At 70.9% G+C, this 54,794-nt stretch carries 51 protein-coding genes, 1 tRNA gene and 3 pseudogenes (1 of these 55 running past the window's edge); 24 read left to right on the top strand and 31 right to left on the bottom strand.

What is annotated here, in order from left to right; translation table 11 throughout:
- Positions 1 to 4: the end of a GNAT family N-acetyltransferase gene (locus R2S09_RS14320; RefSeq protein WP_306189634.1), read on the top strand. 614 nt of this gene lie to the left of the window's left edge; only the last 4 of its 618 coding nucleotides appear in the window; the start codon falls outside the window, past its left edge; it ends in the stop codon at positions 2 to 4.
- Positions 5 to 190: 186 nt separating this feature from the next.
- Here R2S09_RS14320 and R2S09_RS14315 read toward each other — a convergent pair whose 3' ends face one another.
- The gene (locus R2S09_RS14315; RefSeq protein WP_306189633.1) at positions 191 to 670 is read right to left on the bottom strand and encodes a carboxymuconolactone decarboxylase family protein; all 480 of its coding nucleotides are present in this window, start codon (positions 668 to 670) and stop codon (positions 191 to 193) included.
- Between the two features lie 197 nt (positions 671 to 867).
- On the opposite strand from R2S09_RS14315, the gene R2S09_RS14310 reads away from it, so the two are divergent.
- Positions 868 to 1,803: an RNA polymerase sigma-70 factor gene (locus R2S09_RS14310; protein WP_306189632.1), complete on the top strand. Its 936-nt coding sequence runs from the start codon at positions 868 to 870 to the stop codon at positions 1,801 to 1,803.
- 69 nt (positions 1,804 to 1,872) lie between these two features.
- On the opposite strand, the gene R2S09_RS14305 is transcribed toward R2S09_RS14310, so the two are convergent.
- Positions 1,873 to 2,541, bottom strand: coding sequence for a DUF4097 family beta strand repeat-containing protein (locus R2S09_RS14305; protein ID WP_316741372.1), 669 nt, complete (start codon positions 2,539 to 2,541; stop codon positions 1,873 to 1,875).
- A 226-nt stretch (positions 2,542 to 2,767) separates the two neighbouring features.
- On the opposite strand from R2S09_RS14305, the gene R2S09_RS14300 reads away from it, so the two are divergent.
- Positions 2,768 to 3,532, top strand: a complete 765-nt coding sequence (locus tag R2S09_RS14300) for a helix-turn-helix domain-containing protein (protein ID WP_316741371.1) — start codon at positions 2,768 to 2,770, stop codon at positions 3,530 to 3,532.
- A gap of 344 nt (positions 3,533 to 3,876) precedes the next feature.
- Here R2S09_RS14300 and R2S09_RS14295 read toward each other — a convergent pair whose 3' ends face one another.
- The 3 genes from R2S09_RS14295 to R2S09_RS14285 form a co-directional block, all read right to left on the bottom strand.
- A complete protein-coding gene (locus R2S09_RS14295) occupies positions 3,877 to 4,077 on the bottom strand; it encodes a cold-shock protein (protein WP_306189629.1) in 201 nt (66 codons plus the stop codon).
- A 391-nt stretch (positions 4,078 to 4,468) separates the two neighbouring features.
- The gene (locus tag R2S09_RS14290) at positions 4,469 to 4,669 is read right to left on the bottom strand and encodes a hypothetical protein (RefSeq protein WP_306189628.1); all 201 of its coding nucleotides are present in this window, start codon (positions 4,667 to 4,669) and stop codon (positions 4,469 to 4,471) included.
- A gap of 317 nt (positions 4,670 to 4,986) precedes the next feature.
- The gene (locus tag R2S09_RS14285; RefSeq protein WP_316741369.1) at positions 4,987 to 5,799 is read right to left on the bottom strand and encodes a TetR/AcrR family transcriptional regulator; all 813 of its coding nucleotides are present in this window, start codon (positions 5,797 to 5,799) and stop codon (positions 4,987 to 4,989) included.
- A 304-nt stretch (positions 5,800 to 6,103) separates the two neighbouring features.
- Here R2S09_RS14285 and R2S09_RS14280 point away from each other — a divergent pair, with 304 nt between their 5' ends.
- Both R2S09_RS14280 and R2S09_RS14275 read left to right on the top strand, forming a co-directional pair.
- Entirely contained in the window at positions 6,104 to 7,816 is a 1,713-nt protein-coding gene (locus R2S09_RS14280) for an MFS transporter (RefSeq protein WP_316741367.1), read from the top strand.
- 36 nt (positions 7,817 to 7,852) lie between these two features.
- A pseudogene (locus tag R2S09_RS14275) lies at positions 7,853 to 7,975 on the top strand (ADP-ribosylglycohydrolase family protein); the annotation flags it as partial.
- A gap of 296 nt (positions 7,976 to 8,271) precedes the next feature.
- Here the strand turns inward: R2S09_RS14275 and R2S09_RS14270 are convergent.
- On the bottom strand, positions 8,272 to 8,685 hold the full coding sequence (locus R2S09_RS14270) for a VOC family protein (protein ID WP_306189625.1): 414 nt from the start codon (positions 8,683 to 8,685) through the stop codon (positions 8,272 to 8,274).
- Between the two features lie 48 nt (positions 8,686 to 8,733).
- Complete coding sequence (locus tag R2S09_RS14265) at positions 8,734 to 9,507, bottom strand: class I SAM-dependent methyltransferase (protein ID WP_306189624.1); 774 nt, start codon at positions 9,505 to 9,507, stop codon at positions 8,734 to 8,736.
- A gap of 175 nt (positions 9,508 to 9,682) precedes the next feature.
- Here R2S09_RS14265 and R2S09_RS14260 point away from each other — a divergent pair, with 175 nt between their 5' ends.
- Positions 9,683 to 10,342, top strand: a complete 660-nt coding sequence (locus R2S09_RS14260; protein ID WP_306189623.1) for a DUF1707 domain-containing protein — start codon at positions 9,683 to 9,685, stop codon at positions 10,340 to 10,342.
- A 46-nt stretch (positions 10,343 to 10,388) separates the two neighbouring features.
- Here R2S09_RS14260 and R2S09_RS14255 read toward each other — a convergent pair whose 3' ends face one another.
- Complete coding sequence (locus R2S09_RS14255; RefSeq protein ID WP_316741364.1) at positions 10,389 to 12,137, bottom strand: TIGR03767 family metallophosphoesterase; 1,749 nt, start codon at positions 12,135 to 12,137, stop codon at positions 10,389 to 10,391.
- 391 nt (positions 12,138 to 12,528) lie between these two features.
- On the opposite strand from R2S09_RS14255, the gene R2S09_RS14250 reads away from it, so the two are divergent.
- The 3 genes and pseudogenes from R2S09_RS14250 (at position 12,529) to R2S09_RS40560 (ending at position 14,676) form a co-directional block, all read left to right on the top strand.
- Complete coding sequence (locus R2S09_RS14250; RefSeq protein ID WP_316741363.1) at positions 12,529 to 13,344, top strand: ABC transporter ATP-binding protein; 816 nt, start codon at positions 12,529 to 12,531, stop codon at positions 13,342 to 13,344.
- Positions 13,341 to 14,548, top strand: a pseudogene (locus R2S09_RS14245) (ABC transporter permease); the annotation flags it as partial. The gene R2S09_RS14250 and the pseudogene R2S09_RS14245, both read left to right, overlap by 4 nt.
- Positions 14,549 to 14,550: 2 nt before the next feature.
- The gene (locus R2S09_RS40560) at positions 14,551 to 14,676 is read left to right on the top strand and encodes a hypothetical protein (protein ID WP_372337739.1); all 126 of its coding nucleotides are present in this window, start codon (positions 14,551 to 14,553) and stop codon (positions 14,674 to 14,676) included.
- Between the two features lie 30 nt (positions 14,677 to 14,706).
- On the opposite strand, the gene R2S09_RS14240 is transcribed toward R2S09_RS40560, so the two are convergent.
- Positions 14,707 to 15,234, bottom strand: coding sequence for a hypothetical protein (locus tag R2S09_RS14240; RefSeq protein ID WP_316741362.1), 528 nt, complete (start codon positions 15,232 to 15,234; stop codon positions 14,707 to 14,709).
- A gap of 176 nt (positions 15,235 to 15,410) precedes the next feature.
- On the opposite strand from R2S09_RS14240, the gene R2S09_RS14235 reads away from it, so the two are divergent.
- A complete protein-coding gene (locus R2S09_RS14235) occupies positions 15,411 to 15,755 on the top strand; it encodes a hypothetical protein (protein ID WP_306189619.1) in 345 nt (114 codons plus the stop codon).
- Positions 15,756 to 15,849: 94 nt separating this feature from the next.
- Here R2S09_RS14235 and R2S09_RS14230 read toward each other — a convergent pair whose 3' ends face one another.
- Both R2S09_RS14230 and R2S09_RS14225 read right to left on the bottom strand, forming a co-directional pair.
- On the bottom strand, positions 15,850 to 16,173 hold the full coding sequence (locus R2S09_RS14230; protein ID WP_306189618.1) for a trypco2 family protein: 324 nt from the start codon (positions 16,171 to 16,173) through the stop codon (positions 15,850 to 15,852).
- Positions 16,174 to 16,296: 123 nt separating this feature from the next.
- Entirely contained in the window at positions 16,297 to 17,808 is a 1,512-nt protein-coding gene (locus R2S09_RS14225; RefSeq protein WP_316741360.1) for a glycoside hydrolase family 71 protein, read from the bottom strand.
- A gap of 368 nt (positions 17,809 to 18,176) precedes the next feature.
- On the opposite strand from R2S09_RS14225, the gene R2S09_RS14220 reads away from it, so the two are divergent.
- Together R2S09_RS14220 and R2S09_RS14215 are read left to right on the top strand one after the other, a co-directional pair.
- Positions 18,177 to 20,900: a LamG-like jellyroll fold domain-containing protein gene (locus R2S09_RS14220; RefSeq protein ID WP_306189616.1), complete on the top strand. Its 2,724-nt coding sequence runs from the start codon at positions 18,177 to 18,179 to the stop codon at positions 20,898 to 20,900.
- Between the two features lie 411 nt (positions 20,901 to 21,311).
- Positions 21,312 to 24,569, top strand: coding sequence for a GH92 family glycosyl hydrolase (locus R2S09_RS14215; RefSeq protein ID WP_316741455.1), 3,258 nt, complete (start codon positions 21,312 to 21,314; stop codon positions 24,567 to 24,569).
- A gap of 38 nt (positions 24,570 to 24,607) precedes the next feature.
- Here the strand turns inward: R2S09_RS14215 and R2S09_RS14210 are convergent, their stop codons facing one another.
- Positions 24,608 to 25,150, bottom strand: coding sequence for a GNAT family N-acetyltransferase (locus R2S09_RS14210; RefSeq protein ID WP_306189615.1), 543 nt, complete (start codon positions 25,148 to 25,150; stop codon positions 24,608 to 24,610).
- A gap of 259 nt (positions 25,151 to 25,409) precedes the next feature.
- Positions 25,410 to 26,204 (bottom strand): SGNH/GDSL hydrolase family protein, encoded by a 795-nt coding sequence (locus tag R2S09_RS14205; protein WP_372337738.1) that lies wholly within the window; start codon positions 26,202 to 26,204, stop codon positions 25,410 to 25,412.
- Positions 26,205 to 26,430: 226 nt separating this feature from the next.
- On the opposite strand from R2S09_RS14205, the gene R2S09_RS14200 reads away from it, so the two are divergent.
- Entirely contained in the window at positions 26,431 to 26,607 is a 177-nt protein-coding gene (locus R2S09_RS14200; protein WP_306189614.1) for a hypothetical protein, read from the top strand.
- Positions 26,608 to 26,638: 31 nt separating this feature from the next.
- Here R2S09_RS14200 and R2S09_RS14195 read toward each other — a convergent pair whose 3' ends face one another.
- A complete protein-coding gene (locus R2S09_RS14195; RefSeq protein WP_306189613.1) occupies positions 26,639 to 26,821 on the bottom strand; it encodes a hypothetical protein in 183 nt (60 codons plus the stop codon).
- 252 nt (positions 26,822 to 27,073) lie between these two features.
- Positions 27,074 to 27,781, bottom strand: a complete 708-nt coding sequence (locus R2S09_RS14190; RefSeq protein ID WP_306189612.1) for a TetR/AcrR family transcriptional regulator — start codon at positions 27,779 to 27,781, stop codon at positions 27,074 to 27,076.
- A gap of 163 nt (positions 27,782 to 27,944) precedes the next feature.
- Here R2S09_RS14190 and R2S09_RS14185 point away from each other — a divergent pair, with 163 nt between their 5' ends.
- Positions 27,945 to 29,168, top strand: coding sequence for a saccharopine dehydrogenase C-terminal domain-containing protein (locus tag R2S09_RS14185; RefSeq protein ID WP_316741358.1), 1,224 nt, complete (start codon positions 27,945 to 27,947; stop codon positions 29,166 to 29,168).
- Between the two features lie 281 nt (positions 29,169 to 29,449).
- On the opposite strand, the gene R2S09_RS14180 is transcribed toward R2S09_RS14185, so the two are convergent.
- Positions 29,450 to 29,704, bottom strand: a complete 255-nt coding sequence (locus tag R2S09_RS14180; protein WP_316741356.1) for a hypothetical protein — start codon at positions 29,702 to 29,704, stop codon at positions 29,450 to 29,452.
- A gap of 198 nt (positions 29,705 to 29,902) precedes the next feature.
- On the opposite strand from R2S09_RS14180, the pseudogene R2S09_RS14175 reads away from it, so the two are divergent.
- Positions 29,903 to 30,178, top strand: a pseudogene (locus R2S09_RS14175) (phosphate ABC transporter substrate-binding protein); the annotation flags it as partial.
- 150 nt (positions 30,179 to 30,328) lie between these two features.
- Here R2S09_RS14175 and R2S09_RS14170 read toward each other — a convergent pair.
- The 3 genes from R2S09_RS14170 to R2S09_RS14160 form a co-directional block, all read right to left on the bottom strand.
- Complete coding sequence (locus tag R2S09_RS14170) at positions 30,329 to 31,303, bottom strand: L-threonylcarbamoyladenylate synthase (RefSeq protein WP_316741355.1); 975 nt, start codon at positions 31,301 to 31,303, stop codon at positions 30,329 to 30,331.
- 93 nt (positions 31,304 to 31,396) lie between these two features.
- Positions 31,397 to 32,041: a carbonic anhydrase gene (locus tag R2S09_RS14165; protein WP_306189607.1), complete on the bottom strand. Its 645-nt coding sequence runs from the start codon at positions 32,039 to 32,041 to the stop codon at positions 31,397 to 31,399.
- A gap of 879 nt (positions 32,042 to 32,920) precedes the next feature.
- Positions 32,921 to 33,769 carry an alpha/beta fold hydrolase gene (locus R2S09_RS14160; protein ID WP_316741354.1) on the bottom strand — a complete coding sequence of 283 codons (849 nt, stop codon included), beginning with the start codon at positions 33,767 to 33,769 and terminating at the stop codon, positions 32,921 to 32,923.
- Positions 33,770 to 33,824: 55 nt separating this feature from the next.
- Here R2S09_RS14160 and R2S09_RS14155 point away from each other — a divergent pair, with 55 nt between their 5' ends.
- A complete protein-coding gene (locus R2S09_RS14155) occupies positions 33,825 to 34,340 on the top strand; it encodes a GNAT family N-acetyltransferase (protein ID WP_316741352.1) in 516 nt (171 codons plus the stop codon).
- Between the two features lie 125 nt (positions 34,341 to 34,465).
- On the opposite strand, the gene R2S09_RS14150 is transcribed toward R2S09_RS14155, so the two are convergent.
- Positions 34,466 to 35,341 (bottom strand): PhzF family phenazine biosynthesis protein, encoded by an 876-nt coding sequence (locus R2S09_RS14150; protein WP_306189603.1) that lies wholly within the window; start codon positions 35,339 to 35,341, stop codon positions 34,466 to 34,468.
- A 464-nt stretch (positions 35,342 to 35,805) separates the two neighbouring features.
- Here R2S09_RS14150 and R2S09_RS14145 point away from each other — a divergent pair, with 464 nt between their 5' ends.
- Both R2S09_RS14145 and R2S09_RS14135 read left to right on the top strand, forming a co-directional pair.
- A complete protein-coding gene (locus R2S09_RS14145; protein WP_316741453.1) occupies positions 35,806 to 36,834 on the top strand; it encodes a PP2C family protein-serine/threonine phosphatase in 1,029 nt (342 codons plus the stop codon).
- 256 nt (positions 36,835 to 37,090) lie between these two features.
- Positions 37,091 to 37,726 (top strand): hypothetical protein, encoded by a 636-nt coding sequence (locus R2S09_RS14135; RefSeq protein WP_316741350.1) that lies wholly within the window; start codon positions 37,091 to 37,093, stop codon positions 37,724 to 37,726.
- Between the two features lie 269 nt (positions 37,727 to 37,995).
- Here the strand turns inward: R2S09_RS14135 and R2S09_RS14130 are convergent, their stop codons facing one another.
- From R2S09_RS14130 to R2S09_RS14120, 3 genes are all read right to left on the bottom strand, one after another.
- Positions 37,996 to 38,754, bottom strand: coding sequence for a DUF2182 domain-containing protein (locus R2S09_RS14130; RefSeq protein WP_306192861.1), 759 nt, complete (start codon positions 38,752 to 38,754; stop codon positions 37,996 to 37,998).
- Positions 38,751 to 39,365 (bottom strand): DUF1326 domain-containing protein, encoded by a 615-nt coding sequence (locus tag R2S09_RS14125; protein WP_316741347.1) that lies wholly within the window; start codon positions 39,363 to 39,365, stop codon positions 38,751 to 38,753. The genes R2S09_RS14130 and R2S09_RS14125 overlap by 4 nt, the downstream gene beginning before the upstream one ends.
- Positions 39,366 to 39,525: 160 nt before the next feature.
- A complete protein-coding gene (locus tag R2S09_RS14120) occupies positions 39,526 to 40,893 on the bottom strand; it encodes an alkaline phosphatase PhoX (RefSeq protein ID WP_306192859.1) in 1,368 nt (455 codons plus the stop codon).
- 352 nt (positions 40,894 to 41,245) lie between these two features.
- Between R2S09_RS14120 and R2S09_RS14115 the strand changes: the two genes are divergently transcribed.
- Entirely contained in the window at positions 41,246 to 42,121 is an 876-nt protein-coding gene (locus tag R2S09_RS14115; RefSeq protein ID WP_306192858.1) for a fructosamine kinase family protein, read from the top strand.
- A gap of 30 nt (positions 42,122 to 42,151) precedes the next feature.
- On the opposite strand, the gene R2S09_RS14110 is transcribed toward R2S09_RS14115, so the two are convergent.
- Positions 42,152 to 44,527 carry a SpoIIE family protein phosphatase gene (locus R2S09_RS14110; protein WP_316741344.1) on the bottom strand — a complete coding sequence of 792 codons (2,376 nt, stop codon included), beginning with the start codon at positions 44,525 to 44,527 and terminating at the stop codon, positions 42,152 to 42,154.
- Between the two features lie 158 nt (positions 44,528 to 44,685).
- Here R2S09_RS14110 and R2S09_RS14105 point away from each other — a divergent pair, with 158 nt between their 5' ends.
- Both R2S09_RS14105 and R2S09_RS14100 read left to right on the top strand, forming a co-directional pair.
- Positions 44,686 to 45,267: a sugar O-acetyltransferase gene (locus R2S09_RS14105; RefSeq protein WP_316741343.1), complete on the top strand. Its 582-nt coding sequence runs from the start codon at positions 44,686 to 44,688 to the stop codon at positions 45,265 to 45,267.
- Positions 45,268 to 45,277: 10 nt separating this feature from the next.
- Entirely contained in the window at positions 45,278 to 45,835 is a 558-nt protein-coding gene (locus R2S09_RS14100) for a TetR family transcriptional regulator (protein ID WP_316741341.1), read from the top strand.
- Between the two features lie 161 nt (positions 45,836 to 45,996).
- Here the strand turns inward: R2S09_RS14100 and R2S09_RS14095 are convergent, their stop codons facing one another.
- On the bottom strand, positions 45,997 to 46,686 hold the full coding sequence (locus R2S09_RS14095) for a class I SAM-dependent methyltransferase (RefSeq protein ID WP_316741339.1): 690 nt from the start codon (positions 46,684 to 46,686) through the stop codon (positions 45,997 to 45,999).
- Between the two features lie 149 nt (positions 46,687 to 46,835).
- On the opposite strand from R2S09_RS14095, the gene R2S09_RS14090 reads away from it, so the two are divergent.
- Positions 46,836 to 47,816: a zinc-binding dehydrogenase gene (locus R2S09_RS14090; RefSeq protein ID WP_316741337.1), complete on the top strand. Its 981-nt coding sequence runs from the start codon at positions 46,836 to 46,838 to the stop codon at positions 47,814 to 47,816.
- Positions 47,817 to 47,879: 63 nt separating this feature from the next.
- Positions 47,880 to 47,953: transfer RNA gene (locus R2S09_RS14085), tRNA-Met, on the top strand.
- A 282-nt stretch (positions 47,954 to 48,235) separates the two neighbouring features.
- Here the strand turns inward: R2S09_RS14085 and R2S09_RS14080 are convergent.
- From R2S09_RS14080 to R2S09_RS14055, 6 genes are all read right to left on the bottom strand, one after another.
- Positions 48,236 to 49,735, bottom strand: a complete 1,500-nt coding sequence (locus R2S09_RS14080) for a sodium:solute symporter (RefSeq protein ID WP_316741336.1) — start codon at positions 49,733 to 49,735, stop codon at positions 48,236 to 48,238.
- Entirely contained in the window at positions 49,732 to 49,959 is a 228-nt protein-coding gene (locus R2S09_RS14075; protein ID WP_306192850.1) for a DUF3311 domain-containing protein, read from the bottom strand. The genes R2S09_RS14080 and R2S09_RS14075 overlap by 4 nt, the downstream gene beginning before the upstream one ends.
- 657 nt (positions 49,960 to 50,616) lie before the next feature.
- Positions 50,617 to 51,603, bottom strand: coding sequence for an Ig-like domain-containing protein (locus R2S09_RS14070; protein ID WP_372337854.1), 987 nt, complete (start codon positions 51,601 to 51,603; stop codon positions 50,617 to 50,619).
- A 307-nt stretch (positions 51,604 to 51,910) separates the two neighbouring features.
- Complete coding sequence (locus R2S09_RS14065; protein ID WP_306192849.1) at positions 51,911 to 52,234, bottom strand: hypothetical protein; 324 nt, start codon at positions 52,232 to 52,234, stop codon at positions 51,911 to 51,913.
- A gap of 459 nt (positions 52,235 to 52,693) precedes the next feature.
- Positions 52,694 to 52,822 carry a hypothetical protein gene (locus R2S09_RS14060; protein WP_306192848.1) on the bottom strand — a complete coding sequence of 43 codons (129 nt, stop codon included), beginning with the start codon at positions 52,820 to 52,822 and terminating at the stop codon, positions 52,694 to 52,696.
- A 209-nt stretch (positions 52,823 to 53,031) separates the two neighbouring features.
- Complete coding sequence (locus tag R2S09_RS14055) at positions 53,032 to 53,937, bottom strand: helix-turn-helix transcriptional regulator (RefSeq protein WP_316741334.1); 906 nt, start codon at positions 53,935 to 53,937, stop codon at positions 53,032 to 53,034.
- A 451-nt stretch (positions 53,938 to 54,388) separates the two neighbouring features.
- Between R2S09_RS14055 and R2S09_RS14050 the strand changes: the two genes are divergently transcribed.
- On the top strand, positions 54,389 to 54,619 hold the full coding sequence (locus tag R2S09_RS14050) for a 4-oxalocrotonate tautomerase family protein (RefSeq protein WP_316741332.1): 231 nt from the start codon (positions 54,389 to 54,391) through the stop codon (positions 54,617 to 54,619).
- Positions 54,620 to 54,794 lie beyond the last annotated feature (175 nt).

Here is a 54,794-nt window from a genome sequence, read left to right as displayed (position 1 = left end):
CTGACCGTGCCGTTCGTATCCGACCACGATGCCGGCCCTCGCCGGGGAGGGACGTCGACGCGAGTTCTCGGCCCTGACGCGGCAGGAGCCGGCCGCGCACGCTCACAGGGGCCGCGCGACGACCCCATCCGGCCGGCAGTCCCGGCGCGGGACCGGACGATCCCGTGCCGGGCGGGCCTTCGTCCGCCGGTCAGCTCGCCGGACCGTCGAACATGCCGGGCTCGTACGAACCCCCCGGGTGGTGCACGATCACGTTCATCCGGGTGGCCGCGTTGATCAGGGAGACCAGGCAGACCAGCGCACCGACCTGGTCGTCGTCGTAGTGCTTGCGCACCTCGGCCCAGGTCTCGTCGGAGACGCCGTTCTCGCCGAGCCGGGTGCCCTCCTCGGCGAGCGCCAGCGCGGCCCGCTCGGCCTCGGTGAACACGGTGCTGTGGCGCCAGGCGGCGACCAGGTTGAGCCGCAGCGCGGTCTCACCGGCGGCCGCCGCCTCCTTGGTGTGGATGTCGACGCAGAAACCGCAGCCGTTGATCTGGCCGACGCGCAGCTGAACCAGCTCCCGCAGGGTCTTCGGCAGCGTCGACTGCTCCAGGACCGACGAGACGTTGTAGAACCGCTTGGCGACCTTCGCGGCGGTCGGGCTGTCGAACAGGTTGAAACGAGGTTCCATGACTTCTTCCTCACTCGGACACGGTGCCTGCCGTGCGGATCGTCCGCACGGCGTCGTGACGGGCATTCAGATGCCGCCGCCCCGATTCCTGTGACACCGGGGCCGTGTGACGAGCGCCACGTGCACGGGTGTCACAAAGTCATGGGAACCGGCGTCTTGTGTACGTCACGGTCGACGGCGAAGGGGAGGAGCCGGCCATGGCCGAGCGGAGCGAACGAACCAGCGGCACGGCCGGGCCGCTCCCTCCAGGTACCCGCATCGACGGTGCCACCGAGGCGTTCCTCGCCCACCGCGGCCTGCTGTTCACCGTGGCCTACGAGATGCTCGGCTCGGCCGCCGACGCGGAGGACGTGCTGCAGGAGACCTGGATGCGATGGGCGGGCGTCGCCTTCGACACCGTGCAGGACCAGCGTGCCTACCTGGTCCGGATCACCACCCGCCAGGCGCTGAGCAGGCTGCGTACGCTGCGCCGGCGCAAGGAGTCCTACGTCGGCCCCTGGCTGCCCGAGCCGCTGCTCACCACGCCCGACGTGGCCGAGGACATCGAGTTGGCCGACAGCGTCTCGATGGCGATGCTGCTGGTGCTGGAGACGCTCACACCGACCGAGCGCGCGGTCTTCGTCCTGCGCGAGGTGTTCGATGTGGAGTACGGCGAGATCGCGGAAGCCGTCGACAAGAGCCAGGCCGCGGTCCGCCAGATCGCGCACCGGGCGCGGACACACGTGGCGGCGCGCCGGCCGCGCGAGGTCGTCTCTCCGGCCGAGACCCGAGAAGCCCTCGAGGCGTTTCAGCAGGCGATCGAGACGGGCGATCTGCAGAGCCTGCTCGACATCCTCGCGCCGGACGTCGTCCTCCTGGGCGACGGTGGCGGAGTCGTACAGGCCGTGCCCGCCCCCGTCGTAGGGGCACGCCGCGTGGCCGAACTGGCCGCGGGGCTCGGCCGGTTCGGCTCCGCGGCGTCGCTGCGGCCGGCACAGGTCAATGGCTACCCGGCGCTGATTCTCCGGCTCGACGGCGAGATCGACACCGTCGTGGCGGTGCACGTCGACGACGGCCTCATCGCCGGGCTCTACGCCGTGCGCAACCCCGTGAAGCTGTCACGCGTCGAACAGGCGACCACCCTGTGCCGCTAGAAGGCACGACATGGGAAGTGCACAGCCCGTTCGACGCGACGGCGGGGTCGGTCCTGGGGGGCCTGCCCGTCACAGGCTGCCGGCGTCGATGTTGCCGTAGCCGGTGGTGGCGTGGATGCGCAGGTCGGCGACACCGTCGCTGTTCCTGAGCGCGTTGTGGATCCGGCCGTAGCCGGTGCCGGCGTCCAGGGACGCGGACACTCCGGCCGCGGCGCCGACCGAGACGTCGCCCATCTGGGTGCTCAGCACGACCGCGCCGCGCAGGGCCTCGGTGATGCGGATGTCGCCCTGGCCGGTGCTGATCTCGGCGGGGCCGCCCAGGCGGCCGACCGACACGTCGCCGCCGGACGTGGTGACGCGGACGCTCGCGGCCTCGTCGACCTTGACTGCGCCCTGCGCGCCCTCGAAGGCGACGTCGCCGAACCGTCCCACGCCCCGGAGTTCGGAGCAGGACGACTTCACCGCGACCCGGGAACCGGCGGGCAGCTGGACGGTGACCTCGACGGATCCAGAGGGGCCGAAGTACTGGTTCTTCGCCGGCGGGACCTGGATCCGCAGGACGCCGTCGCCGTAGGCGACCTCGGTCTGCTCCGCCGCCTTCACGTCCCGGCCCTTCGAGGCGTTCGCGGGCAGGACCTCGACGGTGGTGTCGGCCCGGTCGGCGGCGATGAACTGCACACGCCCGGCGGGGATGTCCACGACGGCGGAGACCGGGGCGGGGGTGTCGAACTTCTGCATCGTGCTCTCCTTCTGCGCTGGTCATTTCTGACATCGCAAACGCTACGTTGCATTCCATGGTTGGGCAACGAGCTTGTTGCTTCCGTCTGGCGTAAATGCAGGTGAAGAGCGAAGAATCGTTGCAACGAATCTGTTTTTAATGCAACGTCAGCTACCTCATCCGTTGCGTTGGGTGGACAGTGAACGCTATGTTGGGCCCATCGAGGAAGCGTGAAGGGAGACGGTGATGCCGGGAGGCAGACTCACCCAGCAGGAACGCCAGCAGATCGCGCTGGGGGTGGCCGACGGGCTCGCCTACGCGGAGATCGCCAGGCGTCTGGGCCGGCCCACCTCGACGATCACGCGTGAGGTGATGCGCAACGGCGGCCCCACCGCCTACCGTGCCGACCTGGCCCACCGCGCCACCGAACGCCGCGCGCACCGGCGCAGGCAGGCCGTCCCACGCGGCCCGCGGATGCCCGAGCAGGCCCACGGTCGCGACGCCGAGGCGGTGCGCGAGTACGAGGAGGTGTTCACCACCCTCCTGATGCAACAGGGCCTGCCCAAGATGATGGCCCGGGTGCTGACCTGCCTGTTCACCACCGACGCGGGCAGTCTGACCGCGTCCGAACTCGTCCAGCGCCTCCAGGTCAGCCCGGCCTCCGTCTCCAAGGCGATCGCGTTCCTCGAGAGCCAGGGCCTCATCCGCCGGGAACGCGACGAACGCCGCCGTGAGCGTTACCTCGTCGACGACGATGTCTGGTACCAGTCGATGATCGCCGCGGCCCGGGCCAACGCCCAGCTCGCCCAGACCGCGCGGCAGGGTGTCGGCATCCTCGGCCCCGAGACCCCGGCGGCCGTCCGGCTGGAGAACATCGCCCGCTTCGTCGACTTCGTCGGCGAGAGCATCGCCCGCGCCGCCGAGCAGGCCCGCGAGATCCTCCACATGAAACCCGAGGCGACCTCCGGCGGCACGGCCACGCCACGTCCGGACCACGGACAGCCGGCCTGACGGCCGGTCCCTCACGACCAATGGCCCGTCCTCGTCGGGGACTTCGCGCGGAGTCCTCCGGGCGAGCCGAGGTCAGGAGCGCTGGCTCCGTGGGACGTCCTTGACGAAGACGACCACGTCGGTTTCCGCCAGGTGTGCCGGGTCGAGCGGGGCGTAGCCGAACCAGGGGGACTGAGGCGTACCTCCGCGAGCGCGGATGAGATGCCGGCCGTCAGCCGAGGGACATGCCGAGGGCCGGCGAAGAACATGCCGAGGCCCAGCGAGGACATGCCGAGGGCCGGCGCCTTGCGGCACCGGCCCTCGGGTTCAGCAGCGGGTGTGCGGCAGGTCTCGCCCGCCGGACCTCAGATGGCGCGAACGCGTGCGGCCTGCGGGCCCTTGGGGCCCTGAACGACCTCGAACTCCACGCGCTGGTTCTCCTCGAGGCTACGGAAGCCGTGGCCCTCGATCTCGGAGTAGTGCACGAAGACGTCCGGTCCCTCGGCCTGGGCGATGAAGCCGAAGCCCTTCTCCGCGTTGAACCACTTGACGGTTCCCTGAGTCATTTTGTTGCTCCTTGCAGGGGCTGCGTACGGAACCCGCACCGTGCGGTGTCCCGGGCCGGCCTGGACGCTACTTCTCCAGTTCCCTGAAGGAAGGCGGCGCCCGCGACGTCGTTCTTCGCGAGCGTGCGGTGAAACACAGACACAAAAACTACGACCAATGTATGCAACCCGCCCCTCGCCGGATTCATTCCCACCGCTGAAGAACCTGGTCAGAACACTGACCGTGCCCCGGCCAGTGCCTCTCGGCTCCCGAGCTGCTCGCTGGTGGCCAGGGCGGTCCTCCGGTCCCTGCGGAGGACGACATCGGTGCCCCGATGGCGAGGATGCCGGTGCCCGGCGGTGCGGCGGGTCGGGGGCGAGCTGGTCGGGCCGTGGAAGGTGCGGATGAGCATCAGCGTGCCCGCATGACCTTCCGCCGGCTCGTAGGAACTCGGTAGGTGATGCCCGGCGCGATCTGCGCGTCGTCCGCCAGCCGGACCCGGTCGACCGCGTTCGCCGTGCCGGTCCCGGCACCCAGAACCGTCGCGCTGATCGCGAGCGCCGTCACCGCCGAGGCGGCCGCCGCGCGCAACCGCAGTGCCTTTGGTGTCATGTGATCTCCCGTCGGATGAGCCCCCCCGGCTGGGGCACCCAAGAACACTGTCCACGCCATGACAATCGGAACCGGGGAACAACGTGAGGCGCCGTGCTGACGGTGCGGCGAATGCCCGGGGCCCGGTGGGCGTTGTTCACGAGTGCTCGTCGCCTGACTCGCAGGACCGGACGGGATGCGGGGGCGGAGCGGTGCCTTCCAGCCCGCCCCCGCTCCCGCTCCCGCCCCCGGCTCCCACCCCGCCTCCCGGCCCGGTCACGGCAGCGTTGACTCATCGCTGCGTCCATGGCCGCACGGCGTGCCGGACGTGCCGCGGATCAGGTGGCGTCCGCTGCCCGGCCGTCGTCCGAAGGCGCACGCTTCGTGGCGTCGGGCAGGTAGCTCGCCAGGCCGCGCAGGATGATCTCCAGGCCGATGTCGAACCTCTCGTCGGAGGAGTCCGTCACCATCATTACCGCCAGGGCGCGCAGATGGGGGAAGTCCTGCGCGGGCAGGGACGCGAAGTAGTCCTGCATCTCCTCGGCCATCTCCCGCCAGTCGGGGCGGGCCAGGGAGGCGTCCTCACCGCCCTGCCCGGCGGCCCGGTCCTGCCACATGCCCTCCTCCAGGACGAACCCGTCGATGTAGGTGGAGATGAGATCACCGGCCTCCGCCGCGATCCGGTCGGGCAGTCCGGCGGTACGGAAGATGGCGAGCAACGACTCGACGTGCGGCAGCAGTTCGGCGGTGAAGGGGACGTGTGCCATGGAGATCCTGGCCATGTCCCGGTGGGACAGCAGGCGCCGGCGTCCAGCGCGGGCGTAGTCGCGTACCTGCTCCTGCCAGCGGTCAGGATCCGGTCGGGGCAGTTCGAAGCCGTCGAAGAGCCGGGTGTACATCAGCTCCAGGAGGTCGTCCTTGGAGCTGACATGGGCGTAGAGGGCGGAGACCGTGACCCCCAGTTCGGCCGCCACCTGACGCATCGACAGTCCGTCGAGCCCTTGCCGGTCCAGCACGGTGAAGGCGGCCTCGACGATCCGCTCACGTGACAGCGGTGTTCGCGCGACGGCGGCGCGGGTCCGAGCGGGGCGCTCTCGCTCCCAGGGGGACGGCGGGGGAGGTACGGGGGTGCTGTCGGCCGGGTCGGTCATGACCACAGTCTAGGCATGGGTAGAACAGTGTTCTCCTTCGGCGAGCGGCGTTCATGCGGGTCGGAGCCGGGTCCGAGCCGGCTCGACGCGATATATCTTGTCTCGGCGGCGAGGTTGCGCTATATCTTGGTTAACGCCGTTCTCTCGGTGAGCAGTGTTCTGCTACGGTGAACAGTGTTCGCCTCTCCGTGGCGTTCGGTCATCCGTCTTCACGGGCCGGATCAGCGGCCCGGACAAGTCACATCCATCCGTCCCACCGCGCCCCGGGTCACCACCCGACGCGGTTCTTCTGCGAGGAGTTCCGATGTCCACCACCGGTGTCGCGCCCGACGAGGCGCTCACCGATTCGCCGGCGCCCTACCGGTGGCGCTGGGCTGCCCTCTTCGTGATCCTCGCGGCCGAGGTGATGGACCTCCTCGACGCCGTTGTCACGAACATCGCCGGCCCCTCCATGCGGGCCGACCTCGGCGGCGGAGCCTCCACCCTGCAATGGCTCGCCGCCGCGTACACCCTGTCGATGGCCGTCGGGCTCGTCACCGGAGGGCGGCTCGGCGACATTCACGGCCGCCGCCGGATGTTCCTGGTCGGTGCGGCCGGCTTCACCCTTGGTTCGTTGCTGTGCGCGGTGTCCGTGGCGCCCGAGATGCTGATCGCCGCACGCGTCGTGCAGGGACTGTTCGGCGCGGTGATGCTGCCGCAGGGCCTGGGCATGATCAAGGAGATGTTCCCGCCGAAGGAGTCGCAGAAGGCCTTCGGCATGTTCGGCCCGGTCATGGGGCTGTCCGCGGTGTGCGGGCCGATCCTGGCGGGCTGGCTCGTGGACGCGGACTACTTCGGCACCGGCTGGCGGATGATCTTCCTGATCAACCTGCCGCTGGGTGCCGCGGCGTTCCTCGGCGCCGTGCGCTACCTGCCCAGGGGCCGGTCGGGCGACAAGCCGCGCCTGGACATCCCCGGCATGCTGCTGGTCTCGCTGGCCGCGCTGCTCATCATCTTCCCCCTGGTCCAGGGGCGTGAGTACGACTGGCCCGTATGGACGTTCGTGATGATGGCCGCCTCGGTGGTCGTGTTCGTCGTCTTCGCCAGGTACGAATCGCGGCGCAGCAAGACCGGACGGGACCCGCTGGTCGTCCCCAGCCTCTTCCGCAAGCGCGGGTTCAGCGGCGGTATGACCCTCGGGCTGGTCTTCTTCTCGACCATGCAGGGCTTCATGCTGGTCTTCAACCTCTACACCCAGATCGGGCTGGGCTACTCGCCCCTCAAGGCGGGACTGGTGATGGTGCCCTGGTCGGGCGGCATGATCGTCGGCTTCGGGATCGCCCAGGGTGTCGCCCGGTTCGGACGTGCCGTCCTGCAGGTGGGCGCGCTGGTCATGGCGGCCGGCGTGTTCGGCGTGTGGCTCACCCTCGAGATGGTGGGCAGCGGCGTCGGCCCCTGGCAGCTCCTGCCGTCCCTGCTCGTCACCGGCATCGGGATGGGCCTGCTCATGGCGCCGTTCTTCGACATCGTGCTCGCCAGCGTCGAGCAGCACGAGACGGGTTCGGCATCCGGCACCATGACCGCGATGCAGCAGCTCGGGGGCGCCTTCGGCGTGGCCCTCCTCGGCACCGTGTTCTTCGGCCTGCTGGGCGGCGGGATCGCCGGCGCCGTCGACCACCGCTCGGACGGCCTGCGGCAGCAACTGGCCGCCGCGCACGTCGCGCCCGCAGCTCAGGACCGCGTCGTGGTGGACCTGCGTGCGTGCTCCTCGGACCGCGCCGTCGCCAAGGACCCCGCCGCGACCCCCGCGTCCTGCGCGCGCCTGGAGAGGGACACCCGGGCCGCCGTGACCTCCCCTCAGGCCGGGGCACGCGTGCCCACCGCACTGAAGACCACCTCGCAGTCGGCCTTCCGCAGCGGCTTCGGCTCGGTCATGAAGACGGTGCTGTGGATCGTCGACGCCATGCTCGCCCTGACCTTCCTGCTCGCGTTCCTCCTGCCGCGCCACGCACGCCCAGAGGGACCAGCCGGGCATTGAGCCCCGGCCCGCCCGGCATCGCCCCACGGGACGACGGATGCGATACCTGCCCGGTGGACCGAGCCCTTGCACATCCCCCTGCCAGGGTTCGGCGGACGGGTGCTGCGTCTGGCCGATCTGATCGATCTCGCCCACCGCCTCGGGGCCGGGACGGACTGACGCAGTCATCGGTCGAGGCGCGGGTCCACCCTCCGTGGTTGAAGGCGGTGCGGACAGGGCCAGTGTGACGGTTGATCAACTCCTGCGCTCTGTCAGTGGGGCCAGGGTTACCCGGTGACCGTCGACACGGGGCAGCAGGAGTCGGAGGTGACGCTGTCCAAGGCCTGACCTCAAGGGCCATGGGGCCGGCCGGCACCACTGGTCGCGGGCGCCCGGCTGTCGCCGGTCCCCGGGTCCGCCCCGGGGCCGGCCATGGCCCGCGGGATCTCGTCGACGAACTCCGGGGACCGGTCGGCCTACTGGTCGCGCTTGGGCCAGATGAGGCCCTGATCGGTCCAGATGACACCCTTGTTGCGGCAGAGGCAGAAGGGGTGGCCGACGGGGTCGGCGTAGACGCGGAAACCGTAGCCGTCGGGGCCGACGCAGTCCCGTCGCAGGGTCGCGCCGAGGGCCAGGACGCGACGCTGTTCGGCCTCGATGTCGTCGACTTCGAAGTCGAGGTGGAACTGCTTGGGGTGCTCGCTGTCGGGCCACTGCGGGGCGCGGTAGTCCTCCACCCGGGTGAAGGCCAGTTCGATCTCGCCGAGCTGGATACCGGCCCAGTTCTCGTCGCTGCCTTCCTTGACCGGGAGCCCCGTCACCTCGGAGTAGAAGGCTGCCAGCTTCATCGTGTCCGGGCAATCGATGATGAAGTCGGTTAGTCGTAGCATCCCGCGATCTTGCCACAAGATCAAATGAGCCGGACTTTGAGACAGGTCCTAGTCGTCCGAGCCGGTAGCCGACGGCGGTACCTCGACGACGAAGAACAGGAAGGTGGGCCTGGTCGAAAGGTCGTCGAAGCCGTCGGGGAACAGTGCGCGGGCTGCCGGGTCGGGCTGCGGTTCGCTGATGGTGGCAAGGCGGAAGCCGGCGGCGGTGAAGGCCTCGGTCATCGCGCGCAACGACTTGCGCCAGAACCTCATCGGGGCGGACCGCCCGTTGAACGTCCAGTCGAAGGTGTAGCTGGTGGTCGCGAAGTAGTCGGGCCGAGGATCCTGGCACGTGTAGGCCACGAAGGGGTGGTCCACCGACGCGATCAGCCGGCCGCCGGGCCTGAGCACCCGCCGGAACTCGGCCAGCGTCGGCCCCCAGTCCTCCAGGTAGTGCAGGACCAGCGACGCGACCACGTCGTCGAACGCGCCGTCGCCGAAGGGCAGAGGGCCGCTGAGGTCGGCCGTGTGGAGGGCTGCGTCGTCACCGAGCCGATCCCTGGCCAGCGCCAGCATCCCGGCGCTGGCGTCGACGCCGGTGACGACGGCACCGCGGTCGCGCAGCGCTGCCGACAGGGGCCCCGAGCCGCAGCCGGCGTCCAGGATCCGACGGCCGGTCACGTCCCCGGCGAGGGCGAGTATCGCGGGCCGCTCGTAGTACGCGTTCACGAGACTGTTCTCGTTCTCCGCCGCGTACGCCTCGGCGAAACTGTCGTAGTCGTTCACCCGGATCCGGTCCGCGGGCCGGGCGAAGCCCTCGGGCACGTCGGTTGCGCGTTCCATCGCCGCAGCCTAGTGGTCGCATGATCCGCCGGACAGGCCAGGCCGTGAACCGACGCTGACCATCGCACTTCCCTGTTCGCGTCTTGGCCGGGATGCGTGTCGCGATATAACTTAATCTTTCAGTCGCGCCGCTGCCGGCGTCGCGTGGAGACGTTCGACAGATCAGGACGGAAGCATGTCGGGAGAGATCTCGCCCACCGGGAAGCGCTCCGCCTCCGGCTCGTCGCCCGAGCTGCGGGCCTCTCATGCGGACCGGGACCGGGCCGTGGATGCGCTGCGTGTCGCGGCAGGAGACGGCCGACTGACCGCGGAGGAGTTGGACGAGCGCCTGGAGGCCGCCCTGTCGGCGCGGACCATGGGTGAACTGGCCGCGCTCACCGCGGACCTGCCGCCCGCATGGGCTACGGGTGCCATGACCGGAGCAGAGGCCAAGGACGTCGTCCGGATCGAACAGGTCCACAGCGGCGCGGTCGAGCGCGTGGGGCGCTGGGTGGTGCCGCGGAGGCTGGAGCTCGCGGTGCAGTGGTGCGAGGTGACGCTCGACTTCACCGACGCCGTGATCACGCACGACACCCTGCGGATCGATGTGGACATGGCGGGGAAGACCCTGACGCTGGTCACCAGGCCGGGCATCGTGGTCGATAGCGACGGCCTGCAGCTGGTGCACTGCAGGGTCAAGTACCGTCAGTCTCCGGCGAGTCCTGATGTGCCGGTCGTTCTGCGAGTCGAGTTGGCCGGTCAGAAGGCCCACGGCCGCGTGGTGGTACGGCCCCCGCGGCGAACGTTCGGGCAGTGGCTGCTGCGCAGGCCCACGTCCTCTTCCGCGGGTGATTGACCCCATCGTGGTGAGCCGGTGGCCCGGCCAAGGTGAACGGGGGGCCTCAGCCCTTCTTCAGCAGTAGCTCCGTGTTGCGGTCGCGCGGGTCGCCCTGGAGGGTGAGGGAGCCTTCGTGCGCGTTGAACGAGAGTTCCCGGTAGAGGGCGGCGAGGCCGGTCTGGGACAGGTCGGTGAAGTCCGTGCGGTGCGGAGCGGCGGACTCGATCAGGGTGGTGTGCAGGGAGAGCGTGCCGTCCTTGTTGTCCACGAGCTCGATGAGCCGGGCCAGTTGCGGGAAGTCGACGTGGGAGGCGGTGGAGATCTCCCAGAAGGAGTGGCCGCCGCTGCCGGTGTGCGGGGTGATGGTGTTGCGGTGCACATGGCCGTTGACCCAGGCGACGACGTTGCGGTGCCGGCCGAGCAGTGCGAGCAGTTCGTCGCCGTTGTAGCGCTTCTCGTCCGGGCGGGCGGGGTCCGGGCGCGGGGTGGTCATCGAGGTGCTGGTGTAGTGGCTGAAGACGATGGCGTACTCGTCCTTGTGCGCGTTCAGCGTGCGTTCCAGCCAGGCCATCTGGGCCGCGCCGATCGAGCCGATGAAGTTGCCCCGCGGGTCGGTGGTGTCGAGGCTGATGCCGACGACGTGGTCGGAGACGCGGAAGGAGTAATACTGGGTGCGCTCCGCGAGGTTGGCCTGCGTGTAACCGTGGCCGACCGGGCCGGGGCCGGTGTACGCCGGGTCGAGGTGGGCCCTGACGTATTCGGCGGGCGTGAACAGGGCCCGGCGCTCGTCCGGGGTGACCGGGCGCATCGCGCGGGTGTGGGACTTCAGCAGGTCGCGCAGGCCCAGGCCCTTGGGGTCGGAGCCGTCGTAGATGCTCTGCTGCAGCTTGCGGGCCTCGGCGGCGGTCACGGTGTACAGCTTGCGGTCGCCGGTGGCGAACTCGGTGAGGTAGGAGTCCCCGTGCCCGAAGCAGCCGCCCAGGATGGAGTCGTGGTTGCCGACGGTGGAGTACCAGGGGAGGTTCAGGCCGGGACTGCGCACCTCGCGGGTCGCGGCCCGCAGGAAGCTCTCCAGGTGCGGGAAGCCGCGCTGCTTGTACTGGTCGCGGACGGTGGCCTCGGGCTGCCAGTACAGGCTCAGGCCGCTGCTCAGGGCGCCCTCGTAGTGGCGCGGGTCGCCCGAGTCGGGGGTGATGCGGCCGCCGCTGAGCACTTTCAGGTACCAGTCCAGCTCGATGCGGGAGTTGTTGTCGTTGTTGTCGCCGGTGGTGATGGCGAACTCCAGGGCGCTGCCGGTGACCGGCGCGCCGCGCAGCGCGTTGACCCGCTCGACCAGGGAGATGGCGCCCTGCACGGTGAGCGCCTCCTGCGGGCGCCAGGCGTGCGGCGAGCCGGCCTGCAGGAACTCCGTGCGCAACGGGTGCTGGCTGTCCATCACATGGAGGTCGGTGAGCTGTACGAACGCGGCGAGCGCGGTACGCCGCCCGGCGCGACCCGCCTTGGGCCGGGCCAGTTCGCCGCGCACGACCCGGCTCCAGCCGGGGCCGTCGCCGAGACGGCGGTAGCCGGAGCCGTTGCGGGCCGCCGCGACCGTGGCGAGCGTGGTGCCCTTCGTGTACGGGGCGAGGGGCGCGGCCGGTGCCTGCCGGGAGTGGGCCGTGGGCACCTCCCCCTGGGCAGGGTCGGCGGCGGCCCGGCCCTCCCCGGGCCGCAGGGCGAGTCCGACACCCGCGGTGAGGGACGCCGCCCCGGCGGCGAGCAGGGTGCGACGGTGCAGAGCGGCCCTCGTGGCGACAGAGCGTGTGCGCGACATGTGCGGTCTCCCCGATGCGAACGCGTCAGTGAGCAGTGGTCGCGGGGCCGTCGCTGTCGCGGACGTCCCGCTCGTTCTGGATCGTCGGCACCGGCGGTGACCTGGGCGCGAACACGAACTCAACACACGACGCCGATAACCGTACGTGGATCTTGAACCACCCTGAGTGTTCACGACCGCTCGCCGGAAGGCCGTGGGGCGGTCACTCCGTGTTCACGCCGCGGGGTAGCGGCCTCGCCGCTCTTGAGCGGCATCGACGGGCCTCCGGCCGGCCTCCGGCGGGGCCTCGGGTTTTCCCCACCCGGGATCCGCCGGTGACCACCATGGTCCGCGATGACCGTGATCCGTAGCTTCGAGGCATCGGTTCGAAGAGATCGCGAGAGGGCGGACCATGAGGCTGCGCAAGGCCAAGGGGCAGAAGACGGATGACCGGCCGGAGGCCGAGGGCACATCCGGTCTCGCCGTCGAACTGCGCGGCGTCCGGCGGCAGTACGGCCGCGGCTCCGGCGCCGTGCACGCCCTGGCGGTCATCGACCTCGCCCTGCCGCGCGGCACCTTCACCGCCGTCATGGGCCCCTCCGGCTCCGGCAAGTCCACCTTCCTGCAGTGCGCCGCCGGCCTCGACCGGCCCTCGGCCGGCTCCGTGCGCCTCGGCGGTACGGAGATCACGGGCATGCGCGAGAACCAGCTCACCGAACTGCGACGCAGCCGCCTCGGCTTTGTCTTCCAGGCCTTCAACCTCCTGCCCTCCCTCACCGTCGAGCAGAACGTGCTGCTCCCGATGCGCCTCGCCGGGCAGCGCCAGGACCGCCGCCGGGCGGCCGAGGTGCTCGCGCGTGTCGGGCTCGCGCACAAGGCGCGGTGCCGTCCCGGCGAGCTCTCCGGCGGCCGGCAGCAGCGCGTCGCCATCGCGCGCGCCCTGGTCACCAGCCCGGACGTGATCTTCGCGGACGAACCCACCGGGGCCCTCGACACCGGCACCGCCACAGAGGTCCTCGGCCTGCTCCGGCAGGCGGTGGACGCCCTCGGGGCCACCGTCGTCATGGTCACCCACGACCCGGCCGCGGCCGCATGGGCCGACCGCGTGCTGTTCCTCGCGGACGGCGTCTTCGCCGGCGGCCTCGACCGCGGCTCGGCGGAGCGGATCGCGACCAGGATGGCCGCTCTCACCTCCCGTACCGGCGCGATGGTGGGGGCCGCGGCGTGAGGAGACTCGCCCCCAACGGCCTCGCCCGCGCGGCCGTGCGCTGCAAACCCGCGACGTTCGCGGGCACGTTCGTCGCGCTGATGATGGCGGCGCTGATCGTCTCCGCCTGCGGCATCCTCCTGGAGACGGGCGCCCGCGCCTCGGTGCCGCCCGAGCGGTACGCGAAGGCAGCGGTGGTCGTGGCGGCGGACCAGTACGCCCGCCTCGTCACGGGCAGCGGCGACAGCCGGTCAGAATCGGCGGACCCGCTGCCGGACGCGGCGCGCGTCGACGCCGCGCTGGCGGACCAGGCGGCCCGCGCGCCCGGAGCCAAGGCAGCGGTGCCGGACTTCACGTTCCCGGTGCGCCGGGGCGACGGCACGCTGACGGGACACGGCTGGGGGTCGCACGCCTTCACCGGAGCCGCACTCACCTCCGGGGCCGCGCCCCGTACCGGCGAGGTCGTGCTCGACGCCGCCGCCGCGCGGGTCGTGAAGGCCGGCGTCGGCGACACCGTCACGCTCGAAACCGCCACCGCGTGGTTCGCCGACGCCCGGTCTCCCGCGCTCGCCGGGCATCCCGGCAAGGCGACGCCATCGCCGTACTGGCCGGGGAAGGGGCGGACACCGACGCCCTCGCCGCCGGTGTGAAGAAGGCGCTCGCCGGCTCCGGCGCCAAGGTGCACACCGGCGACGACCGCGGCGCCGTCGACGACCGCGGGCTCGGGTACGCCAGGGAGACGCTCACCGGGCTCGGCGGCTCCTTCGGCGGGATCGCCGCCGTGGTCGCCGTCTCCACCGCGTCCGGCACGGTCGCGCTGTCCGTCGCCCAGCGCGCCCGGGAGTTCGCGCTGCTGCGCGCCGTCGGCGCCACCCCGCGGCAGATCCGCCGTGCGGTCGCCGCCGAGGCGCTGCTCGTCGCGCCGCTCGCCGGGCTGGTCGGCTGCCTGCCCGGGATCGGGCTCGCGCACTGGTGGTTCGGGCAGCTGAAGGCCCGCGGGGCCGTTCCGGACGCCGTGGATCTGCACGTCTCCTGGATCCCGGTCGTCGTCGCCGTCGGCACGGGGCTGCTGACCGCGCTCGCCGCCGGCTGGGCGGCCGGGCGCCGGCCCTCGAAGACCAAGCCGGGGCAGGCGCTCACCGAGGCGTCGGTGGAGCGGCTGAGGCCGGGCGTGATCCGTACGGTGCTGGGCCTGGGCGCCCTGGCCGGCGGCGGGTTCCTCACCTGATGCGTGGCCTCACCGACGAGGCGCCCTATGTACCTCCGCTGGTGTACGCGGCCTTCGCCGGGGGCGCGGTGGGACTGGGCCTCCTGGCAGTGACCCTGCCGGCCAGCGCGGCCCTGCGGCGCTGAGAGGCTTTGACGACGCCCCCTAGGTGACCCCTAGGTGTATGCCCCACCGGCGATCGCGGTGCGGGCTGTTTCGTCCAGGGGAGCGGAAGCGCCCATCGAGCAGAGCACGCCACCGTCGATGTGTCCGAGCCTGAGCCGGTTGACGGTCAAGGTGGCGCCGCCTTGGCCGATGGCCGTGGACTGCGTGTGTTCCACGAGGCGGATGTCCGTCCACGGGCAGGCGGCGATCTCGGTGGACCGAGTGAGGACGATGCCTCGATCGAAAAGGTACAGCCGCGCGATGCGATCGTCACGGCGCTTCTCGTGGCGCAGTGTCAGGGGGACCAGCGCGACCGCGAGGGCGAGGAAGGCCGCCCCGAGCCCGGTGACCGCCGCGCCGTACGGGCCGGCGACCAGGCCGTTGCCGGGGGGCAACGGTACGATCCCAAGCCCCGGGCCCAGGCAGCCGACGTCCCCGCCGCCGAGCGTCCGGGTTCCTCGTGCGGGGCCGAAGCCGAGCCGTTCCGCGAGCCGCATGACCTCGCGAGGGGGCGCGTGTCCATCGCCGGTCTCTCCCATCGAACCACCGTCCTCTCCCGTTCCTGTGTCCGTACCCGCGTCAGAGGCGCTGGGCACCCGGGCCGCTCGGTGAACCGTCGTCCCTCGGGTCCTGCCCGCCTGCTTCCCGCACGTATGCTGCCTGCCTGTGGGCCGGGCGCAGACTTCTCCTGCGACCCAGGGAGGGACGGTGCGACATGACGGCTCGAACGCCGGCCGAGCAGGAGCTGGCCCGCTCCTGGACCACCGGTGACGGCAGCGTCAGGTTCGGCGTCATCGATCTGGCGGTCGACCACCGTCCGGATCGCACCGCCGTGCTGACATACCAGCTCACCGTGGAACGGCGGTGCCGGCCGGGTGAGCGTTGGACGGTCACTTCGCCCTGGCACGACAAGTCCTTCGCCGACGTCCTCACCTCGTCGGCTCCGGACCCCGACCGGCTCCGGCAGCTTGTGCACCTCGTCCGTGCGCTGTTGGAGGAGTGGTGGGACACCAAGGATCACAACCGGCAGTCGGCGAGGATGGGGCGCCGGCTTTCCTGAGCGGGAGCGGGAGCGGAAGACGAAGTCGGTGTCCCATCCCGGCAGCCGACGCCGTCGCGGCCCGCGGTGACCAGGCGGTCGCGGGACACCGCCGTCAACTGGCCGAGGGCCTCGCCATGGACGCCGAACCGGACCGGCTCATGGTCCAGACGTATCCCTCCCGGTCGATTCCCAGCCGCGTGGGCCCTTTGTGCCGACATGGAAGGGAGCGTCCAGACGAGCAGCCGGCCCTGGGGGCCTGCTGCCGTCGCGAGATCGTGCGGTTGAAGCCCGCCCTGCCGTCCGCCGACCGTGTGGCGGCCACCTTCAGCTCGATCGTGATGCTCTGGACGGGGAACTGGATGTCCTGGTGGCTCCGATCGCGCTGAGCGGCGAGCAGCTCGGCACGCGGCGCCTGGACGGCCTCGGTGAGTCCCATCCCCGGCATCTCATGGTCCTCGCCCGCCATGCAGCCCCACTCGGCATCCACTGCTGTGCGGGACCAGTGTCGCGGGTCCGGTCGCCCGCAGAAGGCCGCCGACCGGATACGGGGCCGGGGACACTACCGGCGGCTGGAGACCGCGTAGTACTGGAGGTCCTGCACGGTGACCGTGCGCCGTACCGGAAAGCGGGTCGTGACGGCGGCGACGGTGCCCCCCGCGCGGCGGACCACGACCTCGGTGCGGCCGGAATCCAGGGGCAGGTGCTGGGCGTGCACGCCGACGGGAGCCCGGTAGGTGTGAGGTGTGGTGCCCACCCGCGCGGCGACGGTGGCGGGCGCGGTCAGGAAGGTGAGCAGCTCCACCTGGTCGCGCGGGGGAGCGGTGCCCGGACGCGGGCGCATCAGCTGCGGCTGGAGCGAGGCTGCCCCGGTGTCCGTGAACTGGACACGGGAGGTGACGTACACGGTGTCGCGGACGATCCGCGGCCAGGTCCCGGTCTTGAACCGGGTGAGGTAGTAGGAGGAGATGTCCAGGTAGGTGTGGCCGTTGTGCAGCGAGGGGGCGAACTGGCTGCCCTCCGAGTAGTCGTTCCAGGTGGTGAGCTGCACCCAGTCGGCGCCGTCGGAGATCGCGTGGTTCCAGGTGGAGCGCAGGGTGGCGGTGTTGCCGGCCTCGTCGTAGACGCCCTGGTCGGGCCGGGCGTCCTGCACGGACACGGCCTGCATCCACTTCTTGCCCAGGGAGTGGGCGAGTCGGATGTCGCCGGGAACGTTGTTCTGGCGGGTGTAGCTGCGGTTGCCCCAGGAGGAGAAGGCGTGGCTGATCGGTGCGAACCGCTCGGCATTGGCGCGGAAGTCCAGGAAGACCGGGACGAGGGCGGTGGCGATGCCGTGGTCGCGCAGCCGCGCCATGACCTGGCTCCACCAAGCCGGGTCCTGGGCCTCGGCCTTGAACGGGGAGACCACGAGTCGCCCGTCGCCCAGCCGGTACGCGGACGGCGACGCGGCGAGCAGGGCCAGCTGGTCGCCGAGGGTGCCCGGGTCGGTGTGCAGGGACGCCATGTCCGGCATCAGCACGATCCGGAAGCCCGGGTCGACGCGGTGCGCCGCCTGCAGGAGCAGGTCGACGCGCTCACGGTTGACGCCGGTCAGGGAGAGGATGTCGACGGTGAACCCGTCCAGCCCGGCGTCCCGGGCGGTCCTCACCTCCCGTTCCAGATTGGCCAGTTGCCAGTCGCCGTCGGCCGGCGGCACGGGCAGCGGCCGGTCGCGCAGCAGCCCGCCGTAGGAGGCGTGCCTGCCCTGCTCGCCCCGCGGTGTGAGGTAGTTGCGGGCGTAGTAGTCGTCCTCCGCGGGCTGGTTGTCGAGGGAGAGCGGATACGGGGGGAAGTAGTGCGCGAACACCAGATGCGGGCTGTCGCGCAGCACGTGGGGGCTCGGCAGGTCGAAAGGAAGCGCGGCGGCACTCGTGCGCCGGGTGCCGGGTGCGGTGTCCGTGCGGTCGAGGGCCAGCCCGGTGCCCGCGATCAGTGCGATCAGTACCAGCCCGGCCAGGGTGCCGAGTGCGGTGCGCCGGCGGCCGCCCGGCGGCCTTCGGTGGGCGCGCGTCGGACGAGCGGTGTGATCCGTCATGGGTGTCCTCCGCGGGCGCCGGTGGCCTTCGGTGCGAACTCTAGTGCGCCCGCCGCCCGTTGTGCGGCGAACCGCGCCGTACGGGCGGCTTCGTTCGTGATCGCCGCCCCGTCGGAGCGTCGTGGCGCCGGGCCGGTGGGCTCCGTGCGACGACCGGGATGCGGTACGCGCGGGACGCATGCGGTGACGCCCCGCCCAACGCACCGAAATTCCCACCCAGATGAGTCAAGTGTGCTGCATGGCGTGTCATGTACTCGTATGGTTCGCGGAACAACAAAACATGCATGCGAGCCCGTTCGGATCCGGGGAAGACCGGCGGGCTCGTCGAGGCAGGGGTCCGTGACCGGACCCCGGAGCCGGGGGGGTACATGAGAAGATCCAGGCGGCTGAGCGCCGCCCTCGTCCTGTCCACCGCGGCCGGCCTGGGCCTGGTGGCCCTGCCGCAGCCGGCCGCCGCACTGACCCCGCCCGTCGCCTTCACCGCCGACGACCTGCCCACCTGGCAGACCAACGGCATCGTGTGGGCCCTGGCGGAGGCACACGGCACCGTTTTCGCGGGTGGCACCTTCTCGCAGGTGCGCCCGCCCGAGGGAGGAAGCGGCACCGCCCAGAACGCGGTGAACTTCGTCGCGCTGGACGCGGCGACCGGCGAGCCCACGTCATGCAAGCTGTCCTTCACCATCGGCAGCGGCACCGCGACCGTGCGGGCGCTCGCCGTCTCGCCGGACAAGGAGACGCTGTACGCGGGCGGTTACTTCAGCGCCGTCAACGGCACGCAGGTCAGCAGCCTCGCCGCCATCGACATCGCCACCTGCACACCCAAGGCCGGCTTCCACCCGAGCGTCTCCGCCACCGTGCGGGCGCTCGCCGTCACCGACGACACGGTGTACCTCGGCGGCGACTTCTCCTCCGTCGGCGGCAGCGCGCACGCGCGGTACGCGGCGGTCGACGCCACCAGCGGCGCGGTCAAGCCGTTCCAGGCCGACGTCGACGAGCCCGGCCGTGCCCTCGCGGTCACCCCGGACGGCAAGAACGTCGCCCTCGGCGGCGACTTCTTCACCGTCAACGGCGCGAACTCGCACGCCCTGGCCGTCGTCGACGCGACCACCGGAGCCAACGTCCGCACCTATCCCGGATTCATCGAGAACAACTCCGTGGTCAAGTCGATCGACACCGACGCCACGGGCTTCTACACCGGAAACGAGGGCACCGGCGGGGGCGTCTTCGACGGCCGTATCGCCCTCGACCTGTCCACGCTCGACCAGCGGTGGCGCGACACCTGCCTCGGAGCCACCCAGGCCGTCAAGTCCTACCAGGGCGTGCTCTACAGCGCCTCGCACGCCCACGACTGCTCCAGCGTCGGGGAGTTCCCCGACGGGCGCCGCCACCACCTGCTCGCGGAGCCGACGACCGGGACCAGCAAGCTGGGCTGGTTCCCGGACACCAACGACGGTCTGGGCGAGGGCATCGGCCCGCGCGCCATGGTGGTCTCCGAGACCTCCGACAACAAGTACATGTGGGTCGGCGGCGAGTTCACCACCGTCAACGGCTCGCCGGCCCAGGGCCTCACCCACTTCGCGGCCTCCCCTGACACCGGCGCCCCGTCGGTGCCCTCCGTCAGCGCCGAGTCCGTGAAGCCGACCGAGGCCCACGTCCGCTGGCGGGCCAGTCTCGACACCGACGACACCAAGCTGACGTACAAGGTCTACCGCAACGGCGGTGCCACGCCCGTGTACACCGTGGACGGCGACTCCGTGGAGTGGTCGCGCCCGCAGCTGTCGTTCACCGACACGAACGTCAGCGCCGGCTCCACCTACACCTACCGGGTGACCGCCACCGACGGCGCGGGCAACACCTCGGCGCTGTCGTCCTCGGCGACGGTGACGGTGCCGGCCTCCGCCCAGAAGTACGCCGCCCAGGTGCTCGACGACGGCGCGACGCTTTACTGGCGCTACGACGAGTCCACGACCCCGTTCGTCGGCGACACCTCACCCGGCGACCAGAGCGGCATCCACCTCAACGGGCCCTCGCTGCGCCAGACCCCGGCGGCCGTGACCGGTCCGTCCACCGCCATCGGCTTCGATGGCACCGACCAGCAGGTCTACAGCGACAAGCGCACCACGGTGCCGAGCGGGTACTCGATCGAGACCTGGTTCAAGACCACCACCGACCGGGGCGGCAAGCTCGTCGGCTTCGGCAACAACACCACGCGCGCGAGCAGCAACTACGACAAGCACATCTACATGCGCAACGACGGCCGGCTGGTCTTCGGCGTGTGGACGGGCACCGCCCGCATCATCACCTCGCCGGCCGGCTACAACGACGGCGCGTGGCACCATGTCGTCGCCACCCAGGGCGCCTCCGGGATGGCGCTGTACGTGGACGGCAGCCAGGTCGGCACGCTCGCCGAGACGAACAACCAGAACTACAGCGGTTACTGGCACGTCGGCGGCGACAACCTCAACGCCTGGCCGAACCAGCCCTCCAGCAACTACTTCGCCGGCCAGATCGACGAGACCGCGATCTACCCGTCGGCCCTGAGCGCGGCCCAGGTGCAGAGCCACTACACCGCGGCATCGGCTCCGGCCGACAGCGTGCAGACCGTTCGAGCCTCGGACGACACCTACGTCAACGCCGGTGCCACCGGGACCAATTACGGCACCTCCACCTCGCTGGCGGTCCGCGGCAGCTCGGCGTACGAGTCGTATCTGCGCTTCGACCTGCCGGCCGCCCCGGCCGGGACGGTGCTCAAGAGCGCGCGGCTGGCGGTGAAGACCACCACGCTGAGCAGCGCGGGCAGCACGGACGACATCTCCGTGCGGCCGGTCACCGGAAGCTGGACGGAGACGGGAACCACCTACGCCTCCAGGCCCGCCGTGTCCTCCGCCGTCGTCGGCACCCTGAGCGGGGCCACCGACCTGTCGACGGTCTACTCGGCGACGCTCGACACCGCGGCACTCTCCCCGGCCCTGGGGGGCGCCTACGACCTGGCGCTCACGAGCACCGGGACGGACGCGCTGTGGCTGTGGTCCAGCGAGGCACCGGCCGCGGAGAACACGCCGCAACTGGTGCTGACCTTCGGGGCGCCGTAACCCTCACCGCGTCCCCGTGTGCGGGGCACCGGACCGCCGACCGGTGCCCCGCACACCACGCCCGGGCCGCACCCGTGTGCGGCCCGCCTCCGTACGGCCGTTCGGGTCGCCCGCGTGCGGACGGTACGTGGCGGTCCGCACGGCGCCCGCCACGCCGGGATCACCGACACCCTTGACACCACCCGACTACGGAGGGAGCATCCTCCCGGTTCACTGACAACGTTGTCGGCAGTCCGGGCGGGAAGCGGACGCGCCTGTGTCCGAAGCGTCTTGACATACCGTCAGGCAAGAAAGGCGGGAGCCGTGCCAGGCTCATCGATACGTCAGACTCATGTGGGGAACCGGTCCCGTCGGAGACGGCGAGCTCTCGGTGCCGTCGCGACGGCCGCCCTGGTGGCCGCCGCGACGGCCATGACCGTCACGCCGGCCTCGGCGGCAGCGGGCCGCGGCGAGGTCAAGGACCCGGTCTCCTACGTCGACCCGCTGATCGGCTCGTCCAACGCGGGCAACACCTATCCCGGCGCCGTCCGGCCGTTCGGCATGCTGGCGTGGAGTCCGCAGAACTCCCGCGGCAACCAGGCCTCGACCCCCGCTCCGGGCGGTTACCAGTACAACGCGACGAAGATCCGGGGCTTCAGCCTCACGCACCTCAACGGCGTCGGATGCTCCGGCGCCAACGGCGACATCCCGATCATGCCGTACGTGGGCGACGTGGACTCCTCGCCCACGGCCGACACCACCGACTCCACGTACGCCGCCACCTTCTCCCACGCCGACGAGGAGGCCTCCGCCGGCTACTACAAGGTGCGACTGGACAGCGGCGCCTCCGCCGAGCTGACCGCCACCCCCCGCACCGGCTCGGGCCGCTTCGGCTTCCCCGCCGGCAAGCCCGCCAGCATGCTGTTCCGGACGTCCAACTCCGAGAGCGGCAGCACCGCCGCCGACGTCCAGGTGAACGCCGCCGACAGGACCGTGACCGGTTCGGTCAGCGCCGGCAACTTCTGCGGACCGCAGAGCGCGAACAACCGCAAGGACCTCTACACGCTCTACTTCACCGCGCACTTCGACACACCGTTCGCCAAGGTCGGCACCTGGACGGACGGAAACCTGCGCCCGGACTCCACCTCCGCCGAGGGCGGCACGGGCATCGGTTCGTCCGGAAACCCGGTCGCCGGAAAGGGCTCAGGGGCCTACGTCACCTTCCCGGCGGGCACCACCGACGTCCAGGCGAAGGTGGCCATCTCCTACGTCAGCCCGCAGAACGCGGAGGCAAACCTCCGCGCGGAGAACCCGCCGGCCAAGACCTTCGGTGCCGTCGAGTCCCAGGCGAAGGCGGCCTGGAAGAAGGAACTGAGCAAGATCGAGGTGAGCGGCGGCAGCGAAGCCCAGCGCACCACCTTCTACACCGCGCTCTACCACTCGATGCTGGAGCCGACCCTCACCAGCGACGTCGACGGCCGTTACCTCGGCGCCGACCGCAAGCCGCACAGGCTGGCCAAGGGGCAGAAGGCGCAGTACGGCACCTTCTCCGGCTGGGACCAGTACCGCGCCCAGGTGCAGCTGATGACCCTGTTGAACCCGAAGGCCGGCAGCGACTACGCGCAGTCCCTGTTCAACTACGCGCAGCAGAGGGGCGGCGAGTGGGACCGCTGGCTGCTGGAGAACGGCAAGACCAGCGTCATGTCGGGCGACCCCTCCGACCCGGCGCTCGCCAGTGTCTACGCCTTCGGCGGGCATGACTTCGACGTGAAGGGCGCCCTGAAGTCGCTGGTCACCGCCGCGACCGTGCCCACGGCGAACGACTCCGACAGCGCGGGCTGCAACGTGGAGTGTGTGGGGCAACGCCCCGCGCTCGACAAGTACCTGACTCTCGGTTACGTACCGTCCGACGGCTGCCACTGCTGGGGCGGCGCCGCCGAGACGCTGGAGGACGCGGCGGCCGACTTCGCCCTCTCCTCGCTCGCCGGCCAGATCGGGGACCACGCCACCGAGAAGAAGTTCCTCGACCGCTCCGGCAACTGGACCAACGTCTTCGACCCCGACGCCACACCGCGGGGCGGCTACATCCGTGACCGGAAGGCCGACGGCACCTGGGCGGGGACGTTCACCCCGGGCACCGGCAGCGGATTCGTCGAGGGAACCAGCGCCCGCTACACCTGGATGGTCTACTCCGACGTGGCGGGACTCGCCAGTGCCATGGGCGGCGACGAGGCGGCCGTCGCCCGCCTCGACTCCTTCTTCCGCACCCCGGACGGTGCCTTCGACTTCTCCGCCGAGGACGGCACGCGCTACGACCCGACCAACGAGCCCGACATCAACGCGCCTTATCTGTACGACTACCTGGGAACGCCGTACAAGACGCAGGAGACGGTCCGCGCGGAGATGGACCGGCTGTGGAACGACACCCCCGGCGGTATCCCCGGCAACGACGACGCAGGGACGATGTCGTCCTGGTACGTCTTCTCGGCGCTGGGCATGTACCCGCAGGTGCCCGGCCGCGCCGACATGGTGCTCTCGGCGCCGCTGTTCCCGCGCGCCGTGGTCCACACCGGCAACCACAGGACCATCACGGTCGACGCGCCCGCGGCGTCGGCGGACAACATCTACATCCAGAGCCTGAAGACCAACGGCAGGAAGTCCGACAAGCCCTGGGTCCCCGCCTCGTTCGTCACCCACGGCGGCACCCTGGACTACACCCTCGGCGCCGAGCCCAACACCTCCTGGGGCGGCGCCAAGGCCGATGCCCCGCCGTCGTTCCCGGGCGGCGGAGTGAAGTTCTTCACCGGGCTCACCCCCTCCGAGCTCAAGGCGGAACCCGGTGGTGACTCCGCCACCGCGACGGTCAAGGTGCAGGCGCTCCAGGACAAGGACACCGAGGTCCACTGGAGCGCCACACCCCCGGCGGGCATCACGGTGACGCCCTCCCAGGGCGACTTCACGGTGCCGGGTGGTGGCTCCGCCGGCGCGAAGGTGTCCGTCTCGGCCGCCGCCGGGACCAAGGAGGGCTTCTACACCATCCCGGTGACGTTCACGTCGTCGTCGGGTGCGGCGCTGCCGAAGACGTCGGCGGCGGTGACCGTCGCCGCGAGGAACAGCATGCTGTGGAACGTCAACAGCAACGGAATCTCGGCGGACGACACCGACCCGCAGGCCAACTTCGACGGTGAGGGCTGGAGTTACTCGGCCACCGCGCTCGCCGCCGCCGGCGTGGAACCGGGCGGTTCCGTCTCCTCCGGCGGCTTCACCTTCACCTGGCCCGGGGCCGCCGCCGGTGACCCCGACAACATCGAGGTCGTCGGAGGCGGTCAGGTGCTCGCCGTACCGGCGGACGCGGGCGCCACGAAGCTGAGTTTCCTGGGCAGCGCGGCGGAAGGGGCGGCGAGCGGCACGGTGACGCTCACCTACACCGACGGCACGACCCAGCAGGCCCAGATCGGCTTCAGCGACTGGACGCTCGGCGGCGGTTCGCAGAAGCCCTCCTTCGGCAACACGGTCGCCATCACCACCGCCTACCGCGACGTGCAGGGTGGCGGCAAGGACCCGGTGGCCACGGACGTCTTCGCCACCGCGCCCATCGCGCTGCAGCCGGGCAAGCGGCTCGCGAGTGTGACGCTGCCCGCCACGACGAACGGCGGCGTGATCCACATCTTCGCGGCGGCGACCGCCTGACGACCGATCCGACCGGTTGCGGCCACGCACAGGCCTGCTCAGCCCTGCGAAGGGTTGAGCAGGCCTTCGCCACGTACCAGTTCGGTGGCCAGGAGGTCCATCAGGAGGCCGTCGTGCCAGGTGCCGTCCGGGCCGCGCTCGTACTGCCGCATGATGCCGACCGGCCGGAAGCCGACCTTGGTGTAGCAGCGGATCGCCGCGGTGTTGTCCGCTGCCGGGTCGATGATCAAACGGTGATAGCCGTGGGCATCGACGAGATGGCAGGCCAGAGTCCGCACGGCCTCGGTGCCCAGACCCCTGCCGTGCACCCTGGGATCGAGGAAGAGATCGATGCCGGCGTGCCGGTAGTCCGGCTCGTCCTCGGCGTACCACTGGATCATGCCGATGACCCGCTCTCCCTGATCGATGGTCAGGGACCGGGTACCGGGGTCCTCCAGATCGGCTGCGATCTCTGCCTCGAGATCGTCTCCGCCTCTCCAGCGTGCACGCACTTCAGGTGTGGCCCGGATGGCGGCCAAGGCATGGATGTCGTCACGGACGGTGGGGCGGAGGATGAGGGAGGCCCCGCGCAGCACAGTCATGACCGGAACCCTACGCGACCTGCCCGCCTCGGAGCGGCTCGCAGTGGAGAGAGCCCGGAGTCCGGGCGAGCGGCATCCGGGCGTCGCGGCGGCCGTCATCGTGCATTGCGCCTGAGCACTTTGTGGCTTCTGCCGCCGTGCCGATGAGCACCCCTCTCATGCCGTTCCCGCGCGGTCGGCATGGACGAGGCAGGACCCCTGTCCGCGGGCAGTTGTGGGGACGGGGGCCCTGCCAGGTGTCGGTGGGTCAAGGGATGGGTCAGCTCTTGGCGTTGAGGACGGGGTAGTAGCCGGAGGCGTGGCCGGTGGCGGTGGGGTGGTAGGACTCCCAGCTCGGGGAGATCACCAGGGAGTGCAGCCAGTCGTCCCCGGAGCACAGCTCGTGGCCGTTGAAGGTGGAGCGGACGTCACCGAAGACGAAGCCGTGGGCCGTCGCCCGGCCGGAGATGACGCTGTCGAGGACGTCCGCGGCCTCGTCGATCTTGCGGTGCTTCGTGTCGCTGAGCCCGACGCAGAAGACGCCGAGCGTGTACACGTGCGGGTACCCCAGAACGACCACCTTGGCATTGGGGGCCTTGGCATGGATCGCGTTGTAGGTGGCGTCGAGGCGGGCGGGAAGCGTGTTCTGGGCGTAGCTCTCGGCCTGGTTGACCCGGTTGACGCAGTCGGTGTCGGAGCCGGTGACGCAGGTGGTCATGACGTCGGAGAAGCCCGCGTCGTTGCCGCCGATGGTGAGGGAGACCAGTGTGGTGGTGGAGTTCAGGGGGCCGAGCTGGGAGTTGGTCACATCCGTGGTCACCGCCCCCGAGCAGGAGGTGTCGGCGAACGCCGAGGGGGCGTGGGCGTTCTTCCACAGGTACGGGTAGGCGTTGAAGCTGCGGTGGCAGCCACCGCTGGCACTGTCATAGTTCCCGGCGCCGTTGCCGGCGGAGTAGGAGTCCCCCAGCGCGACGTAGACCGGTCCGGCGGCCTGTGCGGGAACGGCCAGGGTCAGGCTGAGCAGCGTGGCGAAACACAGTGTGGCGAGAGCTGTCAGGGACTTGATGGGTCTCACGAAACCTCCCGGGGCAGGAGCCGGCTGCCAGGGGTGGGGCAGCAGGCGGTGACTGGAACGTCGTGCTCATGACAGGACCGCGCGAGGACGTGCGCGTCCTGGCCATGCCTGGGGTGTGGGCAAGTCGAACGTGAAGGGCCGCCGTGCTGAGGGGCGGTGGGCGTGCGACGGATCGCGGGGGACCGGTGTGCGTGCTGTCAGGGCATGATCAGCTGAGCGTCAGTGCATGGTGACGCCGTGCGGGCTCGGCACCTCGGTCATGACCTGGAGCGGGGCGGTGCTGTCCGAGGTGCAGGTGTCACTGCCGCTGGCGGGCGTTGCCCCGCTCGCCGTGGAGCCGGCGAGCGGGGCAACGCCCGAACCGGCGGGCCCGGCGCACGGGTTGGTGGGGGCGAGGCCGTGAAGGTCTGGCTGCTTGCGGTCGGCGGTGGCGTTCAGGGCTCGGGCGGTGCCGCCGTGGCCATGGTGGGGGGCCGGATCCGGAGGTGGGGGCCACCGTCCGGGCGGCGCCCGGGATGCTCGGTGGTCTGTGTCGTGAGCGCTGCCGCCGCCGACAGGAGGGACTCCGTGGCGATCGGTCCGGCGGGTGTTGTGGTGTTGGACGTCCTGATCCGCACGCGTTCCTCCTGGGGGTGGGGAGGTCGGTCAGCAGGTACGACAGCGGCACGGGAGTTCGCCTGGCCGGCTGGCTAGGCATGCTCCTGACAAGTTCAATACGAGAGTATTCCGGGGTGCGGGGCGGTCGGCAAGGAGTCGGCGCGGAGAATTTACGCGCGTAGCCCCGGGACGCGTCCCACCGGGACACCAACCCCCTCTGCACGGCGCGCCGATGAGCCGACGTCATGCCCTGGTGGCCGAAGCCGCCGACGTCACGCCCCGACGCGGGACAGCTGCAGCTCTATGTGCTCCAGCAGCATCTCCAGGGCGGCCGGGAAGGCGCTGTGCGGCATGCGCCGGGCGAGGAGATGGGCGGTGGCGGCGATGTGGGGATGAGAAGCGGCGGGCAGGCGCGCGTACGTGGACTGCCACATCTCCTCGTCCCTCGTACGAGCCTCGTCCGCCAGCGCGAGGGACCCGGCGTCGAGCGCGGCGAAGGCGAGACTCTGGTCGATGAACACGTGGTACACGCCGACCGCCACCGGGTCGGGCAGCCCGGCACCGCGCAGGATGCCGAGGATGGTCTCGTCCACCGCGATCTCGCGCGGTCTGCCGGTGACCCGGCTGGCGGTGAGGACGGCGGCCTGTGGGTGGGCGAGGTAGGAGGCGTGGATGGCCCGGCCCAGAGCACGCAGGTCCGCGCGCCAGTCACCGGTGGGCGCCCAGCTGCCCAGGGCCCGTCCCATCAGCTCGTCCCCGATGGCCCGGGCGAGATCGTCCATGCCCGCGAAATAGCGGTACAGAGTGCTCGGATCGGCGCCGAGTGCCGCCCCCAGACGGCGTGCCGTGAGTCCGGTGCTGCCGTGCTCGCGCAGCACACGCAGAGCGGTGCGCACGATGATCTCCTCGGACAGCACGGTGCCGCCGCGCGTACGCCGCCGCCGCTGACGCGCGGCCTCCGGCACGACTTGCTTCGCCATCTCCGCCGCATCCTCCTCCGGCCGCCCGGACGCCGCCTGCACACCGCCTGCACGCCGACTCGCCTCCGGCCCTTATGCCAACGCGGTTGACCTTACAGTCCCGCGTCGCGTTGCATCGACCCCGTCCGGAGGCGCTCGCCTCCCGGAACGAAAGGTGTGTGACATGCGCGTACTTCTCGTGGGCGCCGGTGGCGTGGGGACGGCCGTCACCCGGATCGCGGCTCGCCGCGACTTCCTCACCCACATGATCGTCGCCGACTACGACCTCTCCCGTGCCGAAGCCGCGGTCGCGGCGCTGGGGGAGCGCGGTGCCCGGTTCGGCGCACGGCGGGTGGATGCCTCGGACTGCGACGCGGTCCGCCGGATCCTCCTCGAGGAACGGTGCGACGTGCTCCTCAACGCCACCGACCCCCGGTACGTGATGCCGCTCTTCATCGCGGCTCTGGAGGCCGGGGCGCACTACCTGGACATGGCGATGTCGCTGTCCGCTCCGCACGTCCCGCGTCCCTACGAGGAGTGCGGTGTGAAGCTCGGCGACGAACAGTTCGTCCTGGCCCGGCGCTGGGAGGAGGCCGGACGGCTGGCGCTGGTCGGCATGGGTGTCGAGCCCGGACTGTCCGACGTCTTCGCCCGGTACGCGGCGGACGAACTCTTCGACGACATCGAGGAGATCGGTGTCCGCGACGGCGCGAACCTGACGGTCGAGGGCTACGGCTTCGCACCGTCCTTCAGCATCTGGACGACCATCGAGGAGTGCCTCAACCCTCCGGTGGTCTACGAAAGGGACCGCGGCTGGTTCACCACCGCCCCGTTCAGCGAGCCCGAGGTCTTCGACTTCCCCGAGGGCATCGGTCCGGTGGAGTGCGTCAACGTCGAACACGAAGAGGTTCTGCTGATCCCTCGCTGGGTGGACGCGCGCCGTGTCACGTTCAAGTACGGCCTCGGTGACGACTTCATCGCCAAGTTGAAGATGCTCCACGAGCTGGGACTGGACGCTACGGCCAGGGTGACGGTGCCTGGCGAGGACGGGCCCGTACGCGTCTCCCCGCGCGACGTCGTCGCCGCCTGCCTCCCCGATCCGGCCGGACTGGGGGAGCGGATGACGGGCAAGACCTGTGCCGGCACATGGGTCAAGGGCACCAAGGACGGGGCGCCGCGAGAGGTGTACCTGTACCACGTGGTCGACAACCAGTGGTCGATGCGCGAGTACGGCTCGCAGGCCGTCCTCTGGCAGACGGCTGTCAACCCGGTCGTCGCCCTGGAACTGCTGTCCACCGGCGACTGGTCCGGCAAGGGTGTCCTCGGTCCGGAAGCTCTGCCCCCACGCCCCTTCCTGGACCTCCTCACCGCGTACGGCTCTCCTTGGGGCCTGCGCGAAGAGAACTGATCGCGGGCGAGGCGAGGCGTGGCGACGACGGCTCGCGGCGGGACGCCACGACCGTGGTTGAGCCTGCCGTAGCCGCCCACCGGTCCGGCGGGGGGAGGGCGATGCGGCGGATGTGGCCCCTGATCGTGTCAGGGGCCACGCTCTCGTTCGCCGGCCGGGCACGGCGAGGGCAGGGAGCGGGTGACCCGCATCCCTGCCCTTGTTTCGGCGGCCGGCTTTCTCCCACCCGCCGTGCGGGCCGTCGTCATGTGCGGCGGACGGGCGGCCTGCCTACGGATCGCTTACGGCGCCACGTCCTCCAGCCGCTGCCCGCTCGTCTCCTCCGCGCCCGCCGCTGCCGTGACCGACCGCGCGAGGGCCACCACCGCCAGGGTCACGAAGACGGTGCCGAGGGCGCCGTCCGCGTAGACCGCGCCGTAGTCGACGAAGTAGCCGGCGAACCACAGGGCCCCGACGACCAGGGCGCGCCTGCGGTAGCGGCCGGAGAGGAGTTCGCGCAGGCCGCCCCTGCCCGCGGTCCGGCGTGCGACGGGCACCGGGGGCGCGGGTTCGGGGAGGGGGGCCGCCGGTGATCCTCTCGCCCTTCTTCTCGATCGCGGCCATGGTGTCGAGCACCTGCTCGTGGCGCCCGTGGCCGGCGAGCCGGCGCGGCGACTCCGGCACGTACCGGGCGACCACGAGACACAGCACACCCGGGACATCCCAGCCGACGAGATCCTCATCGCGGGCGAGTTCTGCGCGCCGCCTCCACTCCGGAGCGGCCTCGGGGACTGCACCGCATCGATCTCGACGGGCACGCCCCCGACCTGGACCGCCTCGAGTCGAGCGGCTACCCGTACCGCGAGATCGAGTACGCCTACACCTACGGCCGTCCGCCTGCCGACTCGCTGGCCTCCAGCTTCCTGGCGTTCGCCGTCGACAACGGAACGGGCAAGGGAGTGGTCGCCACCCACGGGCATCTGCCGTGCGGAACACCCGTGGGACTGCGGGTCTGCGGCGTGATCGACTGAGCCTCCAGTCCGGCCGGCGATGAGCGGGGGCAGGAGCCGAACCCGCCGTGGGAGACGACCGCTCGCCATGGGAGACGACCGCTTGCCATGGGGGCGACCGTCACCCTGTTCCGGTTCGGCCATCGGGCGCGCTGTGCCGGTGCCGGTCGCTCAGGAGGGCCGGGGACCCGCGGCGCGGCGGAGCCGGTTGGCGATCGCCAGTCCCAGCCCGTCCTCCACGGGCAGGGACGCGATGATGAGGTCGCACCCCTGCTGGTCGAGCTCGCGCAGAAGTCCGTACAGGCCGCGGGCGTAGGCGGTGAGCGAGTCGGGGAGGGCCACCACGGCGTGCGCCTTCACCGGGGCGTCGGCGAGGGCGGGCGGAAGGAAGACGCCGACCTGGTGCCCCAGCTCCTGCGCGCGCTCCGCTTCGGCGACGACCTTCTCGGGCTCGACGAGGACGACCCGCGCCCGCGGTGCGTAGTGTGACGGGTGCTGGCCCGGCACCCGGATCCGGCTTGTCGAGGGGACCGCGAGCCGGTGCCCGAGCACCGCTTCGAGATCCTCGCGCGTGACCCCGCCGGGCCGGAGGATGCTCGGGATCTGGCCCGTCGCGTCGACGATGGTCGACTCGACGCCGACCTGGCAGGGGCCGCCGTCAAGGACGAAGTCGACTCCGTCGCCGAGCTCCGCCCGGACGTGCTCGGCCGTGGTGGGGCTGACCTGGCCGAAGCGATTGGCTGACGGGGCTGTGACACCGCCGCCGAAGGCCGCGAGCAGTGCCAGGGCGACGGGGTGGTCGGGCACGCGCACGGCCACCGTGTCCAGGCCGCCGGTCGCTTCCAGGGGCACCCGCCGGCCCCGGCGGAGGACCAGCGTCAGGGGCCCAGGCCAGAAGCGCTCGGCCAGTAGGCGCGCCGTCGCGGGCACGTCCTCGACCCAGTCGTCCAGGTGCTGAGCGCCGCCGATGTGGACGATGAGCGGATGGGAGGGCGGGCGCCCCTTGACCTCGAAGATACGCGCGACCGCGGCGGGATCCTCGGCGTCTGCGCCCAGACCGTAGACGGTTTCGGTCGGGAAGCCCACCAGACCCCCCGCGCGCAGAACACCGGCCGCCTTCTCGATGTCACTGGTTGTTGCCGACACCCTCGCATCCTCTCACCGATCTGCTCCGGCCCGTCCCGTGGCCCCGTCGACGCATAACGACGAACCGGGTCCGACGGCACCGCCCACGGGCGGTCAGGACGTGGCGGAGACCGCCTCGTCGAGGCCGCGGGCGGCGACGAGTTGCGCGCTGCCGTCGGCGAGGCGGTAGCACAGGCCGACCACGGCCGCCCGGCCGGCGGCGACGCGCTCGGTGAGGATACGGGAGCGGTCCAGCAGCAGGTCGACGGTGGACCTGACGTGCTCGGCGAGGACCTGGTCCGCCTCGAGACGACCGGCGGCCCGGGCGGCGAGCACGCTGGGGGTGACGCGCTCGACGACGTCCCGGATGTATCCGGCGGGCGCCTTGCCGTCCTCCAGCGCGGCGCACGCGGCGCCCACCGCGCCGCAGGAGTCGTGGCCGAGGACCACCACCAGCGGGCAGTCCAGCACGTCCACCCCGTATTCGATGCTGCCCAGCACCTCGGCGCCGACGATGTGGCCGGCGGTGCGGACCACGAACAGGTCACCCAGCCCGCGGTCGAAGATGATCTCGGCGGCCAGCCGGGAGTCCGAGCATCCGAACAGCACCGCGAAGGGATGCTGGACCGGCGCCGTCTCGGCGCGGCGGGTGGCGTCCTGGTTGGGGTGCTCGGGGGTGCCCGCGACGAAGCGCCGGTTACCGGAAAGGAGCAGATCGAAGGCTTCCGCGGGCGTCAGGGAGGGGGTCTGGATGGTCATGTCGGCAGCATACGAGCAGGCACCGTGGCCTGCCCGCACCGCCCGCCCGAGGGAGGTGCGGTAGCGTCCCCGGCATGGTGGAGAGTCCCGACGTGTCCGCGGCACCGGGAGGCGGGCCGGCCGACCGCTCGCAGGCCTGGGACTTCGTGCGGTGGTTCGCCGCTCAGTGGACCGGGCGCCCTCTGCAACCCGGAGACGGTTGCGACGTGGAAGAGCTGCTTGCCGCGGAAGGTGATCTCGGCTTTGAACTCCCCGCCGCTCTGCGGGAGGGATACGCGCTTCTGGGCCACCGGGACGACCTGACCCGACAGCAGGACCCCTTGGTCCCCACCAGCCGGGCTCCATGTCCACGACGCCCTGGGTGGCGTCCTGGTCTTCCGTCGCGAGAACCAGGACTGCGCGTCATGGGCGATTCCCCTCGACCGCACCGAGCAGGACGATCCTCCGGTGGTGGTGGAATCCCACCAGGGCTGGATTCCCCTTCTCGACCGGATGTCGCTGGCGTGGGTCGAGCTGGTGCTGAGCGAGTCGCTCTTCGGAGCCGACAGCCTGTACGACGCCTGCGAACTGCCGGACACGCTGGTGCCGAATCTCCAGGGTTCCTACTCCCGTGTCGGCCTGCCTGACTGTCCGATGTGGGCGAGCGAGGAGGACTCACCCATACGCTGGTACGCGGCCCCGGCCGGTTGCTGCGCCGGGACGGATTGCAGGATCACTGCTGGATCCATGCACGCGGCCGCACGGTCGCCGATCTCGCGATCACCCGCGCGGACCTCCCTGGATCATGGGTTGGCTGACCCGTTGCCCGCGGCGTATCGATGGCCATCGGAATCGGGTCCTCGGGTCTGCCGCCGCGCCGAGCCAGCAGGTCCGTGTCCGTCATGCCGATCCGGCGGTGTGTTCGAGGATCGCGGAGACGATCACCGCCCAGTCCGCTCGCTCGACCCCGTGCCCGGCGTCCTCCAGGACCAATAGCCTTCCCCCGGGGATCTGTTCCGCGAGTGCCTCACCGTGCCGGAGCGGGAACAACGGATCGGCGGTCCCGTGGATCACCAGTGTGGGCACGGCGATCGAGGACAGGGACGCCTGCGGGAGCTCGCCGTCCGGAAGTGCGTCGTGGTTGCGGGCGGCTGTGAAATCGTGGGCGCGCTCGACGTCGCGACGGACAAGGCTGCGGGCGGCGGTCTCGTCGAACGGGCGCCGACCCCCCGCGAGGACGCGCACATAGGCGACCTGATGATCGATCGCCGAGTCGGCATCTGACCAATCGACGTGTGCGGTCGAGACGAACCGGGTGAACTCCTCGGTCGGTGGGGGAAGCGTGCGGTCGCCGGGTACAGCGGACGACGTGCTGATCAGGACGAGTGAGAGGACGCGGCCGGCGTAATGGAGCGCGAGCAGTTGCGCGAGGGCCCCTCCGGCCGAGACGCCCACGACGTGCGCGGCCGGGATCGCGTAGGCGTCGAGCACGCGGGCGGCGTCAACGACGAGGTCCGCGCCGGTGTATTCGGCCCGGCCCGGCCCATGGGTGACGGATCGGCCCGTGTCGCGGTGGTCGTAACGGATCACGAAACGTCCGCCCTCAGCGAGCATCCGGCAAAAGCCCTCCTCCCACCACAGCATGGAAGCCCCGGTGCCCATGACGAGCAGGACGGGCGGATCCGAGGGGTCGCCGAAGGACTCGGTGCACAGCTCGATACCATCCGCCTGGATGACGCGCTCGGCCATCACTGCGTCCCCTCTCCTGTCCCCTGCGTGTCGAACGCCCCGAACGGAAGGCGGCGTGAGCCTCCTGGAGCCCACAACCATCCACACCGGCCGGCTGACACTCCTGCCCTTGGCGATCGAGCACGCCGAAGAGATGGCCGCGGTGCTGTCCGACCCGGACCTGCATACCTTCATCGGAGGTGCTCCCGCCACCGCGCAGGCACTGCGCAGCCGCTACGAACGCCTGGTCGCCGGCTCACCCGACCCCACTGTCTCCTGGTGCAACTGGGTCGTACAGCTGCGTGATGCGGACTGCCTGGCCGGCACGGTCCAGGCGACGGTCACCGCCGACGGTCACGGAGGCGTGGCGGAGATCGCCTGGGTGGTGGGTACTCCCTGGCAGCGGCGTGGCATCGCCACCGAAGCGGCCCAAGGACTGGTCGCCTGGCTCCGGAGACAAGGCGTGCGCACGGTCATCGCCCACATCCACCCCGACCACAAGGCGTCCGCCGCCGTCGCCACCACCACCGGCCTGACCCCCACCGATCAATGGCACGACGGAGAGGTCAGGTGGCAGCTGACGATCGGCTGACCACCTGTCTGCAAGCCGGCCCATCGGGTGCGCCCGAGCCGGAAGCGCGGACGAGCGCTATGGCCTGACCTGACGTCGTGGCGTCCCCGGCGGAGGCGAGCCGCGCTCCCGTCACGGCCGGCGATTCAGCCGATGCGAGCTCCTGTACCGCTGACGCGGACGCCCGCCTCGCCCGGTCGCAGCGTCACCGTCAGCTCGCCCGGGCGGCCCAGGTCCTCGCCCTGGTGCAGGGTGAGGACGGCGTCGTCGGGGACCAGGCCGAGCTCACGGGCGTACGCACCGAACGCGGCGGCCGCGGCACCCGTCGCCGGGTCCTCGACGACGCCGCCGACGGGGAACGGGTCACGCACGTGGAAGATGCTCGCTGACTCCCGCCACACCAACTGGACCGTGGTCAGGTCCAAGCGGAGCATCAGCGCTTCGAGGCGTGCGAAGTCGTATGCGAGGTCTGCGAGGCGAGCACGCGTCGCCGCCGCGACAACGAGATGGCGGGCACCGGCGAACGCGATACGGGGCGGGAAGGCCGGGTCCAGATCGGCGGCCGGCCACCCGAGCGCGGCGAGCGCCTCCGCGAGGTCGGCGGCGGGGATCTCCTCGATGTACGGCTCGACACTCGTGAGCGTGGCCCTCACCGCCCCGCCTTCCTCGACGACCTCCACCGGTACGGTGCCGGCGGGCGTCGCGAACACCAGATGCCCGGGGCCTGTACGCTCGGCGAGCGCGATCGCGGTCGCCACGGTGGCGTGCCCGCAGAACGGCACCTCGGCCTTGGGGCTGAAGTAGCGGATGCCGTACGCCCGCCCCTCCTGGCCGCCGGAACCCTCCGGAGGCGCCGTCAGGAACGCGGACTCCGAGTATCCGAGGTCGGCGGCGATGGCCAGCATGTCGCCGTCGTCCAGCCCGGAGGCGTCCAGGACGACACCGGCGGGGTTTCCGCCGTCGGGGGAGCTGGAGAAGGCGGTGTAGCGCAGCACCTCGGGCCGCGGCGCATTCGTCGTCATGATCGTGGCAACCGGCCGGGTCCCACGGCTATTCCTGCGTGCGGTCCACCATGCAACTCACGCCCCTCCCGCGTCGACCCGCTCAGGGATGATCAGCGACTCCGGCGTCCGGCCGTGGGGAACGCTGACCGGCGCCGCCCTTCTCCTCGCGGGACTCACCGTCATGACGGTGGGTCAGCTCGTCCGGTGGTGACCGGAAGGGCGGCGGCACACCGTGAACCTGGGCGACGCGGGCCGGTGCTCCGGCACATCGGACATGTCGGCTCTCGGCCTCTATTGGATAAAGACGCGTGGCGGAAGTCGCTTGCCGGGGAGGACCTTTGCATAGCCTGAAGCCGGGGAGGGCCTGTGTGGTGGATGTGATCCGGCGGCTCTCGTTGTTGTCGGGCCGCTGGAGGGACGTCGTGACGGTGGGTAGACCGGGATCGGGTTCCGTGCTGCTGTCCTGGCTGCCGGTGGTGGCGATGGTGGTGGTGGCCGTGGCGGACGTGGTCGCGGGGCCGGGGGTGGGGTTCTTGCCGTTGGTCTCGCTCGGACCGGCTTTCGCGGGGCTTGTCGGGGGGTGGCGGCGTACGGCGTCGATCGGTGTGGCGGCTCTGCTGCTGTGCGTGGGGCTGGGCTTGTACGACGGGCTGTTCGAGGAGCGCCGGGGGTTCACGGCGATGGCGTCGGTGGCGGGGGTCACCGGCGCGGGTGTCGTGGCGGCCGTGATGCGCTCGCGCAGGGAGGCGGAGCTGGCGAGTGTGAGGTCGATCGCGGAGGTGGCCCAGCGGGTGCTGCTGCGGCCGGTGCCGCGCTCGGCGGGCCGGCTGCAGGCGGCGGTGTCGTACACCTCGGCGGTCGCGGCGGCCCGTATCGGTGGTGACCTGTACGAGGTGGTCGCCTCGCCGCACGGCATCCGTGTGATCGTCGGCGATGTGCAGGGCAAGGGGCTGGCCGCGGTGGAGACGGCCGCCGTCGTGCTGGGGGCCTTCCGGGAGGCGGCGCACGACGAGCCCGATCTGGTCGGGCTGGGCGAGCGGCTGGAGCGGAGCGTGGCCCGGGAGCTGGAGGGGGAGAGGTTCGTGACCGCGGTGCTCGCCGAATTCGGGTCGGAGCGGGAGGTGGTCTTCCTCAATCACGGTCATCCGGCGCCGATGGTCGTCCGTGCCGAGGGCGGTGTCGACTTCCTCCAGCCGCCCTCCTACGCCCTCCCGCTGGGCCTGGGCGTCCACGGGGTCGAGGGGCCGAAGCCCTATCGGGTGGACTTCGCGCCGGGTGATCAGCTGCTGCTGTACACCGACGGCGTCACCGAGGCCCGCGACCCGCAAGGCTCCTTCTACCCCCTCGGGGACCGGGCGGGCCTGCTGAAGGAGCCCGACGCGCAGCGCGCCCTGGAGACCCTGCGCGCGGACCTGGTCCGGCACGCCGCCGGGCCGCTCCACGACGACGCCGCGATGCTCCTGCTCCGCTACCACGGCCATGCCACAGGGCAGTGTTCTCCCGTCGAGTGAAGCGCGCCGGCGTCGGCATGGTCGAAGGCCGTATGCCCGAGCGCGTGACCCCCTGTGGTGCTCTGGACGTTGCCGATGCCGTCACCCGGGCGGTGCTGACCGCATGCCGCTTGCGGGTGGCGGTCTCCGCCCGCCCGGTCGCACACGCTCGCCCTCGGACGGCGCTTCCCTGCACACGCCGGCTTTTGCATGACGCAGGGGAATTGTGCATCGGGCCCGCCGACGGGCGTGGAAGGGACGCGGAAGTGTGACACCCATGCGGCGCAGGCGTCGGCCCTCGACCCATGCCGAGCCGCACCTGATGGCGCACCTGCGGACCACGGTGTGGGGCCCTGCCGAGTTCGTCGGGCTGCCGCCCGCGCGGCTCCTCGGAGAGGGGATCCTCGCGGGAAGCCTCTGCGCCGCGGGGATCGTCGGCACGGCCGTCCTGGGTGCCTGGACGGGCAGGCCCTCGCTGGCCGACGGCGTGGCGGGACCGGTGTGCGCGGCCGCCCTCGCCCTGTACCTGTCGTGTATCGGAGCCGGCCGTGCACTGATCGCAGTCACCGCCCTGCTCGGAGTGTGCCTCGTGCTCCATGCGCCGCAGGCCGCCGCCGGTGCGGTGCTGGCGGAACGGGGGCGGGTCCAGTACGTGGTGGTGACATCGGTCGATGACGGCCGGGCGGCGGGCGGTCGGCACACCCGCTACCTCTGCTCGGTGACGGACCGCGGCGGCGTCCCGCTCACGATCCGCATCTGGCGCGGCTGCGGGCAGGCGACACGGCCTGGGGACGCGCTCGCCGTCGTCTACGACCCCGAGGGGCGGGTGCCACCACGCGGTGTGAGACGGAAGGGCCCGGACCGCTGCGCGACCTGGCACCGTGGGTCGCGGCCCTCATCGCCGCGACCGTGACCGCCGTGGTGCGCTCGTACCGGCTTCCCCCCTTCCTGCACTGACCCCGATAGCGAGAGCGTCTGCCGCGCAGGTCGCCCCGGCGTGCCTCCGAGCCGGCTCCCTTCCGCGGCTTGTACCGCCTGCGCAGGGTCTATCGCCGCACGCGCCATTTTCCGCAAGGTCACCTTCTGCGCGTCCATGCCACCGTCTTCGGCGGGTGACCGGTGACTCGGTCAGATCGCCCTGCCGTCCGCGATGGTCCGGCCGCCGGGTGGGCAGGGAACGTCTCACATCCCGCTCATGTCCCCGCCGGTGAGGCCTGGAGCCAGCGCCGGGACCCAGAAGACGGCGACGGCCATGGCGATCGAGGCGATCCCCACGGTACGGGCCACCAGGCGACCGGCCGGAGCGAGCTTCTCGGCGGTGATCACGGCGGCCAGTACCACCATGGCCAACAAGTTCATCACGCCGAACACGGCCAGCAGCGTCATGAGCGACCAGCAACAGCCCAGGCAGAAGGCCCCGTGGTGGGCTCCGGCACGAAGATCGCGCGAGCGCCGCGGGTACGAGGCGTAGCGGAGCATCAGCCCGACCGGCGAGCGGCACTTGGTCAGGCAGCGGTCCTTGAGGGGAGTGAGCTGGTAGACGCCGCCGACCGCGAACACGGCCGCGGCCACTGCGGTCCCCACCGTGGCGGGGAGGCTCGCCGCGCGGCCCAGGCCGGCGGCCAGCGCGTACGCCGGCAGCCCGGCCGCTGCCCAGACGAGCAGGTAGGCGACGGTGAAGACGGCCATGCGCGGTGTCCGGTGCGCGATGATGGTGCGTGCGTACAGCGCCGCGACGGACGCCGTGGCGGGCAGCATCATCGCGGCCATCATCAGCGTCCACACGGCCAGGAAGGCGGGCAGGCCCAGGCCCATGGTGCCGGGCATCGCCTGCATGCCTCCCCAGCGCGTCACCACCCATACCCAGGCAGCGGCCGCCGCGACCAACAGCAGTCCCACGGGGCCCGCCGCGCGGCGGACGGTGACCGGCCCACCGGTCACGCGGACCACGTGAAGGGGGCCGAGTGTCCGTTGCCGCCGGTGAAGTCCCAGGACCGGCCGTACACGTCGTCGCCCGTCGCCCGGGTGGACCGGGCGATCGTCAGCGTGCTGTTCACCGGGTGGAACATGCCGGTCAGGCCCATGACCGGACCGTCCTCGCCGAACTGCGGAGCGATCTGGTCCTCGATCTCGATGTCGATGGCGTTACCCACCCGCACGGCGTGGCGGCGGCCGTCGTCGCGGTAGTCGATGGGGACGCGCTGCATGCCGAGGACCTCGCCGACGAGCGGAGCGAGCGCCGCCATCGGCCCGCCGACCTGGCCGGAGAAGACCTTGCTCAGCGCCTCCGCCTGGTCGTCGTCGGCCGAGGCGTCGACGTACAACGCCACCTGCCAGCCGCCCTCGGCCATCACCCGGGGCGCGTCGACGAAGACGGCGACGCTGCGGTCGGAGACGTCCACGCCGTCCACGTCCCCGTGGTCCACGTGGAAGGCGAAGGTCACCGGGCAACGCTCGTGATCGGCCGGTGCGGCGAGGCCCGAGGTGGTGCAGGGGCAGACCACGTCGCAGTTGCAGCTCTCCAGATAGGTGCCGTTCAGATTCCAGGGCATGGCTCTTCCTGCCTGTCTCGCGTCCCCCCTCGGCGAAGAGAGTGCATCGGGAGGATCTGTCCCGCCCTGGTGCTGCTCCCTTCCAGGCTATTCGCGCCGACGACACCGCGCAGACCGGATCACCTCCCAGAGGGTGCGGGTGGTGCGGGCAGATTGATCTCTACCCGCGCCAGGGCCCGGTGACCGCGAAGGTGGTGCCCGGCGTGTAGCAGTTGACGTACATCGTGTCGCCGTCGGGGGAGAATGTGACACCCGCGAACTCCCCCCATTCAGGCGCGTCCGGGGTGCCGATGTTCTGCCGGCCGCGCGCCACCGCGTACACCTCGCCGCCGCGGGTGACACCGAAGACGTGCTGGGCGCCGTTCCCGTCCTCGCACACCATCAGGCCGCCGCTGGGGGAGAGGCAGATGTTGTCGGGGGACTCGCCGGGCAGCTGCACATCGGTGCCCGGACCGAAGACGATCACCAGGGTCAGGCGGCGCCGTTGCGGATCGTAGCGCCAGATCTGGCCGTAGTGGTCGGCCGCGGAGCCGTCCGTGCTGCGGGCGAAGGACGACACGAAGTACACGCAACTGCCGCCCCAGTAGCAGCCCTCCAGTTTCTGTGCGTGGGTGATCCCCGCCGGGCCGTAGTCCTGCAGACGGGTGGGGCTGGAGGCGGCCAGGGGGTCGGGTACGTCCACCCACTCGACGCCGTCGAAGACCGCGCCGGTGTCCTGGATCGTCGACAGGTCCGGTGTGCCGGGCACCCGCATCGCCTGCAGCCGGCCGCCCGCCCGCAAAGAACCCGTGCCACCCAGCGGCTTGTCGGGAAGGAAGCGGTAGAAGAGGCCGAACGGCTTGAGGAAGGCGTCCTCGGTCTCGTAGACGACGCCGTTGCGCGGGTCGACGGCGATCGCCTCGTGCTGGAAGCGGCCCATCGCGGTCAGTGGGACGGCGCCGGTGCGGTGCGGGTCGGAGGGATCGACCTCGAAGATGAAGCCGTGGTCCTTGGTATAGCCGTTGGTACCCGCCTTGTCCTCGGTCTCCTCGCAGGTCAGCCAGGTGCCCCAAGGAGTATGGCCGCCCGCGCAGTTGACGGCTGTGCCGGCGATGGCGACACGCTCCGACAGGACGCGGTTGCGGGAGTCCAGTGTGAGGGTGGTACACCCGCCCTTGCCTGCCGGGTCGTAGGTGAGACCCTCGACGGCCGGGACCGGGATCTTCGCGGTGGCGCGGTTCTCGTGGTTGCGGACGAGGTGCGTACACCGTGCTCTGCCGGTGAAGGCGGCCATGCCGTCGTGGCTGGACGGCACAAGGCCCTCACCCGACCGCAACTGGTCGCCCTCGCGGGACAGCACGATGTAGCGGAAACCTTCCGGCAGGTCGAGCAGGCCGTTCGGGTCCGGGACAAGGGTGCCGTAGCCGGTTGGGCCCAGGTTCAGCGCGGCAGCGGTGCCCGCGAAGAGTTCGGACAGTGCCCCGCTGAAGGCGATGCCCGCTCCCAGGGAGCGCGCTCGGGCCAGGATCTGACGTCGTGTTGCGGACATGCGGCAGCAACCTTCCTGCTGGCGGACAGGAACTGTGACCCCGCTGTGTCTATCATCTGGCGCGGGCCCCGTGAACCACGCCTGTTGCACGTGTCACCTCTCGCCTCCGGTCCTTCCCCGGTGCGGTGTTCCTGGGGCCGATTGCCTCTGTGTCCGTGTGCCGTTCTCGCAGGAGCGGCCGGCTGACCAGCTCTGCACGGTGGGTGGTTGGCGGTGGACGCGGGCGCACCGTCGGCCCCGGTGCGCGGCCGGCATACGAACGTCTCCCGCAGCGGGGGCAGTTGTCGAGAGCGGCATCCGTGGTCGTGATTCCGGGAGATCGACGCGGCGAAGCTGAGGTAGCCTGCGGCTCGTGCAGACAGCCTCATTGCTGCTTGATCGCCTCCATGCCGCGGGACTGAGCGATGTCACGGCAGTCGAGCCGGTCGAGGGCGGGATGGCGGCGCTCGCCGGTCTCGCCACGCGGCGCGGCGGGACCCCGCTGTTCGTCAAGTCGTTCGTCGACGTGCCTGCGGACGGCCTGTTCGCGGCCGAGGCGGAAGGACTCGACGCTCTGCGGGAACGCGGTGCGGTTGCCACGCCCGAGGTCGTACTGGCGACGCGGGACGTGCTGGTGTTGTCCGCCCTGCAGGCGCGTCCGGCACAGGAAGCCTTCTGGGAGCAGCTCGCCCACGCGCTCGCACGGCTGCACACCTCGACCGTGCACGACAGGTTCGGCTGGGAGCGCGACAATTGGCTCGGCCGCTACCGGCAGGAGAACACGTGGACCGTTGACGGATACGAGTTCTTCGCCCGGCGCCGGCTGCTGCGCTGGCTGCCGGAGCGCCGAGTCCAGACGGCGCTGGACCAGCAGGATCGGCGAGCCTTGGAACGCCTGTGTGACCGGCTGCCCGACCTGCTGCCACCCCGGCCCGCCTGCCTGACCCACGGTGACCTGTGGGCGCACAACGTCCTCGCCACCGAGGACGGCGGGCCCGCGTTGATCGACCCCGCGATCTCCTACGCATGGGCCGAGGTCGACCTGGCCCACCTGTGGTGCTCCCCGCATCCGCCGGAGGCGAAGCGGTTCTTCGACGTATACGCGGAGCTGACCGGCCTGGACGCCGACTGGCGAGCCCGGATGCCGCTCGTTCAGCTGCGGCAGCACCTGGCCGTCATCGCCCAGTTCGACCACGACTGGGGCGCGGCGCAGCAGGTCCGCGCCACGCTCAAGCCGTTTCGCCGATGACGCTCACAAGGTTCATGGCGCTCACAGGGCTCATGGGGCGCTGTACGCCTCACCGATGGGTTGTTCGCCCCAGATCGTCTTGCCCGCGCGGGTGTAGCGGGTGCCCCAGCGCCGCGTGAGCTGGGCGACCAGGAACAGGCCGCGGCCGCCCTCGTCGCTCAGCCTGGCCCGGCGCAGATGAGGGGCGATACTGCTGCCGTCGGACACTTCGCAGATCAGAGCACTCTCCTTGATCAGCTGCAGTCTGATCGGGCCGGTGGCATACCGGATGGCGTTGGTGACCAGTTCGCTGACCACCAGCTCCGTGACGAAGGCTTCCTCCTCCAGTCCCCAGATGCCGAGCTGGTCGCAGGCCCGTTTGCGAGCCTCGGCCACGACGGAGGGATCAGCGGTCAGTTCCCAGCAGGCGACGTGGTCACGATCGAGGACCCGCGTGCGGGCGAGGAGCAGGGCGATGTCGTCGTCGCGTGGGCCGGGACACAGCGTGTCCAGCACGGTATCGGCCAGCTCCTCGAGCGAGGAGGCGGGCTGGGAGAGAGCGCTGCGCAGCGCGGCCAGTCCGTCGTCGATGTCGCGGCCGCCGGCCGTGACAAGACCGTCGGTGAACAGGGCGAGCAGGCTTCCCGCGGGCAGGGTGAGCTCCGTCGCCTCGAAGGGCAGGCTGCCCAGCCCGAGCGGAGGGCCGACCGGCACGTCGACGACACCTCCGGAGTCGTCCGGGCGGACGAGCAGTGGGGCCGGGTGACCGGCACGGGCCAGAGAACAGGTGCCGTACACCGGGTCGTAGACGGCGTACACGCACGTGGCGCCGATGTCGCCGGGGATTTCACCCAGGGCGTCCGTGTCCTGGCCGCCCTCCGCGTGGGTCACGATGTCGTCGAGATGGGTGAGGAGTTCGTCGGGCGGCAGGTCGAGGTCGGCGAGGGTGCGCACCGCTGTACGGAGCCGCCCCATGGTGGCGGAGGCGTGCACACCGTGGCCGACGACGTCACCGATGGCCAGGCCGACCCGTGCTCCGGGCAGTGGGATCACGTCGAACCAGTCGCCGCCCGCCTGGACCTCGCCGCCTGCGGGAAGGTAACGGACGGCTGTCTCCGCGGCCGGGTGAACGGTCGGTCCCCGCGGCAGCAGGCTCCGCTGGAGCGTCAGCGCGATGCCGCGGTCCCGGGTGAACTGGCGGGCGTTGTCCAGGCAGATGGCCACTCGGTCGACCAGGTCTTCGGTGATGGCCAGACATTCGGGGCCGAAGGGCTCGAGGGACGTTGCACGTCGTCCGAACACAACCGCCCCGAGGGTGGCGCCGTGGGCTCGGACCGGGACGGCGATCAGCGAGTGCACCCCGCCGGCACGGATCTGCTCCGCGTGAACGGGATCGTCGGCGAGCCAGCGGACGATCTCCTGGTCGGTCACGGCGTGCTGCACCGATCGGCCGTCGACCAGGCACTGTGTGATGGGCGAAGAGCGCGGATAGCGGTGGAGCGCGTCCGGGCCCTGGAGGTGAGTGTCCCGGACGAACGCCGTCCGGTGTGCCGCCCGGCGCAGCACAACAGGGCCGGAAGGGACAGGTCCGGGCACACCGCCGTGGAAGACCGGTTCCAGCAGGTCGACACTGACGACGTCCGCGAAGCGCGGCACCACGACCTCGGCCAGCTCCTGGGCGATGCCCTCCACGTCCAGGCTGGATCCGATGCGGGTCCTGGCCTCGCTCAGCAGCGCCAGCCGCTCCCGGAAGTCGTATTGCTGCGAGAAGTCGGACGCCGACACGGCCACCCCCCGTACCCGGCCGGCCGCGTCCTTGAGCGGGAAGATGTCCATGAACCAGGCGTGCGCCTTCGCCTCGCCCGGCGTCCTGACGAACGGCTCCGTGTATTCCGCCTGCCCGGTCCTGAGCACCCGGCGGATCCTCCGCTCGATCTCCTCGTACACCGACCCCGGGACGATCTCGGCCAGGAAGCGCCCGCGCATCTCGTCCTCGCCGTACCCCATGATCCGGGACATGGCGGTGTTCAGCCGCTGGATGCGGGCCTCGTGATCGTAGATCACGAGGGCGGTGGGATGCTGGTCGAACGTCCACTTCACCAGGGCGCCGTTCCCAGCCTCCTCACCGCTGCCCGGTGTGCCCCCGGCTACCAGGACGAACCCGGCGGGCTGCTCGACCGACCCCAGGGGGAACACACGCACCCGCGTCTCCAGAGCCCTGCCGTCGCGGTGCCTCACCGCGGTTGCGTCGGCGGTGACCAGGTCGGCCAGCGGTCTGCCGATGGCGTCCTCGGGGGCGTAGCCCCACAGCGCGGGCGCGCCGGCGCTCCAGTGCGTCACCCGCCCGGTCGCGTCCGTGACCACGATCGCTTCGGGTGCGTCGAAGTGGACGTCTGCCGACGCCGGAGCGAGTCGGCTGGGTCGCATGTTCCGCTTCATCGTCGTGCACGCCTTGTCCTGCGCCGATCACCGGCTATCACCACGATGCTCCGGCAGCGGGCGGTCGGCAAGGCGTGCGGCCTCGCCGCCACCGGCGATCGGTCCGTAGCGTACGTTCGTACGCTCTTGCGGATACGGTCGTACGCATGACGACGGACCATTTCGCGGGCGACCCGCGTACGAACCTGGAACGCATGCTGGCGGGCGACCTCTACATCGCCGACGACCCCGAGATCACCCGCCGCCAGCAGCGGGCCGTGCGCCTGGCCGCCCGCTACCAGGCCGCCTACGCCGAGGACATCGACACCGCCCGGCCGCTGCTCGCCGAACTGCTCGGCGCCCTGGGCGACGAAGCGCACGTGCGGCCGCCGCTGTACGTCGACTACGGCAGCAACATCACCATCGGCGCGCGCACCTTCGTGAACTGCAACCTCACCGCGCTGGACGTCGCGGCCATCACCATGGGCGAGGACTGCCAGATCGGTCCCAACGTCCAGCTGCTCACCCCCACCCACCCCCTGGAGCCGCGGTCGCGCCGGGACAAGCTGGAAGCCGCCCGGCCGATCACCATCGGCGACAACGTCTGGATCGGCGGCGGTGTCATCGTCCTGCCCGGCGTCACCGTCGGCGACAACTCCGTCATCGGCGCCGGAGCCGTCGTGACCAAGGACATCCCCGCGAACGTCGTCGCCGTCGGCAACCCGGCCCGGCCCGTGCGAACCCTGTGACGCCGCTGCCATGGCCACGGGACACACCGATCCGCAGCGCCGCGAGCGCATCATCGCCGCGACCCTCGACCTCATCGCCGACGAAGGTGTCGCAGGAGTCTCCCACCGGAAGATCGCCGCACGCGCCCACGTGCCCCTGGGGTCGATGACCTACCACTTCAGGGGCATCGACGACTTGCTCCGCGAGGCGTTCCGCCACTTCACCGACCACATCGTCGCGCTGTTCGACGCCCATCTGGCAGCTCCGGCCGACCGCGACCAGGCCAGGACCGCGGTGGCCGACCTCATCCACGCGCTGTCCGGGGGAAGCCGACGCGACCTCGTCCTCACGCAGGAGCTCTACACCCTGGCCGCACGCCGACCCGCCTATCGGGCACTCACCCGGGAGTGGACGGCCCGCAGCCGAGTCCAGCTGGAAAAGCACTTCGACCCCGCCACTGCTCGCCAACTGGACGCTCTCATCGAAGGGCTGACACTGCATCGCGCACTGGCCCAGGAACCGCAGGACCGCGCCTTCACCCTGGAAGCCGTCACCCGCATCACCACCACTGGTCGGCGCGCCCACTGAGCGGCTGCGGCGGGCCTGCCGGCGGCGGTTGCGGGCGTCGGAGGCACACTGACCATCGCCGCCGGTACGCCGAGGCGCAGATGGCTGTGCCGGACACAGGATGCGCGCCATGATGCGTGCGGGTCCGGGGGTGACGGGGCCGTCACACGAGTGAGCGCAGTTCAGACTGCGCCGGTGTCCTCGCGGCGGCAGTGGAGGAAGTGGTGAGGCTCGGGCACGGCGTCCGGGTGGGACGGAGTGAACAGGAGGCTCTCCTGGGATACGACAGTCAGGCCCGCCTTGGTGACCATGGCGGCGAAGTCGTCGGCCGCGAAGCTCGTCACCCGTACCTTCTGGCCCATGAAGACACCCTCGACGTCCTCTACGTCCAGGGGCACCGTGGCGACGGCCAGGCCGCCGCCGGGCTTCAGCGCCCGCACGAGCCGCCGCATGAGCCGAGACTGGTCGTCGCGCGACATCTGCAGGAGCGAGAAGTACACGCAGACCGCGTCGAACGAGGCGTCGGACAGGGGGACTTCACGGATGTCGGCACACTGGAAGGAAGCCCCGGGCACCTGCCGGGTGGCGAGTTCCACCATGACCGGTGAGACATCGACGCCCAGCACCTCATGCCCCGCGCCCGCGAGGGTCTCCGCCGTGGGCCGGCCCGTTCCGCTGCCCACGTCGAGCACCCGACTGCCGGGCGCGAGCCGGCCAAGAACCCACTCGAGCGACGACCGGTGCGCGGCCGAGCCGGCGAACGCCTTCTCGTAGTCGGCTCCCAGAGCGTCGAACACCGCCGCGGCCCGGGAACCGCGCTCCTCGTCCCTCAAGAGGCCTCCCCCTGTCGCCGATGGACGTCTTGAGGGCATCGTCCCACCCGCGAAACGGCCCCACAACGCCCTCGCTCCGCCGGCACGCCAGGATCGTGCCGATCAGCCGAGCGCTGCTGCCTGGTGGTGACACACCCAGGATGAGCACACACTGCCCGTCGCGCCGCCGTACCCCCAGGATCGGTGCCATGAACAGCAGCACGCAGATGAAGGCAGTGACCATCCCCGAGTTCGGCGGGGCCGACGTGCTCCGCGTCGCCGGCCGGCCGGTTCCCGAGCCCGGACCGGGCCAGGTCGCCGTCGACGTGGCGTACGCGGGCGCCAACTTCGCCGAGATCCTCTACCGGCGCGGCGTGGTCGACGTGCCGCTCCCGTTCGTGCCCGGCATCGAGGTGTCGGGACGGGTCCGGGCCGTCGGCGAGGGCGTCGAGCACCTGGCCGTCGGTCAGCCGGTGGCCGCGCTCACGATCGTCGACAGCGGGGGCTACGCGCAGGTGGCGGTCACCTCGGCGGACCTCGTCGCGCCGCTGGACGGCCTCGGCCTGTCGATGGACGTCGCCGCAGCGGTGCCGTCCAACAGCACCACCGCGTTCCTCGTCCTCGACCGGGTGGCCCGGATCGAGCCCGGACAGAGCGTTCTGGTCCTCGCGGCGGCCGGCGGCGTGGGCAGCCAGCTCGGTCAGGTCGCCCGCCTGCTGGGCGCCGGCCGCGTGGTCGGCGCCGTCGGCAGTGCGGCCAAGATCGACACTGCGAAGAGCTTCGGCTACGACGAGGTGATCCTGCGGGACCGGCTCGCCGACACCGGCCAGTTCGACATCGTGGTCGACATGGTCGGCGGCCCGGCCCGCCGCGCCGGCCTGGACCGGCTGGCCCCGATGGGCCGCCTGGTGGTGATGGGCAACGCCTCGGGCGCCGAGGACGTCGGAGTCCCCGCCAACGAACTGTGGTTCACGAACAAGACCCTCTCGGGCTTCAACCTGGCGGCCTTCTCCGCCGCCTTCCCCGACGAGACGGGCCGGGCCCTGCGCCGCGCGGTGGCGGCCGCCGCATCGGGGGAGCTGCGGGTCCAGGTCGAGACCCTGCGGCTGGAGCGCGCCGCCGAGGCCCACCGCCGCATCGAGTCCGGCACCACCACAGGCAAGCTGGTGCTGGCAGTCGCGGCGCCGTGACCACCCGCGACGAGCCCCGTGGTGCCTCACCGGGGTCGGACACGTGTAGAGTGGTGTCAACGACGCGGGGTGGAGCAGCTCGGTAGCTCGCTGGGCTCATAACCCAGAGGTCGCAGGTTCAAATCCTGTCCCCGCTACGAGAGGGAGAAGGGCCCGGAGACGATCCGGGCCCTTCTCCATGCACCGCTCCCGCGCCACCAGGCCAGGACAGGCCGCCCCGCCGGGACACGACGAGGCCGTCGTCTCTCCGGACGCAGTCGTGACCGCCGCAGCGCGTCGAGACGAGCCGTCCCCGCGGCGCGGCGACCGGCTCGGGCACTGTCATGGCTCTCCCGCTGTTACTGGTCGCCGGCAACCTGCCATGGCAGTGCCACGGCTGGGGCTCTGTAATGCCCTGTAACAGGCCGGCGGACCGGATTTCAGCTCACCGTGGCCTGGGGCCGGTTCGTCCGGTCCGCCGCCGACGGCCGGCCGTGACCGGCGGTGCGCCGGGTGGCCAGAGAGACCGCGGCCGTCGCGACGCAGTTGAGGACGAGGGCGACGACACCCACGTTGAGGTCCTTCACGGCCTGCGGCAGGCCGGGCAGCAGGCTGCCCAGGCTTGCGCCGCTGACCGTGACCGCGACGACGGCCGCGACGCCCACGACGATTCCGGCGGCCGCTCCCTGTGTGGTGACCAGGCGGCGCGGCGCCAGGCTCGCCAGCAGGGCGGGGAAGAGCTGGGTCACCAGGGCGTACCCCATCAGGAGCAGGGAGACCAGCGTGCTGCCGCCGTTGAAGGTGAAGTACAGCGAGACCAGGGCGATCACCGGCACCAGCAGCTTCGCGAGACGGGCCGTCTGCGCGTCGCTGGTCGCCGGGCGGGCGATCCGGTAGACGTTCTTGGCCAGGCAGGTCGCCGAGGTCATCAGCAGCAGCGAGCCGGGAACGAGCGCGGTGAGCAGGCCGGCCCCGCCGACGATGCCGACGAACCACGGCGGGAACGACGCGGTGGTGATCCGCAGCAGCGACAGGTCCGAGTCCGAGCCCTTGAGACCCGGCACGACGAGGAACGCGGCGAAGCCGACGAAGAAGACGAACAGCAGGATGAGCTGGTAGAGCGGCATGAAGATGGCGTTGCGGCGGAACACCCGCTCGTTCTGCGCGCTGTAGGTGGCGCTGAAGGTGTGCGGCCACATGTAGAAGCCGAGCGCGGACAGCAGCACGGTGGAGGCGAACCACGACGGGCTCATCCCGCTGGAGTGCAGGGTGAGGAAGTGCGGCTGGGCCTCGTCGACCCGGTGGAACATCTGCCCGATGCCACCGAAGTAGTGCAGCGGCAGATAGATGCCCAGGATCAGGACGACCGCCAGGATGGTGACGTCCTTGAGCAGCGCCGTCCAGGCCGATCCGTGGATGCCGGAGATGGTCACGTAGACGGTCAGCGCGACCGTTCCGATGACGATCGCCCAGTGCGGGGAGACGTGTCCGTAGGAGGACACCGAGACGATGATGCCCAGGCCCTTCAGCTGGAGCACCAGGTACGGCACCATCGCGATCACGCCCACGAGCGCCACCAGCGTGCCCAGCAGCGGGCTTTCGAACTTCGCGACGAAGAAGTCGGACTGCGACACGAGCCGGTGCTCCTTGGCGTAGCGCCAGATCGGTGGCAGCAGCCAGTACGACAGGACGTAGGCCAGCGAGGCGTAGCAGAGGATGTAGAAGGCGGGCGCGCCCTTGCCGTAGGCCCAGCCGGAGGCCCCGAGGAAGGTGAACGTCGTGTAGATCTCGCCCGCGAGCAGCAGGAAGACGAAGACCGTGCCGAAGCCGCGGCCGCCCACCGACCACTGCTCGAGGTCCATGTCCTTGCCGCGCCGGGCCCGCAGCCCCAGCCCGATCGAGGCGGCGAGGAAGACGAAGATGACGGCGAGTGCGGTCATGAGGTGCGCTCCTCCTGCTGCACGGGCTCGCGGAGCGCGGTGCGGTTGGCCGGGTCGAGGCGGTAGATGACGGCCATGGTCGCCGAGATCAGGACGACCCACATGACCAGCCAGAAGAGGATGAAGGGCATGCCCAGGACGTAGGGCGTCACCCTGTTGGCGAAGAAAATGCCGCCGAGGATGCCGGCAAAGGGGACTATGCCGAGCAGGTGGACGGGCTTCATTGTTCGGAACCTCCTGGGGCGGCGCGCTCGGCCGCCGGGAGCGAGCGGGTGTTCCACCACGTGCGGCAGGGCGTTGTGACGGGCCGCCAGGTGGGAAGAGGCAGACAGGGAGGGGTGTTCAGTTCCGCGGGCAGCGGGTGTGTGGCTGGGGACTGTAAGCGGAGACCTGCGGTGCTTCCGTATTGTGGAATTACGCTTTCGAGATAAGGGATTTATAGATTCCACTGGAGGCGGCAGTCAAGGATTTCGGCTGAACATCCAAGAATTCGACATCTTGTTGAACTCCTGGGCGGGCCGGACACTCGGCGCACACACGATTCGGCATCGTCGACTCGGCACGCCAACGCCGTGAGTCTGCGATGCGTCAGGGCCGTGAGGTGGCTGGATCAAGGCGCGCGGGTCACGTCGGCGCCCGGCAGGGGTCGCAGCACGTTCAGTAGGGGCAGGTCGCGTCCGCGGAGATGATCTCGGGCGTTGCGACGCCGCCCGCCTCGCGCAACACGGTGGGCCCTTCGGCCTTTCGGGGCGAAGCCGCCGTCCGAAGGGGGTCGCCGAATGCCTCGGCGTGAGCTGACGTACCGTCAGCGCACTAGGCGTCCGAGGAGGAAGGTCGATCTGGGAGCCGCATGCCGCGGCCGGTCTCGTTGCTGCTGTACGTCACAGCGTCGCGGTCGTCTGCTCCCCGGCCGCGCTGCCTGCGAGCCACTGGTCCCATCCCAGGTCGAAGTCGGCGTACCCGTTGTCGGCGGGGGCCTTGGCGCGGGGCGAGCCGGTGATGGTGACCGGGTCGCCCTGCTTGACCTGGCGGTAGAACCACTTGGCGTCCGACATGGACAGATGGACGCAGCCGTGCGAGCCGCGGGCGCTGCCGCTGCCGGGATTGGGGTCGCCGGTCGAGTAGTGCACGTAGGTGCCGGACTGGGTGAGGTGAACGTCCCAAGGCAGCGTCAGGTCGTAGTAGTTGGGGCTGCCCTTGTCACAGCTGATACCGACGCTGCAGGAGGTCATGTGGACCTTCTCCTGCTTGTCGATGACGGCCATCGTGCCGTTCCACGTAGGGTACTGGGCACTGCCCGCATTGATCGACAGGGTGCGCAGCAGCCTGCCGTTCCGGGTCACCTTCATGGTGTGGCCGGTCACCGAGACGTCCGCGCGCACGTCGTCGCCGATCGTGAAGGTGTGCGTGTAGCCGTGCACGCCGTAGCGGCCGTTGCCGTTGCTGACGCCCTTCATGTCGGCGTCGATCCGTACCTTGGTCCCGGAGGGCCAGTACGTCTTCGGCCGCCAGTCGACGCGCCTGTCGCCCATCCAGTGCCAGGCGCCGGCCACCGGCTGGGAGGCGCTCACCTTCATGTGGTTCTCGACCGTGGCCCGCGCCTTCGCCGCCACCGGGTTGGTGAAGACCACCGAGATCGGCATGGCCACGCCGACCGTGGTGCCCGTCTGCGGGGTGATCGTGTCCAGCAGCATCGGCGGGCCCGCGGGCTTCGTGGGCGAGGGCGAGGCACTCGGGCTCGGCTTGCCCGACGCCTTGGCGTCGTCCCCGCTCGCCTTGTCGCTGCCGCCCCCGCCGCAGGCACTGGCGCCCACCATCATCGCGACCGTGACAAGTGCGATCCCTATGCCGCCCCTGCGCCGTCCCACGACCTGCCCCGCTCTCTCGCTCCCCGGCCCTGAGGGGCCCGACTTCCTCTCAGACGACAGCCGCAGGGGCCGCAGTTGCGCGTGACACGCAGGTATTTTGTGATCCACATCACTCAGGCCTCACTGGTGCGCACTCAGCGCGTCGACCGCCGTGGTGGGCTTCGTCTGAATTCTTCGCCGGCAGTTCGTGGCCGGGGACCGAAGAAACCGCAACAGTCTTCGGCCCCCGGCGGGGGCAACTGCCGTGCCCGCCATGAGGACGGCGGCGTGGTCGGCCGCCGTGTCACAGCAGGCCCGTCAAGGCCGGCTAGTGGTGGCCGAGGTAGTGGTGGTGACCCCGGTGACGGTTGTGGAACCAGCCGTAGTGCCAGCCCCGGTCCCGGTGGCGGTCGTGGTACCAGCCGTGGTGCCGACCCCGGTCCCGGTCCCAGTCGCCGAAACGATCGCGCTGACCGTCGTGGTCGCGGTCGCTCCAGATGGCCTCCGAACGGTGGCCGTGCGGGTAAGTCCTCCCGTTGTCGTGGTGATGGTCGGCTCCGGCGGCGAGGGCCGGCATGGCGGCCGCGCCGACGAGGAAGCCCGAAGCCACGCAGGTGGCGAGCAGGCGGGCCGCCGTACGAGACACAGACATGAAGCTGTCCTCTCATGTGCGTGCACACCCTGGTCGGAGCAGGGAGTGCAATGCGAATCCCGGCTCGGTGCCGAGACCCCACACTGTGGCCCTCCTCGGCAACACAAGATCGGCGAAAGGGTTCGCGTTACAAAACACGGATATATCCGTAACGCTCCCTTGTATGGGCCATCGATGCAGGGGGGCGCGGACCGTGGATCCCGTCCCTGCTCCGAAGCGCGCTGCGATCAGCGGGGAAGCAGTTGACGGCGGGTCACGCTCGCGAGCGTCTCGTTGTCTCGGATCCTGCGAACGGCCCAATCACTTCCGTAACGACGGGAGGCCTCCGTTCGGGGGACCGTTGCGGGCGCCGGCGATCCGGCCGATCGGCCCGCTGGGCATGCCGATGCTCAGCGGGCCGGGTGCTGCGCGTTCTCTGGCCGCCCGGTCCGTGCAAGGCGCCGACCAGTGGCGGGCGGCCTACGCCATTCCGCTCATGGTCAGCACCCCCACGTCGGGCTGTCCGATCAGCGAGGCGGTCGTGCCGACCCAGTGAGGCACGGGAAAACCGGCCTGCTCGACCAACGGGGCGCTGAGCGACTTCTCCAAGTTCTTCCGGCAGCGGACCGGAACGACCCCGACGGCCTTCCGCAGAACGGCTCGCGGCGCGTGACCCGGTCTGACGCCGCCGTCGTGGCCCCGGTCGTCGCCGCAGCCCTTGCGCTCCCGCCGAAGTCCGGCCCTCACCGCCGGAGACCGCGAAGAACGGTACGGAGGCGATGCCCCCCTTCCCGCACAGGTCCACCAGCCCGGTCTCGTCAGGGCCGCGATTCGGATTTCGCCGCGGACAACCTTTCCCGTGCCATGCCCTCCGTGACGCTCAGCTCCTGGGTCCCTACGACGGACAGCAGTTCCAGCTGCTCGGCTCCCGGGCTTCCGGGCGGCGCGGTGAACCACAGCAGGCGTTGGCGTCCGTCCTCGCTGAGCAGGTTGTAGCAGTCGAGTTCGATGACACCGAGCAGGGGGTGGACGATCCTCTTGTGGTCCATGCGGCGCACCGCGACATCGTGGGTGTCCCAGAGGGCTGCGAACTCGTGGCTTCGGCGGCGTAGCGCGGCGACCATCTTCGTGACCTCCGCGTCCCGGCCGCGCCGGGCGGCCGCTGCCTGGAGGTCGGCCACGAACACCCGGGAGTGTTGCGGGTGGTCCTCGGGCGGGTAGATCTCGCGCGCCTGCGGGCCGGTGAACCAGCGGTACACGAAGCTCGCCTCCGGGCCGCGGTGTGCCGGGGACTTGCCGAGCAGAGTCAGGGCCAGATCGTTCTCCACCAGGGTTTCGTGCAGGTCGGTGATGACACGCGCGGGGGTGTTGGACAGCCGGTCCAGCAGTCCGAGGAGCGCGGGCTGCACGTGTGCCGATGATCCGTGCGCTGACGGGGGGACCGGCCGTTCGGCCAGGTGAAACAGGTGGTCGCGCTCGTCGCCGTTCAGGCGCAGGGCTCGGGCGAGGGCGGCCAGGGTCTGGGTCGAGGGCTGCACGCCGTTCTTTGCGCTGCCGCGTTCCAACTCGGTGTAGTAGTCGGCTGACAACCCGGCCAGCTGGGCGACTTCCTCACGGCGCAGCCCGGGTACCCGCCGGCGCGGGCCTGTGGGGAGACCGACCTCGACGGGGCGGATGCGGTCGCGGCGTGTCCTGAGGAAGGCACCGAGTTCTGGAAGGTTCACCCCGCCATGGTCGCTCGCGCGCCGGGGCGTAGCCAGGGGGCGGCAACCTCTGGGAAGACACAACCCTGGCCAGGGGCGGGGGACCGGCCGATCGTGGAGGGCGGAACAGGGCGACGGCGAGCCGCGGCCCGACCCGCATCCACCACAGGAGTCAGCAATGCCTGTTCACACCTCCCTCGACCGCATCGCGGCCCCGCCCGGCCCTCCGGCCGACATCGCCGAGGTCGTCGCGTTCCCGGCCTCCGCGGCCGGCCACTGGAAGTCATCACGGTCACCGGGGCCTCCAGCGGCCTCTGCGCACCCACACAGACCCCAGCCGAGACAGCGGCGAAGTCGTCACCGCGGTCGCCGACCGCCTTCGCGCCGACTTCTTCCTCCGTATCGGACTGGACAGCCTGCTCACCGTAGGCAGCGCCCTGCAACACCCCACTGAGAGAAGGAACGACCAGCCATGCCCTTCGCGAACTTCAAGGTCCCCGAGAAGACTCTCACCCAGAAGCAGAAGGAGGAGATCGTCACCCGCACCACCGAGCTGTACGTCGAGATCTACGGCGAGCGCGCCCGCAACAACACCATGGTTCTGGTCGAAGAGGTCGCCGACGGCGGCTGGGGCGTCTCCGGCAACGTGCTGACCCTCGCCATGCTCGGTGAGGCGACACCGAACGACACGGGTGACGCCTGACCTCGCCGGCCGTCGTTCGGTCAAGACAGCACCATGAAACCGAGGGCCGCCGACCGCACCCGGCGGCCCTCGGCAGGCCCTGCCGTGCTACGCGCTCTTGTCGGTGTGTGGTTTCGCGTCGCGTCGGCGGTGGCATGGCGAAGGCCGGTGCCGGCAGCGGGTGTTGCTGCGGGTG

This window comes from Streptomyces sp. MK7, from assembly GCF_032658145.1.
GTDB classification, from domain to species: domain Bacteria; phylum Actinomycetota; class Actinomycetes; order Streptomycetales; family Streptomycetaceae; genus Streptomyces; species Streptomyces spiralis.
This window is presented reverse-complemented; position numbering and strand designations above follow the sequence as displayed.

What these genes read in the sequence shown, in the direction of transcription:
- R2S09_RS14315 (WP_306189633.1), bottom strand. Translation starts at nt 670, where the DNA reads ATGGAACCTCGTTTCAACCTGTTCGACAGCCCGACCGCCGCGAAGGTC.
- R2S09_RS14310 (WP_306189632.1), top strand. Translation starts at nt 868, where the DNA reads ATGGCCGAGCGGAGCGAACGAACCAGCGGCACGGCCGGGCCGCTCCCT.
- R2S09_RS14305 (WP_316741372.1), bottom strand. Translation starts at nt 2,541, where the DNA reads ATGCAGAAGTTCGACACCCCCGCCCCGGTCTCCGCCGTCGTGGACATC.
- R2S09_RS14300 (WP_316741371.1), top strand. Translation starts at nt 2,768, where the DNA reads ATGCCGGGAGGCAGACTCACCCAGCAGGAACGCCAGCAGATCGCGCTG.
- R2S09_RS14295 (WP_306189629.1), bottom strand. Translation starts at nt 4,077, where the DNA reads ATGACTCAGGGAACCGTCAAGTGGTTCAACGCGGAGAAGGGCTTCGGC.
- R2S09_RS14290 (WP_306189628.1), bottom strand. Translation starts at nt 4,669, where the DNA reads ATGACACCAAAGGCACTGCGGTTGCGCGCGGCGGCCGCCTCGGCGGTG.
- R2S09_RS14285 (WP_316741369.1), bottom strand. Translation starts at nt 5,799, where the DNA reads ATGACCGACCCGGCCGACAGCACCCCCGTACCTCCCCCGCCGTCCCCC.
- R2S09_RS14280 (WP_316741367.1), top strand. Translation starts at nt 6,104, where the DNA reads ATGTCCACCACCGGTGTCGCGCCCGACGAGGCGCTCACCGATTCGCCG.
- R2S09_RS14270 (WP_306189625.1), bottom strand. Translation starts at nt 8,685, where the DNA reads ATGCTACGACTAACCGACTTCATCATCGATTGCCCGGACACGATGAAG.
- R2S09_RS14265 (WP_306189624.1), bottom strand. Translation starts at nt 9,507, where the DNA reads ATGGAACGCGCAACCGACGTGCCCGAGGGCTTCGCCCGGCCCGCGGAC.
- R2S09_RS14260 (WP_306189623.1), top strand. Translation starts at nt 9,683, where the DNA reads ATGTCGGGAGAGATCTCGCCCACCGGGAAGCGCTCCGCCTCCGGCTCG.
- R2S09_RS14255 (WP_316741364.1), bottom strand. Translation starts at nt 12,137, where the DNA reads ATGTCGCGCACACGCTCTGTCGCCACGAGGGCCGCTCTGCACCGTCGC.
- R2S09_RS14250 (WP_316741363.1), top strand. Translation starts at nt 12,529, where the DNA reads ATGAGGCTGCGCAAGGCCAAGGGGCAGAAGACGGATGACCGGCCGGAG.
- R2S09_RS40560 (WP_372337739.1), top strand. Translation starts at nt 14,551, where the DNA reads ATGCGTGGCCTCACCGACGAGGCGCCCTATGTACCTCCGCTGGTGTAC.
- R2S09_RS14240 (WP_316741362.1), bottom strand. Translation starts at nt 15,234, where the DNA reads ATGGGAGAGACCGGCGATGGACACGCGCCCCCTCGCGAGGTCATGCGG.
- R2S09_RS14235 (WP_306189619.1), top strand. Translation starts at nt 15,411, where the DNA reads ATGACGGCTCGAACGCCGGCCGAGCAGGAGCTGGCCCGCTCCTGGACC.
- R2S09_RS14230 (WP_306189618.1), bottom strand. Translation starts at nt 16,173, where the DNA reads ATGGGACTCACCGAGGCCGTCCAGGCGCCGCGTGCCGAGCTGCTCGCC.
- R2S09_RS14225 (WP_316741360.1), bottom strand. Translation starts at nt 17,808, where the DNA reads ATGACGGATCACACCGCTCGTCCGACGCGCGCCCACCGAAGGCCGCCG.
- R2S09_RS14220 (WP_306189616.1), top strand. Translation starts at nt 18,177, where the DNA reads ATGAGAAGATCCAGGCGGCTGAGCGCCGCCCTCGTCCTGTCCACCGCG.
- R2S09_RS14215 (WP_316741455.1), top strand. Translation starts at nt 21,312, where the DNA reads ATGACCGTCACGCCGGCCTCGGCGGCAGCGGGCCGCGGCGAGGTCAAG.
- R2S09_RS14210 (WP_306189615.1), bottom strand. Translation starts at nt 25,150, where the DNA reads ATGACTGTGCTGCGCGGGGCCTCCCTCATCCTCCGCCCCACCGTCCGT.
- R2S09_RS14200 (WP_306189614.1), top strand. Translation starts at nt 26,431, where the DNA reads ATGGTGACGCCGTGCGGGCTCGGCACCTCGGTCATGACCTGGAGCGGG.
- R2S09_RS14190 (WP_306189612.1), bottom strand. Translation starts at nt 27,781, where the DNA reads ATGGCGAAGCAAGTCGTGCCGGAGGCCGCGCGTCAGCGGCGGCGGCGT.
- R2S09_RS14185 (WP_316741358.1), top strand. Translation starts at nt 27,945, where the DNA reads ATGCGCGTACTTCTCGTGGGCGCCGGTGGCGTGGGGACGGCCGTCACC.
- R2S09_RS14165 (WP_306189607.1), bottom strand. Translation starts at nt 32,041, where the DNA reads ATGACCATCCAGACCCCCTCCCTGACGCCCGCGGAAGCCTTCGATCTG.
- R2S09_RS14160 (WP_316741354.1), bottom strand. Translation starts at nt 33,769, where the DNA reads ATGGCCGAGCGCGTCATCCAGGCGGATGGTATCGAGCTGTGCACCGAG.
- R2S09_RS14150 (WP_306189603.1), bottom strand. Translation starts at nt 35,341, where the DNA reads ATGACGACGAATGCGCCGCGGCCCGAGGTGCTGCGCTACACCGCCTTC.
- R2S09_RS14145 (WP_316741453.1), top strand. Translation starts at nt 35,806, where the DNA reads ATGGTGGTGGTGGCCGTGGCGGACGTGGTCGCGGGGCCGGGGGTGGGG.
- R2S09_RS14135 (WP_316741350.1), top strand. Translation starts at nt 37,091, where the DNA reads ATGCGGCGCAGGCGTCGGCCCTCGACCCATGCCGAGCCGCACCTGATG.
- R2S09_RS14125 (WP_316741347.1), bottom strand. Translation starts at nt 39,365, where the DNA reads ATGCCCTGGAATCTGAACGGCACCTATCTGGAGAGCTGCAACTGCGAC.
- R2S09_RS14120 (WP_306192859.1), bottom strand. Translation starts at nt 40,893, where the DNA reads ATGTCCGCAACACGACGTCAGATCCTGGCCCGAGCGCGCTCCCTGGGA.
- R2S09_RS14110 (WP_316741344.1), bottom strand. Translation starts at nt 44,527, where the DNA reads ATGCGACCCAGCCGACTCGCTCCGGCGTCGGCAGACGTCCACTTCGAC.
- R2S09_RS14105 (WP_316741343.1), top strand. Translation starts at nt 44,686, where the DNA reads ATGACGACGGACCATTTCGCGGGCGACCCGCGTACGAACCTGGAACGC.
- R2S09_RS14100 (WP_316741341.1), top strand. Translation starts at nt 45,278, where the DNA reads ATGGCCACGGGACACACCGATCCGCAGCGCCGCGAGCGCATCATCGCC.
- R2S09_RS14095 (WP_316741339.1), bottom strand. Translation starts at nt 46,686, where the DNA reads ATGCCCTCAAGACGTCCATCGGCGACAGGGGGAGGCCTCTTGAGGGAC.
- R2S09_RS14090 (WP_316741337.1), top strand. Translation starts at nt 46,836, where the DNA reads ATGAACAGCAGCACGCAGATGAAGGCAGTGACCATCCCCGAGTTCGGC.
- R2S09_RS14080 (WP_316741336.1), bottom strand. Translation starts at nt 49,735, where the DNA reads ATGACCGCACTCGCCGTCATCTTCGTCTTCCTCGCCGCCTCGATCGGG.
- R2S09_RS14075 (WP_306192850.1), bottom strand. Translation starts at nt 49,959, where the DNA reads ATGAAGCCCGTCCACCTGCTCGGCATAGTCCCCTTTGCCGGCATCCTC.
- R2S09_RS14065 (WP_306192849.1), bottom strand. Translation starts at nt 52,234, where the DNA reads ATGTCTGTGTCTCGTACGGCGGCCCGCCTGCTCGCCACCTGCGTGGCT.
- R2S09_RS14050 (WP_316741332.1), top strand. Translation starts at nt 54,389, where the DNA reads ATGCCCTTCGCGAACTTCAAGGTCCCCGAGAAGACTCTCACCCAGAAG.